The organism is Bradyrhizobium archetypum (assembly GCF_013114835.1).
In the GTDB taxonomy this organism is placed as follows: Bacteria; Pseudomonadota; Alphaproteobacteria; order Rhizobiales; family Xanthobacteraceae; genus Bradyrhizobium; species Bradyrhizobium archetypum.
The window spans coordinates 1-57671 of the sequence record NZ_JAAVLW010000012.1 but is presented as its reverse complement, the minus strand read 5'-3'; the positions used below and the strand labels follow the sequence as shown (position 1 = coordinate 57671).

Below are 57671 nucleotides of genomic sequence, written 5' to 3'. Positions count from 1 at the left end.
GTCGGGGTGGTCGATGCCGATCTCGGCCTCGGCAATGGCGATCCGCGCGCTGCTGAACGGACGTTCCAGCTTCTCAACCAGGTGATCGGACGTGCGGGGCGCGATCAGGGCCGCGGGGTCGGCTATTTGCAGACCCACCAGCCCGAACATCCCGTGATGAAGGCATTGGTCGCCAGCGACCGCGAAGCCTTTTATGCCAGCGAAATCGAATCCCGCGAGCGCACCGGCTATCCGCCGTTTGGCCGGCTCGCGAGCCTGATCATTTCCGCCGGCGACCGGCCGACCGCGGAAGGCTTTGCGCGGCGCCTCGCCGCCGTGGCGCCGATCGACCAGCGCATCCAGGTGCTGGGGCCTGCGGAGGCGCCGCTGGCGGTCATCAAGGGCCGCTACCGGTTCCGTATCCTGGTGAAGTCGCTGCGCAACGTCGACCTCTCGGAATATTTGCGCTGTTGGCTCGCCGCAGGACCGAAGACCAAGGGCAACCTCAAGCTCGAGGTCGACGTCGACCCGCAGAGCTTTTTGTGAGCCCTGCTTCACCCTCCCCTGGAGGGGAGGGTCGACGCGCGTGTAACGCGCGGCGGGGTGGGATGACGGTCCATCCCCTCGATCAGTGCCCGAGTGGAGAGATCACCCCATCCCATCTCAGATTTCCCTGCGCTTCATGTGAGCCGACCCTCCCCTCCAGGGGAGGGTAAACAAAAAGCCTGCCGTCATTTGCGACGGCAGGCTTCGTTGCCGCGGAAGTTCCGCGACGGTTACGCAACGCAACGCCTACTGATCTCGTGGACCGGAAAACGGCGCGCAGAGTGCGCGTTAAGAGACGATCTCGGCGGTGACGTGGCCGACGCCGGCGCCGGTCAGGCCAATGGCACGGGCCGCGCCCTTGGAGAGGTCGAGCACGCGACCCCGGATGAACGGGCCACGGTCGTTGATCGTGACGATCACGCTCTGGCCGCGATGGGTCACGCGGAGCTTGGTGCCGAACGGCAGCGAGCGGTGGGCCGCGGTCATGGCGTTCTGGTTGAAGCGCTGACCGGAGGCGGTCTTGCTGCCGGATTCATTGCCGTAGAAGGAGGCCTTTCCCGAGAAGCCGCGCCCGGTGCTCTGCGAACCGATCGAGGCATTGGCGTCCAGCCAGCTACCGCCGGTCGTCTGGGCTCTGCTGGCGTGATGGGAATGGTGGTGGTGATGATGGTGGCGGTGATGCCTGGATTTCGCGGAGGCCTCAGAAACCGTGCCACCGACCAGGAGAGTTGCGGCGATCAGAGCGAGCGCCGTGCGCGACCGGGTTAGAGTTCCCGGCACCACATTATTGGTATGCAACATTAACTAGTCCCTCAGATAGTATTTGCCACAGATGTGACAAATGGAACCCCCGTCCCAACCTCAGAGGGCCGTTTGATGAGGCAATGAGGCATGAATTGGGCAGTAAATCGAGAATGTCTCGGGCTGACATATCTTGGTACCGTCGACGATATTCCGTAATCTTGCAGTTTAATAGATTTTTAACCAATTCAATACTCGTTATTACTTGACAATACAGTCATCACACATCGAGTAAAGATTTGCGCAAGTAATGATCAAATGGAGGCGGGGCGCAGGATTCGTTCCGAACGCTATCGGTCATAGCGGCCATGCAAATGCGGGTGGAACGAATTGGCTGGTCACGGACCGTTAGAGACTCTGCACCCGCGAGACTCAAAATTCCGGCGCGCTGAACCCCATCAAAGTGCATTCGACGGGGCCCGGAAATTGACATGCGACAAGGCATCGCCCATTGCGCGGTCATGTTGCACCTGCGCGCTCGCTATGTTAGCAAAGCCGCGATTTTAACGATCCCGGCACTTCGCGTGCCGGTCGAAAATCGAAGTCCCGCTTGAATTCCAAGGGCTTGGATCGCTAGGCGCCGCTACCCGTGGCGACGGTTTTTCCCTTGCGAGTTTGACAGCAATAAAGAGCGAGTCTGTGGCTGCTGAAGATCCGTCCGTTTCGGGAGTGTCCGGCCGTTATGCTACGGCCTTGTTCGAGTTGGCGCGCGAGGAGAAATCCGTCGACGCGGTAAAGGCCGATCTCGATAAATTCGAGGCGATGCTGAACGGAAGCGCCGATCTCAAGCGCCTCGTCCGCAGCCCGGTCTTCTCGGCCGATTCGCAGGCAAAGGCGCTCAATGCCGTGCTCGACAAGGCCGGAATTACCGGCACCTCCGCCAAATTCCTCAAAGTTCTGACTGCCAATCGGCGCCTGTTCGCCGTCGCCGATGTGATCCGCGCCTACCGCGCGCTGGTGGCGAAGTTCAAGGGCGAGGTGACCGCCGACGTCACCGTCGCCGAACAGCTCAATGACAAGAATCTCGACGCGCTGAAGACGGCACTGAAATCGGTGACGGGCAAGGACGTCGCGCTCAACGTGAAAATCGATCCCTCCATCATTGGCGGTCTTGTGGTCAAGCTCGGCAGCCGCATGGTGGATAGTTCGGTTCGCACCAAACTCAATTCGATCAAGCACGCGATGAAAGAGGCAGGCTGATGGACATCCGCGCCGCGGAAATTTCCGCGATCCTCAAGGACCAGATCAAGAATTTTGGCCAGGAGGCCGAGGTCACCGAAGTCGGGCAGGTGCTGTCCGTCGGCGACGGTATCGCCCGCGTCTACGGTCTGGATAACGTCCAGGCCGGTGAAATGGTCGAGTTCGAGAACGGCACCCGCGGCATGGCGCTGAACCTCGAAACCGACAACGTCGGTATCGTCATCTTCGGCGCCGACCGCGAGATCAAGGAAGGCCAGACCGTCAAGCGCACCCGTGCCATCGTGGACACGCCGGTCGGCAAGGGCCTGCTTGGGCGCGTGGTCGACGCGCTGGGCAACCCGATCGACGGCAAGGGTCCGATCAAGGCCGAGAAGCGCATGCGCGTCGACGTCAAGGCGCCCGGCATCATTCCGCGCAAGTCGGTGAGCGAGCCGATGGCGACCGGTCTCAAGGCGATTGACGCGCTGATCCCGGTCGGCCGCGGCCAGCGCGAGCTGATCATCGGCGACCGCCAGACCGGCAAGACCGCGATCGCGCTCGACACCATTCTGAACCAGAAGCCGCTCAACGCCCAGCCCGACGAGAACATCAAGCTGTATTGCGTCTACGTCGCGATCGGCCAGAAGCGCTCGACGGTTGCCCAGTTCGTCAAGGTGCTCGAAGAGCAGGGCGCGCTGGAATATTCGATCATCGTCGCCGCCACCGCTTCCGACCCGGCGCCGATGCAGTACATCGCCCCCTTCACCGGCTGCACCATGGGCGAGTACTTCCGCGACAACGGCATGCACGCCGTGATCATCTATGACGACCTCTCCAAGCAGGCCGTCGCTTACCGCCAGATGTCGCTGCTGCTGCGCCGCCCGCCGGGCCGCGAAGCCTATCCGGGCGACGTGTTCTACCTGCACTCCCGCCTGCTCGAGCGCGCCGCCAAGCTCAACAAGGATCAGGGCTCGGGCTCGCTCACCGCATTGCCCGTCATCGAAACCCAGGCCAACGACGTGTCGGCCTACATCCCGACCAACGTCATCTCGATCACCGACGGCCAGATCTTTCTGGAAACCGACCTGTTCTTCCAGGGTATCCGCCCCGCGGTGAACGTCGGTCTGTCGGTGTCGCGCGTCGGCTCCTCGGCGCAGACCAAGGCGATGAAGAAGGTCGCCGGCAAGATCAAGGGCGAGTTGGCGCAATACCGCGAAATGGCGGCGTTCGCGCAGTTCGGCTCCGATCTTGACGCCTCGACCCAGCGCCTCCTGAACCGCGGCTCGCGTCTCACCGAACTCCTGAAGCAGCCGCAGTTTTCGCCGCTGAAGATGGAAGAGCAGGTCTGCGTGATCTGGGCCGGCACCAATGGCTATCTCGATCCGCTGCCGCTCAACAAGGTGCGCGCGTTCGAGGACGGTCTCTTGTCGCTCCTGCGCGGCAAGAACGCCGACATTCTCAACGGCATCCGCGACAGCCGCGATCTCTCCGACGATCTCGCGGCCAAGCTGAAGATCGTGGTCGAAGGTTTCGCCAAGACGTTTTCTTAATGATTGCCGCCATGGCCCGGCATCTGGCCGGGCCCGGCGAAACAGTGGCTTGCGGTCGGGCCTGATGGCCAGATCGCCGGGGTGAACTGAGAATGGCTTCACTTAAAGACATGCGGGTGCGCATCGCCTCGACCAAGGCGACGCAGAAGATCACCAAGGCGATGCAGATGGTCGCGGCCTCCAAGCTGCGCCGCGCGCAGACCGCCGCCGAGGCGGCGCGGCCCTATGCCCAGAAGATGGATGCGGTGATTTCCAACATCGCGGCCGCCGCGGCGGGTTCGCCCGGCGCGCCGGCGCTCCTGGCCGGCACCGGCAGGGACCAGGTTCACCTGCTCCTGGTCTGCACCGGTGAGCGCGGCCTGTCCGGCGCCTTCAACTCTGCGATCGTGCGTCTCGCCCGCGAGCGCGCGCTGTCGCTGATGAACCAGGGCAAGGAAGTCAAGTTTTTCTGCGTCGGCCGCAAGGGCTACGAGCAGCTCCGCCGCACCTTCGAAAAGCAGATCATCGAACATCTCGATCTGCGCGGCGTGCGCCAGCTCGGCTTCGTCAATGCCGAAGACATTGCCAAGAAGGTGCTAGTCCGCTTCGAGGCCGGTGAGTTCGACGTCTGCACGCTGTTCTATTCGCAGTTCAAGTCGGTGATCGCGCAGATCCCGACCGCACAGCAGATCATTCCGCTTGTTGTCGAAGGTCAAAGCGGCAACGGCGCGGCAACGGCCTATGAGTACGAGCCGGAGGAGGACGAGATCCTCACCCGCCTGCTGCCGCGCAATCTTGCGGTGCAGATCTTCCGGGCACTTTTGGAAAACAACGCCTCGTTCTACGGCGCGCAGATGAGCGCGATGGACAATGCTACCCGCAACGCGGGCGAAATGATCCGCAAGCAGACGCTGGTCTACAATCGCACGCGTCAGGCCCAGATCACCAAGGAACTCATCGAAATCATCTCCGGCGCAGAAGCAGTCTGAGCGGGAAAGAAATTCGGATCGAAGGAGAGTGTAAATGGCTACAGCAGCCAACCAGATCGGTCGCGTCACCCAGGTCATGGGCGCCGTCGTCGACGTGCAGTTCGAAGGCCACCTGCCGGCCATTCTCAACTCGCTGGAAACCAAGAACGGCAACAACCGCCTGGTGCTCGAAGTCGCGCAGCACCTCGGCGAGTCCACCGTCCGCACGATCGCCATGGACGCCACCGAAGGTCTGGTGCGCGGCCAGGAAGTGAAAGACACCGGCCAGCCGATCGCGGTTCCCGTGGGTGACGGCACGCTCGGACGCATCATGAACGTGATCGGCGAGCCGATCGACGAAGCCGGTCCGATCAAGGCCGAAGGCACCCGCGCCATCCACCAGGAAGCGCCGACTTATACCGACCAGTCGACCGAGGCCGAAATTCTCGTCACCGGCATCAAGGTGGTCGACCTGCTCGCGCCCTACGCCAAGGGCGGCAAGATCGGCCTGTTCGGCGGCGCCGGCGTCGGCAAGACCGTGCTGATTCAGGAGCTGATCAACAACGTCGCCAAGGCGCATGGCGGTTACTCGGTGTTCGCCGGCGTCGGCGAGCGTACCCGCGAAGGCAACGACCTCTATCACGAGTTCATCGAATCCAAGGTCAATGCCGATCCGCACAATCCGGATCCGAGCGTGAAGTCGAAGTGCGCGCTGGTGTTCGGCCAGATGAACGAGCCGCCGGGCGCCCGCGCCCGGGTCGGCCTCACGGGTCTTACCGTGGCCGAGCACTTCCGCGACCAGGGCCAGGACGTGCTGTTCTTCGTCGACAACATTTTCCGCTTCACGCAGGCCGGCTCGGAAGTGTCGGCGCTCTTGGGCCGTATTCCTTCGGCGGTGGGCTATCAGCCGACGCTCGCCACCGACATGGGCGCGCTGCAGGAGCGCATCACCACCACCCAGAAGGGCTCGATTACCTCGGTGCAGGCGATTTACGTGCCCGCCGACGACTTGACCGATCCGGCGCCGGCGACCTCGTTCGCCCACTTGGACGCCACGACGGTGCTGAGCCGCGCGATCTCCGAAAAGGGCATCTACCCGGCGGTGGACCCGCTCGACTCGACCTCGCGCATGCTTTCGCCGCTCGTCGTCGGCGAAGAGCACTACCAGACAGCCCGCATGGTTCAGCAGGTGCTGCAGAAGTACAAGTCGCTGCAGGACATCATCGCCATTCTCGGCATGGACGAACTGTCCGAAGAGGATAAGCTCGCGGTGGCGCGCGCCCGCAAGATCGAGCGCTTCCTGTCGCAGCCGTTCCACGTCGCCGAAGTCTTCACCGGCTCGCCCGGCAAGTTCGTCGAGCTCGCGGACACCATCAAGGGTTTCCGCGGCCTCTGCGAAGGAAAGTACGACCACCTGCCGGAAGCGGCCTTCTACATGGTCGGCACCATCGAAGAAGCCGTCGAGAAGGGCAAGAAGCTCGCTGCTGAAGCAGCCTAGGGGCGAATGGCGAATAGGGAGTAGCGAATTGCGCTGCTCCCATTCCTCTCCACTCGTTATTCGCTACTCGCTACTCGCAGGTTCTCCATGGCTACCTTTCATTTCGATCTCGTCTCCCCCGAAAAGCTCGCCTTCTCCGGCGAGGTCGATCAGGTTGACGTCCCCGGCGTGGAAGGCGATTTCGGCGTGCTGGCCGGTCACGCGCCCGTCGTGGCGGCGGTTCGCCCGGGCATCCTGACCGTCACCGCCAATGGCGCGCATCAGAAGATCATCGTGCTCGGCGGCCTTGCCGAAATGTCGGAAAACGGACTGACGGTGCTCGCCGACGTCGCGACCTCGATGGCCGACGTTGATCGCGCGCAGTTCGCCGAGACCATCGCCGAGATGGAAGCCAAGCTCGCCGAGAAGGAAGGCTCCGAGCTCGATCATGCCATCGAGCGACTGGATCACTTCAAGAGTATCCAGATCGAGCTCAACGCGACGGCTATGCACTAAGCCCCGGGGTACCGCCCCGGGGCATTTGAAGGCCCTGATACCGCCAGTGCTCGTCACCCTGTGACGGGCGCTGAGCTTTTGAGGCAGCGTTCTCTAGCTAAGCGATCGCCATCGGCCCGCTTTCGACCGGCGCGAATTAGGGTCAACTATCGCGGTTGAGCGGAGCCCTGATTGCCGTTAGCGTCCGAGGCCGGCCCCACCGCCACGGTAACGTTTTGAGGCATTCCGGAACGCTCAACTGTCAAGCGGACCTGTTCGCCGATCCGGGCCAGGCCAATCCGGTTTCGCAGTTGCGCGGCGGAATGGATTGGGCGGTCATCCGCTTTCAGCACGATGTCGCCTTTGCGCAGCCCTGCCGCTTCCGCAGGCGAGCCGGGAGTAACGTCGGCGATCCGCGCACCCTCGCTGCGTCCACTGTCGGTAGATGGATTTAGTTCGCGCAAGGAAATGCCGATCCGGCCGCGTTCGACGCGTCCCTTCTCGACGATCTGTTCCATCACCCGTCGGGCCATGTTGACGGGAATGGCAAAGCCGATGCCGACATTGCCGCCGGCGGGCGAAATGATTGCGGAATTGATGCCGATCAATTCTCCCTTGAGATTGACCAGCGCGCCGCCTGAATTGCCGGGGTTGATCGCCGCGTCGGTCTGGATGAAATCCTCAAAGCCCTGCTTGCCGAGCCCGGTGCGGCCGAGTGCGCTGACGAGGCCCGAAGTTACCGTCTGGCCAAGCCCGAAGGGGTTGCCGATGGCGAGGACGAAATCGCCGACTTCGAGCGCGTCGCTGTCGCCGAACGCGATCGCCTTCAGCCCGCTCGGCGATTGAATGCGCAGTACGGCAATATCGGTGGCCGGATCGCGCCCAACGACCTTGGCCGAAAACGGCCGACCGTCTTTGGTTTTGATCTGGACAGTCGATACCTGATCGACAACGTGGTTGTTGGTCAGGACATAACCCTTCTGCGCGTCGACAATGACGCCGGAGCCGGTGGCGTTGATTTCCTTCTCTAACTGTTTGGGAACGTCAAAAAACTCCCGAAACAGCGGATCGCGGTAGAGGGGATTGTCCTGGCGGACCTTGCCGTGGACCGCGATGTTGACCACCGCGGGCGTGACCTCGCGAACCAGCGGCGCCAGCGTCGGCACAGCGCCACCGGTCCGCAGGTTCGGAATTTGTCCCAACGCCGGGGCCGCAACGGTCGCGGTGCCGACTAGGCTCGCCAGCACAATCGCAAGAAGTCGGTTCATGGTTCTTGTCTGCAGATTAGGACGGAATGGATCAGGAGCCTGCTTGCGGTGCCGCGCTCTGCTGCACGGCAAACCACGGCGCGGCCCACAAGGCAGCAGCGTGGTTGATCCATGTGATGACCAGAATGGCTGGCGTCAGCATGGTGAAAGCCCGCGGGTGACGGTCCTCCAACGCGGCCATCGACTGCCGATGCTGGTATGCTGTCCGGGTTCTTCATCGCCATCGAGCCGGCGCAATGCAGTCAGGATATCGACGAGCCGGATGGGATGGTCCATGCCGGGAATGTCGCGCAGGTCAGGACAGGATTCGACCGCGAACATGTCGGATGCCCAGGACGACAGGATCACGCGCTTCTCCGCGTCGGAAAGCTGCCGGTCGTCCAATACTTCATCTGGGGAATCATAATGTGCGGCGGGATGAAATAACGCAAAGTCAGCGGTGCTCAAATCGGCCTTGCTCATCGGCGGGGTCTCCTTACTCTCCTTCCATCGAGACGTGTTATGGCTTGGCGGCGGCGTGCCGCGCCGCCGCCAATGTCATCATTGATTACTGATCGGGATGCGCTTGACGGCCGAGCTGGCCTGCTCGGACTTCGGCAGCGTGATCGTCAGCACGCCGTCATGGAATTTGGCTTCGGCCTTGTCTTCCACGACGCCGTCGAGCGGAATCTGCCGCTCGAACGCACCGTAATAGCGCTCCGAGAAGTACCTGCCGCCATTGTCGGTTCGCTCGGACTTCTTCTCGCCGCGCAACGTCAGAACGCCGTTGGCGATCTCGACCTGAACGTCCTTTTCTGTCAGTCCGGGCAGTTCAGCGGATATCTTCAGCTCCTTGTCGGTCTCGTTCAGCTCGATGCTCGGCCATCCGAAGCGACCTTCCATCAGCGGGCTGCCAAAGCGAGCAGGCATCCCGAAGCCGCGGAAGACATCGTCGAACAGCCGGTTCACTTCCCGGTGCAGGGTGAAGAAGGGATCGAAGCTGTCGCGCGCGGACGTAAGCTCCTGGTTTCTCGACCACGGAATCAGATCACGAAAAGCCATAGTGTCCTCCTCATAAAGATCTGCATGTCGATAGTTGCTGCGCGGGCTCGCGCGCGGCTCGCGAGCCGCGCGACAAGCCGCTATTGCCGTTGCCGAAGTGGCCTAAGCCGCCTTCTGTTCGATCTGGCGCGAAGCGTCGGCGTTACCGATCGAGATGCGCCGCGGCTTCATCGCTTCGGGAATTTCGCGCATGAGATCGATGATCAGCAGCCCGTCCTTGAACGAGGCCTGCTTGACCTGCACGTAGTCGGCGAGGTTGAACACCCGACGGAACGGCCGTGCCGCGATGCCGTGATAGAGATATTCGCGCTGATCCGCGTTGGGCTTCCTGCCTTCAACGATCAGCGTGTCGCGTTCTGCGGTCACGGCAATGTCGTCGACGCCGAAACCGGCAACGGCAAGTGAGATCCGATAGGCGTCTTCGCCACACCGTTCGACGTTATAGGGTGGATAATTGTCGTCGGCCGACTGTCGCAGGCTGCTGTCGAGCAGCTCAGCCAAATGATCGAAGCCGATCGTGGAGCGCCACAAAGGCGAGAAGTCAAAGGTCCTCATAGCCAAGTCCTCCGAGGAGCAAGATGGATACGAAGGAGCGTCGGACACCGTCCGGCGCCCAATCAACTCGCCGGACCCGAGCTGGCATCCGGCGCCGCTGTCAGCGGCAAAAATCGAATTAGAAGAAGGTTGAAAAGTTTCAAGACCCGGATTGAAAATTTTTCAGCGGCGCCGCGCCTCGCGGCGGCAGACTTAATCCAGCGTAAATGGCCGGGCAGGGCGCTGAAGCTGCACGAGGTCGGACACCCCCTTGCGGCCGGTTAGCTGCTCGTTACGAAGCTTGGGCGTCCGCGGCTCGTGCGGCCTGGGGCCGATGGCCAACAGCATGAACAGGCACCGGTAACCTTGGTAGCGGGCAGCCGGACGGGTACGTTCGCGCCCGTGCATGATCAGCGCGCCCTCCTGGCTGTGTACCCGCCACTCCCAACTCCGGCGGCGCTTGGCTACAATTACTTCCATCATGGGAGGCACGACACCGTACGGAGCGGGTGGTTTTCAAGGCTGCGCCAGTTAGTCTGCGGCCGGTACAAAAAGGTTCGCTGATACCGAACCGCCGACGGCATCCGGCACTTTCTGCGAGATGGCCGGCCGAAAAATATTGAGCGACGAAATGCTGTCAAGCGCTGTCCGTCCTGCGGACGCGGTGCGTCATGCAATCTAGCGGGCGAATTCCGCAAATAGTCCTGCGACTGTCCGGTACACCTCGCGCCGGAACGGCACCACAAGATCGGCGACGCGATCGAGCCGCTCCCAGCGCCAGGAATCGAATTCGGCCGGCTGGCCGTTGCGCGGCGTCAGCGGGTCGATCTCGTCCTCACTGCCGGTGAAGCGTAGCGCGAACCATTTTTGCCGCTGGCCGCGGAATTGGGCGAGGCGATGCGTGGGCGGTCCGTCATAGGGCGGAAAGTCATATTTTATCCAATCGCTCTCGCCGAGATAATCGGCGCTGACCGCCCCGGTCTCCTCCCAGAGTTCGCGCATGACGGCGTCGCGCGGATTCTCGTCGGCGTCGATGCCGCCTTGCGGCATCTGCCACTCGAGCCCGGGGAGAATGATTTCCGGCCCGTCGTCACGGAAGCGTCGCCCGATCAGCACCTCGCCGGCGCTGTTGAACAGCGCGATACCTACATTGGGACGATAGGGTTTGTCGGGCATCTTCGGTCACACCCGAGATTGCGGGCTCATGTTTCGCATGTCCCGGAATGACGGCGCAGTGCGTGAAAGATGCGTCATGCTAGCCGCCAGCGAGGCTGGCGAATTCCTTGACCACGCGTTCATAGACCGGGCGCTTGAACGGAACGATGAGGTTCGGGAGATTCTTCATCGGCTCCCAGCGCCAGCTCACGAATTCGGCCTTGTGTCCGCCGCCGCCGGGGCTGGCGACGTTGATCTCGGCGTCCTTGCCGGTAAAGCGTACCGCGTACCATTTCTGCCGCTGCCCGCGGTAGCGGCCCTTCCAGGCGCGGCCGGCCACGGTACGCGGAATATCGTAGATCAGCCAGTCCGGGACCTCGCCGAGCTTCTCCACGGAGCGGACGCTGGTTTCCTCGTAAAGCTCGCGCTTGGCGGCCTCCCAGGTATCTTCGCCGGGATCGACCCCACCCTGCGGCATCTGCCAGACATGGGTTTCGTCGACATGCTCGATGCCACCGGCTCGGCGGCCAATGAAGACCAGCCCGGCTGCATTGATCAGCATCATGCCGACGCAAGTCCGGTAAGGCAGGTCCTCGTAGCGCGCCATTCCGTCAGCACTCCTTTGCTTGCATCAACTCCGCCCGCAATCGATCGGGTCGGCGCCGTCGGGAATAGCCCGGATTGTCGCCATCAGCTTGATCTCTAGCCTGATTTTGATTTCAGCATCGCCGTTGTCAATGGCACAAGCATGATGCCACGGTTGTCGAGGGTCTTGATCCAGACGGCAAGCCGCTCGATCGAAATCGGCAGGGCCGAGGCAACGCCCACGGCCATCCCGCGTTCCTTGGCGAGCGTCTCCAGCTTGACCAAGATCCGATCGATCTCGGCGGAGGTCGGCACCGCGTCGATGGTGAAATCGGCCTTGGCGAAGGGCATCGATTGGGCCGCCGTCAGGGCTGGTGCGGCGCTGCGCGGCGAGGAGCCGTCATCAAGATAGCCAAGGCCGCGCTTGGCCGCTTCGCGGATGATCGGCTGCATCACGGTGTCGGCGGCGGTGAAACGCGCTCCCATGAAATTGGCGATCCCGGCATAGCCCTGAAACCGGCTGAGATGCCAGTACAGCCGGTCGATGTTCTGGTCTGATGTCAGCGTGGTGAGCAGGGTCTGAGGGCCCGGATCGTTGTCCGGATAGTCGAACGGCTCCATCGGAACCTGCAGCAGGATCTCGTGACGCTGCGCGCGGGCCCGCTCGGCCAGCCTGGCGGGGTCTGCCCCGTAAGGCGTAAAGGCGAGCGTGACGGCCGGCGGCAGTTTCATGATGGCATCGGTGGTTTTGGCTGCGCCGACGCCGAGGCCGCCGACGACAATCGCGACCACCGGCATTCTCGCGGCCTTGGCGCGGTCGGCATCGGCCGCATAGACCGTGAAAGGCTTCAGGCCATCGGCCACCACCGGGATCATGCCGTGGCGCGACTTCTCCAGCAGCCGCTGATCGATGCCCGCCATTGCGGCGGCCGGCGCCGCCTCGGCGGGGGATTTGTCGGCGGTGTCGCTGCCGATCACGATGTCCTGGCGCTTGCCGCTGGAGCCGTCGATGATGGTGACGGTCTTGTTGTCGCCGGCCGGGGCCTGATGGGCCGCGGATTTGGGCGCCTGTTCGGGGGGGCCGGAAGCGGCTGCGGACTGCTTTTCGTCGGCCGGCTTGCGCAACGCGACGCGGGCGATCGGCTCGCCGCCGAGCGGATTGTCGGTAAAGAGCGCTACGGTCAGGAAAGCGACCAGGAACAAGCCAAGCAGCACGGCCAGCGCCTGCATCGCCGTGAACGGCAGCCGAAACCAGCGCTTCTTGCGCTCTGCTTTCTGCCCGAGCGGCGTACTCAGTTCGTCGGCCGTTTCCGTCATGAACCTTCCCGAATCACCCGGCCCGACGATACCACGATGGCCCGGATTCAAGCGCCTGCGCCGACCCGCAAAAAGCACCGTTCGGGGGCCAGCGGCCGGAACAGCAACGGAAAAGGGGCGGCCCGCTGGGCCGCCCCTTTTATTGCGACGAACATCCCGTTCCCAAGATCAGGCTGCGATCAGTTTGCCGCCTTGTTCGCCGGCTTGTCGACCGCCGCCTTGTCGCCGGTTGTCGGGCCGCTCGCGGTCGACTTGATGCCGTGCAGCAGGTCGGCCGCCGTTTTCAGCGCCTTGTCGTCCTTGGCGTCCGGCGGCACGTAGGATTGCGAGCCGGTCTTCTCGTCACCGTCGTTTGTCTTCAGGTGGCCGCGCAGCGAGGCTTCGCCCTTGGTGTCGGTGCGCGCCTTCAGCTCGTCCGGCACGTCCTGCAGCACCTCGATATCGGGCACGATGCCCTTGGCCTGGATCGACTTGCCCGACGGCGTGTAATAGCGCGCGGTGGTCAGGCGCAGCGCGCCATTGCCGCTGCCGAGCGGGATGATGGTCTGCACCGAGCCCTTGCCGAACGACCGCGTGCCGACCAGCGTGGCGCGCTTGTGGTCCTGCAGCGCGCCGGCGACGATTTCGGAGGCCGAGGCCGAGCCGCCATTGACCAGCACGATGATCGGCTTGCCCTTGGTCAGGTCGCCCGCATGCGCCGCGCGGCGCTGGGTCTCCTCGGCGTTGCGGCCGCGGGTTGAGACGATCTCGCCGCGCTCAAGGAAGGTGTCGGAAACGGTGACCGCTTCCTCCAGCAGGCCGCCGGGATTGTTTCTGAGGTCGATGATGTAGCCCTTCAGCTTGTCGCCGAGCTGGTTCGAGAGATTGGTGATCTCGCGCTTGAGGCCCTCGGTGGTCTGTTCGTTGAAGGTGGTGATGCGGATATAGGCGATGTCGTCCTGTTCGACGCGGGCGCGCACCGAGCGGACGCGGATGTTGTCGCGCACCAGCGTGACTTCGATCGGATTGTCCTGGCCCTTGCGGATGATCTTGAGGCGGATCTTGGTGTTGACCGGCCCGCGCATCTTCTCGACGGCCTGATTGAGGGTCAGACCCTGCACGGCTTCGTCGTCGAGATTGGTGATGATGTCGTTGGCCATGATACCGGCCTTTGACGCCGGCGTGTCGTCGATTGGCGAGACGACCTTGATCAGGCCGTCTTCCATCGTGACCTCGATGCCGAGTCCGCCGAATTCACCGCGTGTCTGCACCTGCATGTCGCGAAAGCTCTTCGCGTCCATGTAGCTGGAATGCGGATCGAGGCCGGCCAGCATGCCCGAGATCGCAGATTCGACCAGCTTGGAGTCGTCCGGCTTCTCGACATAATCGCTGCGCACGCGCTCGAATACGTCGCCGAACAGATTGAGCTGGCGGTAGGTGTCGGAGGTCGCCGCACGCGCGCTCGATCCCATCAGTACGGAACGAGGCTGCGTGACGAAGAGCGTCAAAGCCGCACCGGTGGCGGCGCTGAGAAGAATTACAGAAGTCTTGCGCATCATCCGCGAACCTTTTCGCCTTCACTTGCGGCCCACCATGGGCCTGAGTCGATTGGAGTGCCGTCCTTACGGAACTCGACATAGAGCACCGGCTGGCTCGCGGTCGTCGCGAGAATGGATGCAACCTGGGACGTTGTCCCCATAGTCGCGACCGGCTCTCCCGTAAGTACAAACTGGCCGATGTTTACCGAAATGCGCTCCATCCCGGCGATCAGGACATGATACCCGCCCCCGGCATTGAGGATCAAGAGTTGTCCGTAGCTGCGGAAGGGCCCGGCGTAAACAACCCAGCCGTCACACGGTGTTGTGACCTGAGCCCCGGCCCGGGTTGCCAAAGAAATGCCTTTTTCGACGCCCCCTGCGCCATCGGAACTGCCAAAATCGCGAATCTTGCGGCCGTTGACCGGAAAGGCAAACAGCCCTTTGGCGGAGGCAAAGGCGATCGCGGGGCTTAACCGGGCGGGGTCCTTCAACGCCCCCAGATTGGGCTTGCCGCCTGGGGCCGGCGGAGCGCCCTGCAGGCTGGCGGTCGCGGCTGCCTTGGCGGCGCTCTTCAGATCCTGCTCCATTTTCGTGATCAGGCCTTGCAGGCCGTCGACCTGCTTGGACAGGCTGATGGCGCGCGCGCCTTCGGCCTCCATGTCCTTCTCGATCGCGCTTTGTTTGCGCTGCCGCTCGTCGACCAGCGCAGCCAGCCTGATCTGATCGTCCTTCAGCTTGTCGCGGTCCCGCGCCAGGATGTCGCGCTCGGTAGCAATGGTCTTGCGCAGGCTCACGAGCTCGCCGAGATCATTGGCGAGTTTCTCGGCACGGCCGCGCAGTTCGGGGACGACCGCGCCGAGCAGCATGGCGGTGCGCAGCGACTGCAGCGCATCCTCAGGCCGCACCAGCAGCGCCGGCGGCGTGCGCCGCCCGGCACGCTGCAAGGCCGCCAGCACCTCGACGATTTCAGCGCGGCGCGAATCGAGCGAAGCACGGATCTGCTGCTCGCGAGCATCGAGCGGACGCAGCCGTCCCTCGGTCTCGCCGATGCGGGTTTCGATGCCGCGCACCTGGGTCGCGATGTCGATCAGTTGCTGGTTGAGCTTGGAGCGGTCCTGCCCGATCGCGGCGATGTCGGCCTTCAGCTTCTGTTGCAGCTCGGCCGCCTTGCGCTGCTCCTCGCGCGCAGCCTCCAATTCCTGCTCGCGCTGCTTGAGGGCATCCGGCGAAACGGCGGTCGCTTGCTGCGCGGCTGGCGCGGGTTGCGCTACCGCCGGCAAAAGCGACGTCACGGCAAAGCTTGCGGACAGCAGGATCAGGGGAAGCGAGACGGCTGATATCAGCGGCGCGCCGCGACGTGCGGTGCCAGGATAGGAATGAATGTGCTGCGTTGAATGCATCCGGCCTATTCAGCGTTGTCTGTATTCACGTCACCGTGCCTTAAGCGCGATGATAGGGGTGACCGGCAAGAATGGTCGCGGCCCGATAAATCTGTTCAAGAAGCATGACGCGGACCATTTGATGCGGCCAGGTCGCCGAGCCGAACGCAATGCGTAGCTTAGCCTTGCGCTGCAAATCGGGCGAAAGTCCGTCCGCGCCTCCGATTGCGAAAATTGTGTTGGCGATACCTTCGTCCCGCCATTGGCCAAGCTGCCTGGCGAAGCTCGCGCTGTCGATGCTCTTGCCGTGCTCGTCGAGCGCCACCAGCACGGATTTCTCCGGTATTGCCGCCGCGATCACCGCGGCTTCCTCAGCGATCCGTGTCGCGGTATCGCGGGCGCGGCTTTCGGGAATTTCCTGGATCGAAAGGCCGCGAAAGCCGAGCTTGCGGCCGAGGTCCTCGAAGCGCTCGCGATAGCGCTCGGCCAATTCCTGCTCTGGCCCCTGCTTCAGCCGGCCGATTGAGACAACGACAAGACGCATGAATGGACAAGACGCATGAATGCTGTTTCTGGCGTGCACTTTCCGGCACGCGCGGTTTGCGCGCGAGCAAACAGACTACATGCGCCTCAGCCGATTCGCACGGCTGAGGAACTCAGATCGCCGCCGCCGCCGGGTTTTGCGCCCACAACCTTTCTAGATTGTAGAATTCGCGCACCTCGGGCCTGAATACGTGCAGGACCACATCGCCGGAATCGATCAGCACCCAGTCGCAATTGGGCAAGCCCTCGACATGGATGTTGCTGATGCCGTTTTCCTTCAGGGCTTTGGTGACGTTTTCCGCGATCGCGCCGACGTGCCGGTTGACCCGGCCGGTGGTGACGATCATGTAGTCGGAAAATGCAGATTTGCCGCGAAGGTCGATGGTGACCGTTTCTTCCGCCTTCATATCGTCGAGGCGGGAGAGGATCATATTCAGCGTCTTGTCGGCGTCGGGTTGCGCCTTCAAGGCCGCAGCTTGTGTCGATGTTTTACGCGCGGTCTTGGCAGACTTGCTGGGAACCTTGGGTAAAACAGACTTGGACTTGGACAATACAGATGTGGCCAGGGACCATTCCTTTCACTGTATCGCGAACGCCGAATCCCGGCGTCGCGGACCATATTAGGCATGTGGGGTTAACGGTTTCAATATTCCAGTGGCCCCACATGCCGGTACGAACCGGACTGTCACTTCTTTGCCTTCCAGCTTCCATCGGAGTTCCGGAGGCCGGTGGAAGACAGGTTCAGTTTCATGCCGGTCAGGAAGGCCCAGGCGGGAGCCTGCTGATCGGCTAGCCGGGCGGCTTGGTTTTCGGGCACCCGGAAGCGTGCCAGCGCCTGGGCGGCGGGCGCGGCGAGGGCCCGGAAACTCTGCGGCGGACGGTCGATCACGGCGATCGGCACCTCGGAGGCGATGCGCCGCCAGTCCTTCCAGCGATGGAACTGCGCGAGATTGTCGGCGCCCATGATCCAGACGAAACGCACGCCGGACACGCGGCGGCGCAAATGAATGATCGTGTCCACAGTGTATCTGGTGCCGATGACAGCTTCGAGACAGCTTACATCGATGCGCGGATCGGCGGCGACTTCGTGTGCGGCACGCGCGCGGTCGGCAAGATCCTGCAGGTGACCGGTGTCCTTGAGCGGATTGCCCGGCGTCAGCAGCCACCAGACGCGATCGAGCTTGAGGCGCTTCATCGCAAACAGGCTGATGGCGCGATGCGCAGCGTGCGGCGGATTGAACGAGCCGCCGAGCAGGCCGATGCGCATGCCGTTGGTGTGGAAGGGAATGGCTTGCGCGGCGGATTGCAATTGCATCAGCCGGGTCACGGCGTGCGCGAGGCTACATTCACGGCCGCGTCTGCCCGGTGCCGTGAACGCGATATTTGAAGCTCGTCAGTTGCTCGGCGCCGACCGGACCGCGGGCGTGGAATTTGCCGGTGGCGATCCCGATTTCCGCGCCGAAACCGAATTCCCCGCCATCGGCGAACTGCGTCGAGGCATTGTGCAGCACGATCGCGGAATCCACTTCGCTGAGGAATTTTTCCGCTGCCCTTGCGTCCTCGGCCACGATCGCATCGGTATGGCGCGAGCCGTGGTTCTGGATATGCGCGATGGCCGCGTCGACGCCGTCGACCACGCGCGCGGCGATGATCGCGTCGAGATACTCGGTGTCCCAGTCGTCCTCGGTCGCCGGCTTCACGCGCGCGTCGATCTTCTGCACGGCATCATCGCCGCGCACCTCGCAGCCCGATGCGATCAGCATCTCGACCAGCGGTTTCAGAGTAGTCGCGGCGCCGGCGCGATCGACCAGCAGGGTCTCGGCGGCGCCGCAGACGCCGGTGCGGCGCATCTTGGCGTTCAGCACGATCGACTTGGCCATCTCGAGATTGGCGGTGCGATCGACATAGACGTGGTTGACGCCTTCGAGATGCGCAAACACCGGCACGCGCGCTTCCGCCTCGACGCGCGCGACCAGGCTCTTGCCGCCGCGTGGCACGATCACGTCGATGCCGCCGTTCAATCCCGAGAGCATCAGCCCGACAGCGGCGCGGTCGCGCGTCGGCACCAGCGTGATTGCGGCTTCCGGCAGGTCCGCTTCGCGCAGGCCCTGCACCAGGCAGTCATGGATCGCGCGGCAGGAGCGAAAGCTGTCGGAGCCGCCGCGCAGGATCACCGCATTGCCGGACTTCAGGCACAGTACGCCGGCGTCGGCTGCGACATTGGGACGGCTCTCGAAGATCACGCCGATGACGCCAAGCGGCACCCGCACGCGCTCGATGGTCATGCCGTTCGGCCGTTGCCAGCTCTCGGTGACGGCGCCAACCGGATCGGGAATGGCGCGCACCGTGGCTACGCCATCGGCCATGGAATCGATCCGGGCAGGCGTCAGGGTCAGGCGGTCGATGAAGGCCGCGGTCGCGCCGCCTGCGCGCACTTCCGCGACGTCCTCGGCATTGGCGGCGAGAATCTTGGCTGCATTGGCGCGGATCGCCCGCTCAATCGCCTCCAGCGCCCGGTCCTTCTGCTCCGGCGGCGCCAGCGCCAGCACCCGCGCGGCGGTTCGTGCCCGGGCAGCGAGGTCGGTCATCAAAGCGGGCAAATCGGCGTTGCCATCGATTGCCTTCAGGGGGGCGGTCATCGCAGGTCTCGTCTTGAGTTAAGGTTATGTCCTAGCACGTAAATCCCGCTTTTGCGAGGTCCGGAACCGGCCTGGCCGAATCGCGGTACAGCTCGGCCAATGGCCTATTTGGCCGGAATGGCCCCGGCCGGCCCCACCACCAGATCGTCGCGATGGATCATTTCGGCCCGGCCGCTGATGCCCAAGATAGCCATTACATCCGGCGAGGAGCGGCCCTTGATCTTCTCGGCATCCTCGGCGTCGTAGGCGACGAGGCCGCGGCCGATCTCATGGGTGTCGGGGCCGCGCACCACGACCGCGTCGCCGCGGGCGAACTGGCCGTCGATCCGGATGACACCGGCCGGCAGCAGGCTTTTGCCTGCACGGAGTGCCGCGACAGCGCCGGCATCGATGGTCAGCGTGCCCCTGGGCTCCAGCGAGCCCGCAATCCAGCGCTTTCGCGCGGTGACAGGATTGGCTGGAGTCAGGAACCAGGTGCAGCGCCCACCATCGGCGATCGCCTGCAGCGGATGCTCGATCTTGCCGGAGGCGATCAGCATATGCGTGCCTGATGTCGTCGCGATCTTCGCCGCCTCGATCTTGGTGAACATGCCGCCGCGCGACAATTCGGATTCGGCCGCGCCCGCCATGCCCTCGATCTCCGAGGTGACGGACTCGACGATCGGAATAAGCTTCGCATTGGGATTGGCGCCCGGCGGCGCGTCGTAAAGGCCGTCGATGTCGGATAACAGGATCAAGAGATCGGCGCTCGCCATGGTGGCGACGCGTGCGGCGAGACGGTCATTGTCGCCATAGCGGATTTCGTTGGTGGCGACCGTGTCGTTCTCGTTGATTACGGGCACCGCACGCCATTCCAGTAGTTTTGCAATGGTCGAGCGGGCGTTGAGATAGCGGCGGCGCTCCTCGGTGTCCTGCAGTGTCACCAGGATCTGACCGGCGCCGATGCCGTGCGCCCCCAGCACTTCCGACCAGATCCGCGCCAATGCGATCTGTCCCACGGCCGCGGCGCCCTGGCTTTCCTCGAGCTTTAAGGGGCCACGCGGCAATTTCAAACGGCTGCGCCCGAGCGCGATCGACCCTGAGGAAACCACCAGGACATCGCGGCCTTCGCCGTGGAGCTTTGCGATGTCGGCCGCCAGCGCCGAGAGCCAGGCCGAACGCACCTCGCCCGCGTTGGAATCGATCAGGAGCGAGGAGCCGACCTTGACGACGATGCGGCGGAAGTTTTTGAGCGCGGGGCGTTTCATGGTGCGGTCGAATGGTGCCGATGATGGGAAGCAATACGCGCCAGTTCCCTGATTTGGAAGTGGCGCGACAGGGGCAAGCTTTAAGTTTGTCTCAGCCCTGCGGCGGCGTCACCGGCGCCCACGGGTCCTGGCCGCTCTTGGCCTTGAGCGAAACCGGGGCTTCGCCGATCACCTCGACCAACGCCGTGAGCGCTTCCTGCACCCCTTCGCCGGTGGCGGCGGAGAGCAACAGCGGCGTCTTCTTCGCGGCGCGTTTCAGCCGGTCTTTCTGCTTCTTCAATTCATCGGGCGCGACGGCATCGATCTTGTTCAGCGCGACGATCTCGATCTTCTCGGCCAGATGTCCCTCATAGGCCTCGAGTTCGGTTCGCACCGTCTTGTAGGCTTTGCCGGCATGTTCGCAGGTCGCATCGATCAGGTGCAGCAGCACGCGGCAGCGCTCGACATGGCCCAGGAAACGGTCACCAAGGCCGGCGCCTTCATGCGCGCCTTCGATCAATCCCGGAATGTCGGCGAGCACGAATTCGCGGCCCTGGGCGTTCACGACACCGAGCTGCGGATGCAGTGTGGTGAAGGGATAGTCGGCGATCTTCGGCTTGGCCGCGCTGACGACGGAGAGAAAGGTCGACTTGCCCGCATTAGGCAGCCCGACGAGGCCGGCGTCCGCAATCAGCTTCAGCCGCAGCCAGATCCAGCGCTCTTCGCCTTCCTGGCCCGGATTGGCATTGCGCGGCGCGCGATTGGTGGAGGATTTGAAATGCGCGTTGCCAAAGCCGCCATTGCCGCCTTCGGCAAGCACGAACTTTTCACCGAGCTCTGTGAAGTCGTGGATCAGCGTCTCGCGATCCTCGTCGAAGATCTGCGTGCCGACCGGCACTTTGAGCACGATCGATTTGCCGTTGGCGCCATGGCGGTCCTTGCCCATGCCATTGGTGCCCTTCTGTGCCTTGAAGTGCTGCTGGTAGCGATAATCGATCAGCGTGTTCAGCCCATCGACTGCCTCGACGATGACGTCGCCGCCGCGGCCGCCATTGCCGCCGGAGGGCCCACCGAACTCGATGAACTTCTCGCGGCGAAACGCCACGCAGCCGTTGCCGCCGTCGCCGGAGCGGATATAGACCTTTGCCTCGTCAAGGAATTTCATGATTTGTACTAGTTAGGGCAGGGGCCCCCGCGCGGCAACCCTCAAGGCGCGCAACATTGGCGAAAAGCCTTAATTTTCGGGCCTTTTTCGGAACCGAAGCCACGGCCTCCTATGAGGCCGGTCGCCGGCGAACCAGGAATTTCTGCATTCCTTCCAGCACAAGCTCCTTGCGCTGGTTGAACACCGTCGAGCGCAGCGTCACCACGCCTGTGGTGCGGCCGGGGACGAGTTCGATCACCTCGAGCGCCGGGTAAATGGTATCGCCGGCATAGACCGGTTTCAGGAACTTGCTCGATTGCTCGAGGAAGCCGACCAGCGATTCCTCGACGAGATAGGGAAACAAGCCTGCACCCGGCGCGGTGTGGACCAGGGTCTGGAAGCCGTGTGCGAGCAGGTCGGGCATGCCGCGGGCGCGGCAATATTCGACATCGTAGTGGATCGGATGGGTGTCGCCGCTGGCGGTCTGGAATGCGGCGAACACCGCCGAGGTCTGGGTCCTGCCCGGGATCACGAACCGCTCGCCAAGCACGAAGTCTTCGAACCAGCGCTGTTCGCTCACCATGCGATGCGTTGTCGGGTCGAAGCCGGTCATATCGGATTTCCTGTCGTTTTCTGAAGAGAATACCGGTATCGCGGCGCAGCGGCTGCGGCAATCGATCCGTCCAATTCGATATTTCCGGGCTTGTCCCGGACATCCACGTCATTACAAGTGCTGCGCAAAAGACGTGGATGGCCGGAACACGCTGGCCATGACGAAGAGCAAGAAGCAGGAAACGTCATGAGCCTGTTCGCCAAGATCTCCACCTATGACGAGCGTTCCGCGCGGCTGGCCGGCATCGGGCTGATGCTGCTGTCGATCTTCATGTTCTCGTTCGGCGATGCGCTCGGAAAATTCATGGTCGCGACCTACTCGGTCGGGCAGTTGCTGTGGCTGCGCGCCTGCGCGGCGCTTTTGGTGCTGTTGCCGGTGATCTGGAAGCAGCGCGCCGAGTTCTCGCGCCTGGAGCGGCCGTGGCTGCAATTGCTTCGCGTTACGCTGTCGACGCTGGAAGTCGCGGCATTCTTTCTCGCCACCGTCTATCTGCCGCTTGCCGACGTCATCACCTATTACCTGGCCTCGCCGATCTTCGTCACCGCGCTCTCCGGCATCGTGCTCGGCGAGCGGGTCGGCTGGCGGCGCTGGAGCGCGATCCTGGTTGGATTCTGCGGCGTCCTGATTGCGCTGCGCCCGTCCACGCAGACGGTAAGCTGGCCCGCGATGATCGCGCTCGGCGGCAGCCTGTCGTTTGCATTGCTGATGCTGATCACGCGCTCGCTGCGGGCGACGCCGGATATCGTCCTGACGACGTCGCAGTTCGGCGGCACGTTCCTGCTCGGCGCGCTGATGTCACCGATTGGCTGGGTCACGCCGACGCTTGGCAGTCTCGGCCTGTTTGCCGCGGCCGGAGTGACTTCCGTCGTCGCGCTGCTGTGCATCAACCGTTCGCTGAAACTGGCGCCGGCCAGCGTCGTGGTGCCGTATCAATATTCGATGATCGTCTGGGCCGTGATCTTCGGCTTCGTCGTGTTCGGCGACGTGCCGTCGATCTCGACGCTGATCGGCGCCGCCATCATCATCGGCGCCGGCTTCTATATCTTCCTGCGCGAGCAGAAGCTCGGGCGCGACGGGGCGGTGGTCAATCCGCCGGCGTGAAGCTTACCCTCCCCTGCAGGGGAGGGTACGAACTACCGTCCCCTTCGTGTCGAGCTCCCCCAGTTCTTCAACGAAGCCCACACGCCGCGCGTCAGGCGGAAGCGGTCGACCGGGGTGGAGGATCCCAGCGCCTCGAAGCGGTGCAACTCGACTCCGTACCACTGGAAGCCGCATTTCTCGAGGATGTTCCGCGATGCCGGGTTGGCAACGCGGGCGCCCGAAATAAGATGCTCGGCATCGAATTCCTCGAAGAAGAAATCGATCACGGCGCGCGCGGCTTCGGTGCCGAAACCCTGGCCCCAATGCGCCACACCGAGCCAGTAGCCAAGCTCCGGCATGTCCGGCTTGCTACGGTCGATGCCGACCATGCCGATCGGCGAATAATTGTGTTCGATCAGAAACACCGTCTCGCTGTTGTCGGCAGCCTTTGCGCGCACGAATTCGATCGCATGATTCTGCAGATAGGGGTGCGGCAGCCGGCGGGTATTCTCTGCAATGCGGCGATCATTGGCGAGGTGCGCAATCGCTTTTACGTCCGCGAGCGTCGGCCGGCGCAATGTCAGCCGTTCCGTCTCGAGGACGCAGCTACTCGGCTGACGCAAGGACGAGGTCTGGATCGGGATGTCCTGCAACATGTCGGGCTCCTGATTGCGAAAATGCGCAAAATGAAAAGGGGAGGCCGGTTTCCCGCCTCCCCTGGAGCCCATTTCGACTCCGCCGGTTCAACAGGATCCGGCGGACTCAAGTGTATCCACCGTCTACTCAGCCGCCTCCGTCATCGGGACTACCGATACGAAAGTGCGACCATTGGTTTTTGCACGGAACTCGACGTGACCTTCGACCTTGGCAAAGAGAGTATGGTCGGTGCCCATGCCGACATTAAGGCCGGGATGCCAAGTGGTGCCGCGCTGACGCGCGATAATGTTGCCGGGAATCACGTGTTCGCCGCCGAAGGCCTTGATGCCGAGGCGCTTGCCCTTTGAATCGCGACCGTTTCGCGATGAACCGCCTGCTTTTTTGTGAGCCATGGCCCGTCTCCGACTTCGCTATTATCTCTAGATCAATTCCTTGACGGAATCATTTCACTTTTATCGCGCTTCAACTTTTCGTCGAAGCGCATCACTTCTTGCCGCTCTAGGCCTATGCGGCTGATGCGGCGACCTTTTCCTTCTTCGGCCGCGGGCCGATCGAAGGTTTGGCGTTATCGGTCAGGATCTCGGTGACGCGGAGCACCGTGATCTCGTCGCGATAGCCGCGCTTGCGGCGCGAATTCTTGCGGCGACGCTTTTTGAACGCGATCACCTTGGGGCCGCGCTTGTGGTCCAGCACCTCGGCCGCAACGGAAGCGCCTGCCACCGTCGGGGTGCCCAGCACCGGCGTGTCACCGCCGACGACCAGGACTTCACCAAGCTGCACGATCGTGCCGACTTCGCCGGCGATCTTGCCTATCTCGAGCACATCATTCGGAACGACGCGGTACTGCCGGCCGCCGGTTTTGATGACTGCGAACATCGTTTTTTTTCCTTCGTGTTCGATCCCGGCCTCGGACGTATTCCCGAAAGGGCTGTCCGGGTCGGCTTTTTGGTCAGTCGTTGTGGGTACGATTTTCGCGCGGCCGGGGAGCAGGCCCCTCAGAATTCACGCAAAAACAAGCGGCGCGAGAAATCCCGCGCCGGATGCGGGGACTTATAGCCGCAGAACGCCGTGAGTCAAGGCGAAACGGCCGGAAAACCGGCCAAAAGTGAAGGATTTGGCCGGAAACGGCGAATAGCGAGTAGCGAATGGCGAATAGCGCCCCCAATTTGCCGCCCCCATTCGCCATTCGCCACCCGCCTCGTTTGAAACCAATGAGTTCCCCGCCCGTTGTCGCCAGCGAGATCCGGCAGGGCTTGGGCAATATGGCAGAAGACATCATCGCGACCACGGGCATCGCCCGGCACGGGGCCACCCGCTTGCCGTCGGTCGACGTTGACAGTTTCAACGTGGAACTGAAAGACGACGAGGGCTTTCTCGGCGATCGTGCCAGCAAAGGGGCTTTTCGCAAGATACTGGACGGCTTGCGCAAGCCGCTGAGGAAGAACGGCGACGATCCACTGGGCAAAAAATCGGCCGGCGAAATCGCCAAGGGCGACCTCGACGAGGCGCTGATCGGCGCCGATGTCACCGCCGCCGCGCTCGTGCACGGCGCGATCGAGGAATTTGCCCAGGAACTGGCGTATGTGACGCAGCGGTTTCTCAAGACCAAGGCATGGGAAGATACCGAGCGCATCGTGGTTGGCGGCGGTTTTCGGCAGAGCCGGGTCGGCGAACTCGCGATTGCCCGCACCGACATCATCCTCAAGGCGGAAGGGTTCGAGGTCGATCTGCTGCCGATCCGCTTTCATCCCGATGACGCCGGCTTGATCGGCACGCTACATCTGGCGCCGTCATGGATCTTCGAGGGCCACGACAGCATCCTCGCGGTCGACATCGGCGGCACCAACATCCGATGCGGTGTCGTAGAAACGCGTTGGAAGAAGGCGCCCGATCTATCCAAGGCCGACGTCTGGCAGTCCGAGCTGTGGCGGCATGCCGATGATGAGCCGACGCGCGAAGCCGCAGTCAAGCGGCTGGTGAAGATGCTGAAGGATCTGATCGCCACGGCGGAAAGCGACGGCCTGAAGCTGGCGCCGTTCATCGGCATCGCCTGTCCCGGCGTGATCGAGGAGGACGGCTCGATCGAAAAGGGCGCGCAGAACCTGCCCGGCAATTGGGAAAGCTCGAAGTTTAATCTGCCGGCAAGCCTGGTGGAAGCGATCCCGCAGATCGGCGAGCATGACACCGCCGTGCTGATGCATAATGACGGCGTGGTGCAGGGCCTTTCCGAAGTTCCCTTCATGCAGGATGTCGAGCGCTGGGGCGTATTGACCATCGGTACCGGCCTTGGCAACGCCCGCTTCACCAACCGGCGCAAGGACAATGGCAAGGACGAGAAGAAGGCGAGGAAAGCCAAAGATTAGCACTTGGATTAACCTTTGGCGCGGGTAGTAAGGTTGACTGGTTAGGTTAAAACCCACTTCGCGTTGCTGTTTCCGCGGCCGTTGCTACCGTCGGCCGTGTCGCTCCGGCTGGCCGGCGAAGCCGCACTTCCCGGCCAGAATTTCAAAGCAGCGGCACGGGACCGCCGGTTTTTGTCGCGTCTGGCGGTCCCACCCATTTTTTTCCCGAAATCCCTTTTTCCTGAAATCCCTCGGGTTCGCCGTTTGGGGGCGAATTTCTCCGCGCTTGCGCCTTGTCTGCCCCGGCTTCCTCGCCTAGAACACGCCCCGACCGCGGGGCCGAATCCGCCCCCTTGGCGCCTGGAGAGGTGGCAGAGTGGTTGAATGCACCGCACTCGAAATGCGGCATAGGTGCAAGCCTATCGGGGGTTCGAATCCCTCCCTCTCCGCCAGTGGCGCCGTGTGTCCGGCGCCTTCGTAGATCGAAAGAAGGCTGGCCGCGCATCTCGGGAAAAGCAATGCCGCTCAATGCGCGCATGCATGACAGCCATCTTGGCCGACACGATAGGGCTGTGTCGCGCCAGTATCCACGTTGGCTCATCGTGTCGATCCTGAACTTGATCTTGCGCCCGTTGGCGCCGGCGGCCTAGGGTTGCTAGCGACAAGCTTCATGCTGCTACCCTTCTCGACGACGCTCTGCTTGTTGCCCATTTTGCCAGGCTGCGCCACAGGCTGGAGGAAGATGAAGCACGCGCACTCCAATATCGGATATTTCCTCGTTCTCGTGCTCGGCCTGGTTGCGTTGCTTCCGCGCACAATGCAAGCTGTCGAGTATCCTGTGCGACCGGTGCGCCTGCTCGTCGGCCTAGCGGCCGGTGGCGGCACGGACGCGGTCGCGCGGATCGTGGCAGACAAGCTGTCGGAGCAACTCGCTCAGCGATTCGTCGTCGAAAATCGAACCGGCATGGGTGGAAATCTGGCGAACGAAGCGGTTATCAATTCGGCGCCGGACGGCTACACGCTTTTGTTCACTGGCTCGAACAGCACCATCAGCATGTCAGCCTACAAGAGGCTTCCGTTCAACTTTCAGCGTGATACGACGCCCGTCGCCGGCATTATGCGCTTCCCCAATATGATGGTGGTGCCACCATCGCTGACTGTGACGACGGTCCAGGAGTTCATAGACTACGCCAAGGCAAATCCCGGTAAATTGTCGATGGCCTCCTCGGGATACGGTACCTCGGTACATTTGTCCGGCGAGTTGTTCAAGGCAATGACTAAGATCGACATGGTCCATGTACCTTACCGAGGCGCAGCAGCCGCCTATCCGGACCTGATGACGGGCAAAGTGCATGTGTTGTTCGATAACATCACGGGAGTAATCGAAGCCGTGCGGTCGGGCAGGTTGCGCGGGCTCGGGGTGACCACACCGACGCGTTGGCCGTCGCTGCCGGACATTCCCGCAATAGCCGAGACCGTTCCTGGGTTCGAAGCTAGCATCTGGTACGGCATATTCGCGCCGAAAGGCACGCCGCCCGAGATCATCGACGTGCTTAACAAGGCGGTCAACGCCGCACTGGCAGATCCTGGTGTGCTGGCGCGGTTCGAAGCGCTTCAAGGCCTGCCAATGCCGATGAGCTCGCGAGAGTTCGGCGAATTTGTCAGCGACGACGTGGAGAGGTGGCGCAAAGCCGTCGAGTTTGCCGGAGTGTCCATCGAGTAGAATCTGACTACCACCTCGACAGATCACTTGCCGAGCAGGGCGAGCAAGCTACGGGCGGAAATCAAATCGCGCATGTTCGCGCCTTCCATAAACCAACCACAGATCGGCGCAAGCAGCGCATGCGCGCGGTCCTTATCTCCTTTTTTCCGCCATAGCTCTCCCAAGCTTGTTGCAGTTCGCAATTGCCAGAGCATTGCCCCCTGGGATGTCGCCATCCCAAGGCTGGCCTGCAGCAATGTCAGTTTCTCGTCCTCGTCGCGCGCGCTGAAGAGTGCCCGTAGGCGGGTAATTTCCGCGGCACACCATTCCTCTCCGGTATTTTCGACGAGCTGGGACGCCCGATCGAGCAAAGCCGCAGCGCCGGCACGATCGCCGACCTGGCCTCGCAACTCTGCTGCGGAGGTCATGAAGAACGGCAGCATCGCCCAGTGCTTTGTATTGTCGAAATGTTCGATCGTCGCCTGCATCGTATCGAGAAGGGAGGGATCGCGATTGGCGTGAAATTGTCCCCAGCAGTGGAGAATGATGCCATCGCGTGCGCCCTTGAACGTTTCGTATTCCGACGTGATCTTGAAAATTCGATCGGCAAGATCGCGTACGCCTTCGTCGTCCCTTTGCATGATGCGTTGCACGCACGCGCGCCGCAGTCCGAGAATTAAGCTGACCTGGTGATTCAGCATCTCGGCATGCTCTACCCCTTCGGCGCTCATGGCCGCACCCGAATCTGGATAGCCCATCGCAGTGAGACAGATTCCGAGAATGGTGCAGACAGAGACCTTTGGATCGCGTGTTGTTAGCGCCGCCTCCGGCCCGTCGCGTGTAGCGTCGTACATGTCGAGGAACGATCTCAGGTCGTCGTTCGCCATTGCAAATCGACCCGAAAGCAAATGCGCGAATCCGCTCGAACGCTTGGCGATCAGTCGAGCCTGCCGACTGCCCGCTCTGTGGCCGGCTTCGAGCAACTCCTCGGAGTACCGAAGTATTGCATCGAAAGCTGAATGCGTGAAATGGAAATTGACCAGCCCGTCGTGTACGCGAATCATCTCATTGGTATCATCGAGCTCGAGACAGAGTCGGAGCGCGTACTCGAATGTCGTGCGGACCTCCTCGCTGCCTGAGCCTTCGTGATCGATCAGTGCGCGTCCGAGCGCGACTTGTATCGGGAGTTCGCGACGGCGCCTGTCGATCGAATCGGGCAGGAGCTCAAGCTGACGCAGAGCGTTGCGGAGATGACTCACCATCTCTGCGAGGGCAAAACGCCCAGTGGCCTGATCCGCCGCCTTCAGATAGTGTGTCACAGCCTTGTCGGGCATGCCGGCTTCGGCGAAATGCCAGGCCGTTAGCTGCGGGTGCGCCGCTTCGAGATTGGCAGGATCCTTCTCGAGAACCTCTGCAAGCTTCCGATGAATGGCAGAGCGTCGCTCACGCAAAAGCGATGCGTAAGCGGCTTCCTGCACCAGGGCGTGCTTGAAGACGTAGACGGCCTCGGGCGGTTGCCCGTGTGGAATAATCAGTTGGGCCTCCACCAATTCCCTCAGCGAGTCCTCAATTTGGACAGAGGGCTTGCCGGAAATCGTTTGAAGCATATCAAAGGAAAATTCCCGCCCGACGACGGAGCCGGTCTGGGCGATCTCCTTTCCAACTGGAAGCCGGTCAAGCCGACTCATGAGAGAAGCATGCAGCGATGTCGGCACGGTGCCAAAGGTGAACTGCCCATCCGCCGAATTATCCAAATTGTCTTTCTGTTCCTGGTCTCTTTCCAGCACCAACCTGGTCAGCTCCTCGATGAAAAGTGGCACGCCGTCCGAGTTGGTCACGATGCGATCGACGACCTCTTGAGGCAGGTGCTGGTTGCCGGCAACTTCCTTGACAAGCGCGGCCGCCAGCCGACGATTGAGCGCGTTCAGCAGGCGAACCGTGACGTGCGGGCGTGACGACCACACTGGATGAAGGTCCACGCGACGCGATGTGATGACGAGCAGTATCGGGGCATGCTCGGCCAGCTCTACCAACCGCACCAACAAATCGAGCGTCGTGGGGTCGGCCCAATGCAGGTCCTCGAAGATCAACGCGATCGGCGACTGTCGGGCCAGACTTTCAAATTGGCGGAGTATCGCGGCGAATGTCATTTCTTTCTTTGTCGGCGGGGGTACGACGGTAGTCGGCTGCCCTCCAATATCGGGAATCGAGAGCAGGTCAGCGAAGTGCATGATGTCTTCGGGCGAGGCATCAGCAGCCAGAGAGCGCTTGAGCTTGTCGCGCTTCGTCTCGGGAGAGTCGGCGCGCTGAAAGTTTGCGACGCGCTTTAGCTGGCGGATAATCGGATATAGCGGTGTGTGCTGGTGCAGCGGCGAGCAGGAAAGCCGAAAACTGAGGTGTTCGGCCTCGCGGACCATCTGCTCCAGCGAGGTGGCCAGGCGCGACTTTCCTATTCCGGGGTCGCCGCAGATGAATACGACCCGTCCTTCACCACTATTGACCTGTTCCCATCGTCGCCGAAGTAACTCGACTTCTTCGTCACGGCCGACCAGTCGAAGCTGCCACGGATGTAGCGCCTCGAAGCGACTGTCAATCGAGCTTTGGCCTAGCACGAGCCAAGCGGGCTCTCCAGGCGGCCGGCCTTTCAGCATTCCTGCATTGAACTGTTGGTACTCGAACAAGCCACCGGCGAGACGCTTGGTTGACTCGGAAATGAGAACTGTGCCGGGTTCTGCAGCCGACTGGAGGCGGGCCGCGAGATTGGGAGTATCGCCGATTGCCGCTGCCTCCCGCGACGCGCCGGTGCCGATAAGATCGCCGATAACGACTAGACCACTGGCGATTCCAACCCGTGCACTCAAAGTACCGGCAGGGCCGGCCGCGCTGGGCAGACCGCCAATCGCGCTGACGACTGCAAGTCCCGCGCTGATCGCGCGCTCCGCGTCGGCCTCGTGCGCGTGGGGATAACCGAAATATGCAAGAACGCCATCGCCCATATAGCGAGCGACAAAGCCGTCGAACTGCTTGATCGCGCCTGTAACGGCATTGTTGAAAGCGGCAATGACGTGCCTCAGATCCTCGGGATCCAGCCGCCTGCCCAATAGCGTCGACCCGACCAGATCGACAAACATGATAGTTATATGACGTCGCTCCAGGCCAATATCGGGCGAGGCGACCACCGGCAGCTCGGACGCTACGTCCGCCGAGGCAGTGCCGCAATTGCCACAGAATCGCTTGTCGGGCGCGTTTTCCGAACCGCAAATCCGGCACTGCCAAGGCAGCGGCGCTCCACACTCCCCGCAGAATTTCTTACCTTCCTCGGCGGAAGCCCTACAGCGTACGCAGATCATGCGAGTCCCCACGGGCAAGCCAGTGACAGGTTGTATCCCGCTGGGGCAGCACCAGCAAGCCACACGCGCTGGCGATGGCTGACAATCGGACAATCACCTGCTCGGTCAGGCAAACTTGCCCAGATCAAAAAAAGGGCGCCAGCCCCGCCCCGGGGCAACACAACCATGCCGTCATCGTTTGCGATTTCGGTTGGCGGCCGCCGGGCCTTCGATTAACATGTCGTGAGCACGCGAGTTGATTGGGGTAACGCGAGTTGATGGGTTTTTATCAATTTTTGTCGGGAGGCTCTGATGTGTTTTGTTCCGGTCGAGGGGAAGGACGAGACCTATAGGCACGTGCATTCGAGGTTCATCGTCACGATACCGTCCGACCCAAAGATGATTGCAGCTCTTGCGGAATGCCTCGGAATTGCGCCGAAGCAGTTCGCCGCTTTTGGGCGCGGCAAGATCCTGATTGTGAATGACCAAGGCCGCAGCGCCGCAAAGAAGAAGAAGAAGAAGTAACACAGCGCTGTGCCCGTTGGTGCCATGCAAGCCGCGCAACTTGCTCCAGACACTAAACGAACATCGGTCCTGCGGCGACTGCCGCCATTGGAGTCTGCATACTGTGTAGCTGTCGCTGGTCTGGAAGGCGATGTTTGCGCCTTCCAGTTGCCAGCCGAGGCGTCACCGATCGTGGTAGAGGGCGTCTCGGGCCGATCACTGATGTTGGCCCCCGGCGACATCTTCCTTGCAACACCAGGACATCGTGAGTCTACCCGCTGGGTCGTCGGCGGGATTCCGGCTGGAGGCTTGGTTCCGAGCGAGAGCTACTGGGTGTTGGCGCAAGCCGGAATCATTGGCAATTTTGTGGGCGACTCGCCCGGCAGCAAGGGGCATCTGGGTGAGGTCAAATACCTCGGTGCCGTGCGCATAGGCGACGACCAGAATCTCAACATGCGAGACTTCGTGGTCAGCTCCAAAAATGGCAAGTCGGACAAAGCGGCACTGCTTTACGTCGTGCTCGGGACCTCGGCAGAGGTCGGCAAAACCACCGCCGGGATCGGAATCATCCGTTCTCTGCTTCAAAGCGGCCACCGGACCATCGTCACTCTGAAGGCCACTGGCACCTCATCGGTCAGTGAATTGCTGGCCTACCGTGATTTCGGAGCCGCACATGCATTCGATTGTGTCGATTTCGGAATGCCTACAACTTATCCGTCCGATCGCGCCGGCGTGGAGGACATGTTTGACCGGGCGCTCGACTTCTGCCTCTGCATGCCCGCCGACGCAGTGATCATCGAATGCGGCGGCGACTTTCTAGGAGCTAACGTGCCGGTCTTCCTGCAGCGTCTCAAGGGGAGACGCTCCAACGGCAAGTTCATTCTGGCGGCGGCGGACGCCTTGGCGGCACTGGGCGGAAAGCTCATGTTGCATGACATGGGCTTTTCGGTCGACCTTATTACCGGGTTGTGCACGGACACGCCGACGCTGCGACAACGAACCGAAAGCCTGTGCGGCATACCCGCCTTCAACATGGCGCGCGGGGGAAACAAGGGCCTGCGCTTTTAAATTGCTTTCGGTGAGCGGACCAATCAGCGGCGTACGCGTGCGCTGATAGTCCAGAATTCGCGAAGCCGCGTCACGACGATATCGTCGCAAACGTCCGAGAACGTATCAATCAGTTCTTCGTCGCTTGGGTAGTTCTTGATGATTTCGTATTTTGCGCCGTTGGAGAGTGTTCGTACGGTATAAAAGTTGTCCCATTCGTCCTTGCGCGAAATGGGACTGCTGACACCATCAATGTAGAATTGATCCAGCATCAGGACCAATGCGCCCGGCGCCAATCTGCTCGTGAAGTGACGCAGGAACTCGCGACGCCGCTGCTTCTGGACGTGCGACCACCAGAGCATCGCCATCCCCATATCGAAGGTGCCTGGGAGTTTGGGCAGTCGGTAGGCGTCTGCCACCGTCAACGTGACGTGAGAGCCGAGGCGCCGCTGCGCCGCTATGGCCAGTGTTTCGGGATTGTAATCGGTTGCTGTTATGGCTTTGGCGACCGGCGCCGCTACTTCCGTCCAATATCCGGTACCGGCAGCGACCTCGAGAATCATTCCGCCCCGAGCCCGCTCGACGAGCCAGGATCCTAGCGCGACAAGGTCATCTTTGCGTCGTCCGACCTGATAAAATTCATCGTACACCGTGGCACGTTCACGGTAATACGCTTCCATACATTCAGAATCGATTTTTTTGTCCTGGGACACGAGTGAGCCGGATACTGTTGGGACAGGTCTAGTCACGAATAGCCGATCTGTGAACTACATCACAGACGCGACCGTAAGCCCGTAATACCTTAGCTTAGCGATAATTGCATCCTCCAGTTCAATTGACGGCGATCACCCGCGCGGTCATTCCGTTTGCGCCGCCGCATCGCACAGCTCATGCAAAGCAATTGGATTGTAAGTTAGCATAAATGCAATCGGGGAGGGAGTCATGTTCGAAGAATTCGATGCCCGCTCTCAAACCAAAATCCTGCGTGATGCCGACGGTGTTGCGCGCACGCTTTCTCACCCGCGCTACGTTGCCACCGATGCGCGAACGCCGCAGCTTGCAGCACGCGAATATCTCGCTCGGTACGGCGAATTGCTGGGGCTGCGAGAGCAGGAATTGAAGCATCTCTTTGCACCAACCGAACAGGAACCCACCGCTGACAAAGTCGAGTATCGCCTGCTCAGCGAAAAGCATCAGTTCGACCTGACTACCGTCGCGTTCTACCAAACTCACTTCGGACTGCCGGTCTGGGAAGCAGGTCTCTCGATCACGATGAAGGAAAACCCGTTGCGTATTATCGGGGCGCAAACGACCCGGCATCCCGATCCAAAGATCAAGCGGCCATCGGCGCAGGCGGTCGCCCGATCCAGGGCCATCGACTTGCAAATGTTGGCCAAGAGCCTTGGTCTCGATTCCGAACCGGCGCGAGACACGTCGTTTGGCATCGATCGCCAACGGTTGATGGTCTATCGGTACGAACGCGCCCGACGCGCTCGCTCGCCGGATCAACAGCCGAAAGATGGTGTCGCCCTGCAGGCAAGCGACCCCACTCTCCCGCTTCCGGCGGTCGATCGTTCAATCCGCGAGGGTGAGCACTACGTCGTTTCCGCGGTCTACTTCCGGCTCGATGTCAAGCCGTTTCGGCCGCTGCACTGGGTCGCACTCATCGAGGTGGAGACTTTGTCGGTTCTGTTGCTGTCTCCATTTGTGGACAGTGTTACCGGCATGGTGTTCCAATCCGACCCGGTCACGGTCGCGGGCGGTCCCATGCCGGGGGCCGGCACCGCGGCGCTCAACCCAGTCCGCAGCACCGTCACACTCGCTGGACTTGTCCCCCCGGTGAACGGCACGCAGGCGCTTAGTGGGGACAATGTCGTGATTGCCGAAATCGAAACTCCGGTCGTGGCGGCTCCTCAGCTCAACACTGGCATGAGCTTCGACTTCGATGTGCGCACTAACGATTTCGCCGCGGTCAATGCCTACTACAATTGTGACCGCTTTTATCGTCAGTTGGAAGACCTGGGATTCGACCGTGCCAGTTATCTGCCTGGCACGATCTTTCCGAGTCCAGTGGACCACCGCGGCCATATTGACCCAAATCACCCTCAAGGCGACGAAATCAATGCACACTGCGTCGGCACCGCAGGCGGAACGGGAATCGAATACACCAGCTTCGCGCTTGCTCACCTTGGCGATCTCGCCAATCCGATTGGTATTGCTTGCGATTGTCGCGTGGCAATGCATGAGCTGTTTGGCCATGGCGTTTTGTTCAACCATGTCGGCTCGCGCAATCTCCCATTCTCTCATAGCGCCGGTGACAGCTTCGCTGCGATTCTGAACGATCCGGGCAGCCAAGCCCCGGATCGTTTTGAGACCTTTCCATGGATCACGGTTGCCAACCGCCGGCACGACCGGGCTGTGGCGGCGGGCTTCGGTTGGAGCGGCAACATCGCGCTACATCCGTTCACAGCGGTGGATCCGAAAGGTTACGAGAACGAGCAGATCCTTTCGACCACAATGTTTCGCATCTATCGATCGATCGGAGGCGATTCCTCCGACATCGCGATGAAGCGCTTCGCAGCGCGCGTGACGTGTTACCTGATGCTCAATGCCATCGGCTCAATGACCCCGGCCACCAGTCCACCCGATGCCGAGCGCTTTGCGCAAGCGCTGATGACCGCCGACGCGGGGAATTGGGTATCCGAGGGACTATTGGGCCACGCCTATGGCAAGGTAATCCGCTGGGCATTCGAAAAGCAGGGCATGTACCAGCCTGCGGGCACGGCGAAACCCAACGATAACGAAGGTGCTCCACCGCTGGTTGATGTTTACATCGAAGATGGCCGGAGCGGCGAGTACCAGTTCCAGTCAAATCACTGGAGCTGCCAGGCGATTTGGAACCGACGCCAGAGCGATGGCGGCGCCGTTCACGAAGAGCCGATAGTAGGCGTCACCAACTACGCCTACGTCAGGATCAAGAACCGCGGTACCCAGCTCGCCACCAACGTGACCGTGCGGGCCTTTCATTGCAGGCCGTCGGCCGGGCTCGTCTATCCTGATGATTGGCAACCGATGACGACGGCGCAGCTCTCGGCTGCGGATGTGCAACCCAATTCGGCTGCAGAAGTTCTGGTCGGACCGTTCGACTGGGTGCCGTCGCAGGTCGGGCATGAGTGCATGTTTATGGTCGTGTCTGCACCGAACGACACGAGCAACATCGACAACTTTACTGCAAACGACTCGATGGAGGAATGGCGGCTGGTGCCGAACGATAACAATATCGGGCAACGCAATGTCTCTCCGGTCGCGAGCTCCACCGGCAAGCGGCTGGTAGCTGGATTTGACCGCTTGAGTTTTTACTTGAAGAACCCGTTCCGGAGCCGAGCCCGTATGACCATCAGGGCAGTTCTGCCAGCGTTTCTGGCCGAGCGCGGCTGGCGGGTCGCATTCTCCAGTGCCGGCGTCGATGCATTCACGCTCGAGCCGAGTAACGGCCGGAAGGTGACCATGCGAATGTTGCCTGGCCGGGACTTCACCGCCAGCGACCTTCTCAAGGCTAACGATAGCGTCATCCAAATCGAAGCGTGTGCCGACGGGATACTGGTAGGCGGAATGTCCTACCCGCTCACGGCCGATCGCAAGAAACCGGTTAGGTCCGCGCGCCGCGCCAACGGCGCGGCAAAGTCGCGGAAGTCGGCAAAGAAATCAAAGCGTTGAGTCGGCCCAGGGCAGTAGGATGCGCTTAGGTGCTGCGCGTTTTGAGATCCCGGTCATGTATACGGCAGTCGTGCCTGCCTCTTTGAATTTTCATCAGCGCGAAAGTGCTTGACGCGGCGTGCTGTCAGGACCCCTCATCGAACTAGCCTGTCTTCAAGAAGGGGTTCTCAGTGATTTTATTGATTTGCTGAAGATGCGCGGCAATCCCTCCCTCTCCGCCGGCTTCTAACTCACCCCCTCACAAACCAACTCGCCGCCATCACGCATGGCAATCTCCGCGATCTTGCCATCGACGATATGGATGCGGCGGTCGGCGCGGGCGGCGAGTGCCGGGTCGTGGGTCACTACGATCACGGTCTGGCCGTGGTCCGCGATGTCGCGGAGGATCGAGAACACCTGTTCGGTCGATTTCGTATCGAGGGCGCCCGTCGGCTCGTCGGCCACGATGATCTCGGGGCGGTTGGCAAGCGCGCGGGCGATCGCGACGCGCTGGCGCTGGCCGCCGGAGAGCTGGTTGGGGCGCTTGTTCGCGTGTTCGGCGAGCCCGAGCGAGCTTAACAGCGCAAGACCACGCTCGCGCATCTCACCTTCGGCCATCTTGCCCGCGGCGCGCATCGGCAGCAGCACATTGTCGAGCGAGGTGAACTCCGGCAGCAGGAAGTGGAACTGGAATACGAAGCCGCATCTGGTCAGGCGGACATCGGCTCGCTCCGATTCCGACAGTTTCGACGTTGGCTGGCCGCAGATCATGACCTCGCCCTCGCTAGGAGCATCGAGCAGGCCCAGCAGATAAAGCAGCGAAGATTTGCCCGATCCCGACGGCCCGGTAATCGCGACGAATTCGCCCTTGTTCACCGCAAGATCAATGCCGTTGACGAGGGTGTGCGCGACATCGCCCTCGATGCGCCGAACCAGCTCCACCGCTTGCAAAGCAACCTCGGTCATGACGCTCCCCGGATAATTTCAACTGGATGAACCCGCGTGGCCTTGCGTGCCGGGAAGTAAGCTGCACCTGCGCAGCAGAGGAGGGATATTCCGCCCGCGACCACATAGTGCATCGCAGAGTAATAGATCTGCAGCGGAACGGTGGTGCCCGTCAGCGGATTGAAGATCGTGATCTTCGACCAGCCATAGCAGAGCAGGTAACCGAGGATCCACCCGAACAGGATGCCGACCACGCCGATGATGACGGACTCGATGATGAAGATCCGCCGCACGGCATATTCGCGCATGCCCAGCGATTTCATGATTGCGATGTCCTGGCGCTTCTCGTGCGTGATCGTCGAGATGATGTTGTAGGTGGCAAAGGACGATGTCAGCAGCATCGCGCCCATCACGGTGAGCACGATGAAATCGCGCACGGTGAAGGTCGACAGCAGATCGGCGTTGGCTTCCTGCCAGGACACCGACTTGTAGCCGGTCTGCGCTTCGACTTGGGCGGCGACCTTTTGGGCCGCCATCGGATCGTTCAACCGCAGCCGCAACTGGTTGATGACCCCGTTTTGCCCCATCATGACCTGCGCCGGCCCGGCCAGCGAATAGATCTGGCTTTCGTCGACGCGCTTCAAGCCGGAGCGAAACAGCCCGGCCACGGTCGAATTCAGTTGCGTGCCCTGGCCGCCGACCAGGAGGACGGTGTTGCCGGTCTTCACGCCGAGTTTTTCCGCGAGCGCCTCGCCGATGATGATGGCGTTCGGCGCGCGCGAAAGGTCGTCGAGCTTTCCCTCGCGCATTTGCGCCGCGAGCTTCGAGACATGAACCTCGCGGCGGGGATCGATGCCGGTCAAGGTGATGCCGATGCGCGCGCCGCCGTGATCGATGATTGCGGTGGTCTTCACCGAGGGCGCCACGTCACCCGGTATCCACGAGCGCAGCGAACTCATCACCGATTCCGGATACTTAATGCCGGGGCGTTTGCCGACATTGGCGATATCAGCCATCTGGACCGCCGCATATTCCTGCTCGGCCGGCTGCGTCGGTACGGAGCGCCGCTCATCCTCGATCGTGATATGCGGCATGGTGTCGACGAGCTGCCGCAGGAAGTCGATCTGCGAGCCCTGCATCAGGCCAGCCATCATGATGGTGAAGCCGACGCCCATGGCGACGCCGGCCATGCCGACCAGGGTTTGCCGCACCCTGGTGCTGACGTGAGTCCATGCGATATTGAACAGAAGCTTCACGGGTGATTACCGGCTGTTGCTGATGAGGCTGCGGCGCGCATCGTTGACAACGGAATCGATGTGGGCGGTCATGGCCGCAGAAATCACCGCATCATCGGGATCTGAAGAAGTTGGGGCGGCCGCCGCCACCACGGTCGCGGCGGGGGGAGCGCCTGGCGGATCAGCCGGTTCTCCCGCGGCCGCGGGCTCCACTGCCCTGGTCAAGCTGTTGTCGATGCGAATCCTGGCTCCGTCAGCGAGATCCATGCGGGCGGGCGAAAGCACGGGGATGCCTTTGGATACGTCACCGATGATCTCGACGTTGCGGTTGCCGCGGATGCCGACCGTTACCGGCACCCGTTTGATCCTGTTGTCATCGACCATCTGAACCGAATTGCCGGCGACGGCCTCTGCCGGTACGACGATGGCTGCCTGCTTCTCGCGGAAGATGATGTTGACCTCGACCGACATGCCGATCCGCAGCGGCGTATCCTGTGGCAGCCGCAAATAGACCCGGAAGGTCTTGCGGGTCGGGTCGCCCTTGGGCGTGATCTGGGAGACCGTGGCGCGCAGCGCCCTGCCGGGGAAAGCCTCGCTCCGCAGCAGCGCCTTCTGGCCACCGGCGATGCGGTTGATCTCCTCCTCGTTGATTTCAGCCACGACCTGCATCGGCGCAGGCGGTCCAACCCAGAACAAAACATCGGTAGGACCGGCGATCTCGCCGACCTCGCCGTCGCGCCGCAAGACCATGCCGTCGAGCGGAGCTCTCAGCACCAGCGAGTCGAGGCGCACCTTCTGCGCGGCGATCCGCGATTTTGTTTCCTCCAGCTTGGTCCAGCGCTGCTCGTATTCAGTGCGCGCGGCGTCGTTCTTGTCGCGATCTTTCTCGGCGCGCGCCAGATCGCGTTCGAGCTGGCCTCGATTGATTTCCATCTGCTCCAGCGCGCTGCGTTCCTCGGCGTCGTCCTGGCGGCCGAGGATCTGGCCGGCCTTCACCACCTGTCCTTCGCATTTGCAAAGCTCGATCAACCGGCGGCGCTGCAGCGGCACCACTTTGGCCCAGCGCTCGGGCTCGACGGTGCCCGTTCCGTAAACGGCTTCGGAAACCGGCGCGACGCTCGCAATGCTGGTGGTCACCAGCGGCGAATGAAGCAGGCGGGAATAGGAATAATAGCCCGCTCCCAGCGCGGCGATGCCCAGAATGCCGGTTGCGGCGAGATGCTGCAGTTTCATGACGTACCCCGTGATTCAGAAGCCAAACCGCTTGCGCAGGCCCTGTGGAACCTGGTCGAGCAGGTCGCGAACATCGTCCTTCCTTGCACTCTTCACCGGAGGTGCCGACGCGACCCTGGGAGGTGCCGGCAATGCCGTGACACTGGAGGACGCCGGCTGCGAGGTTGCAGACGACGGCTGGGCTGCCGGCGCTGGTTGCACGACCGCGGGTGCAGGCGCCGCCGCAACCGGCGCGGGTTGGTCCGACGAGCTGTCTTCAGCTCTTTCGATCCGCGAAGTCTTGTCCGAACTGGCAGGCGCGCCTGCGGCTCGAACGGCGCGCCAGGCCCTCGCGGCCACCACGGCATGACCGATTTCGTCGCTTGTCATCTTCTTCATGAGCAGCGACATCAGTTGCCGCGCGCCGTTGCGGTATTCCTCGACTTTGCTCGCCGAGGCGACGATGTGGGCCCAGCTATAGGCCTTCACATTGTCTTTCGTCGTGCCGCGCCCGCTGGCGTAGAGGCCGGCAATGATCAGCATGGCGTGGCCGTGCCCCTGATCGGCAGCGCGCGAGAACCAGCGAAAAGCCTCCTGGTCGTTGCGCGGACGACCGACGCCCGCGGAATAGAGCGCCCCAAGATAGAACTGGCCATCATCATCGCCGTCTTGCGCCGCCTGCTCGTAGTGATTGGCCATTTTCTGGTCGGCCGCAGAGTCGGCAAATGCAGCGCGGAGATCGATTAGGACGGCGAGGCAGCAAGCAATAACGAGAATAGCTCGCTTGATGGCCTCCGGCATCGCGTCACTAAATGCCGGCCGCGATGATCGGTTTGAGATCGGGTCGATTGATCGGAAATGTGGAATGGGCCGCATTGCTTGTCCACGCTTTCAGCTTTGCTGTTTCACGCCGGAAAGGCACCGAGCGGCTGATGCGGGAAGTCTCTCCACAGCGCCTCTCGTGAGCAGAACCTTAGCCCACCGGCGCGCCGACAAATGTGCGACCCATCACATATCCAGCGCGCTGCAGCCGGAACTCACCGAGGCCAAGGCAAATGCGCTAGTTCTACTGCGTCACAGGCTCTTACTGGCGCGCCAATGCCGGAAGGATGTGATAGCGGCCGATCTCATGAGAAATTTCGCCGCGGTTCGCCAGGAAAAGCAGCCCGATTCTTTTCGCCGGCACCATGCCCAGATAGGCTGACGCATTGTTGAGGCCGCCCGGTTTGTCGACCATGGCATCTTCGCCAAGGTTTATATTTTCCCACGCCATCGCTTGTCCAAATTGCTGATCAAAATGGAATGCCTCGCGCTGGGTCATTCGCAGCGCCTCGCGCAACTGCGGATCGGCCACGTTGCCGTCGATGCAGGCTGCCATGAAGGTGGCGAGATCCCGCGCGGTGGAGAACATCTGTCCAGTGCCCGGAAAATCAAAATAGCTCTGCTGGTTTCCGGGCGGGCCGATTGGCATGCCCTGGTCGGAGTAACCCTGCACGGTCTTCCGCAATAGCTCCGGAGGCATGATCGCGCGGTTGTCCCGTCCGCGTTCCGGGATCAGGGTGTAATGCATGCCGAGCGGCGCCAGGATACGGCTTTCGACAAGTTGTCCGATCGGAACGCCATAGCGACGCTCGAGGGCGAGCTGGAGCAGGACGTAGCCGGCGTGAGTATAGATGCGCTGCTTGCCGGGCTCGTCGCCGGCATGCGGCGTCCAGGCATTCAGCATGTCGAAAAATTCGGCCAGGGAGTACGAAGCGTTTGGCCACGGCGGATGATCCGTCGGCAGCAACAGACCGGATGTGTGGGTAGCGAGCTGGCCAATGGTGACCCGGCCGATATAGTCGCCGTGCAATTCGGGGACGTATTTGCTGACGGGATCCTCCAGTCTCAATTCGCCGCGTAGCACGCCGAGCGCGACCAGTGCGGCCTCGAACAACTTTCGCACCGAAGCAACATTGAACAGCGTGTCCGGCGTGACCGGCCGCTTACCGGCCTCATCAGCGAATCCGAAATTGAAGAACTGGATCCGGCCGGCGACGTAAGTGGCGGCCGCAATGCCGCCAGCATGGCCGGCCGTCACCGGCGCAAGGTTCTCGATCACGATCTCTCTGACGTGCGCGTCCATCTCTGGATCCGCAAGAATGGCTGGCGCCCCGCCGAGCAGAAATGTGAGCGAGAGGCATAGGGTTTTGCTTAAGCGGCAGAGCCGCGACCTCGTTGAACTCGCCGCCATTCGGACTCGTATGCGAAATCGCCGAACGCGGGCAAGCGAGCCGGCGATCTGAAGGTTGCTTATTCTTAGCCTGCGCACGGCAAGCTAAAAAACCGCAGTGCATGAGCCTAATCACTTCAACTGGAGACCCGAGCACGATTGCTTGATGATGCCGGGATTCACCGGCGGAGAATCTGTGGCATAGGCGCAGCAGAGGATCTCAGCGTGCAATTTCTGCAAGTTGCGGCGCAAGCTCGTGCACAATACCAGTACGCACGACGCATACTTCTCGTTCGTCGAGATCGCTAGAAGTTCGCCCGAGCGCTCGGCCCGGGCGAATTTTCTTCGTTTTTAGTTAGTAGACGTCGCAGACGTTGATCCTGCCGTACGGGGTCCATTTCCAGCAGCTATTGTAGACGAAGAACGGGCGATGGTGATGGTGATGGCCCCAGAAATGGCCGTGGCCATGGCCATGCCAGAAGCCATGGCCATGCCCATGACCGTGACCGTGGCCATGGCCGTGACCACCGCCGGCGAAAGCCGGGGCTGGGATCGTCAAAGATGCCGCGGCAAGCGCGAGAGCGCCGACGGCGGCCGGGATGATCTTCTTGATGCTAATCATGGAGTCCTCCTGACGTGCAGCGCGGGGATCGCCCTGCGATGCTGCAACCTAAAGGCCCCGATTTTGGTACGATGTGATCAACATCACCCAGCCGGGATGGTCGGACATCGCGTAACGTCCGATGATTTGCCGAACCTGAATCGCGTTCCTAAGGCTAGCACCATGCGCATCGGAGAACTCTTCATCCTCGGTTTCTTCGGCAACACCGTTCCGGATTGGCTGAAGGAATTCGCGGCCCGCTACGGCCTCGGCGGCGTGATCCTGTTCGATTACTCCTGCCGGACGCAGGCCTACGACAACAACATCGAATCGCCCGAGCAGGTGCAGCGTCTCTGCGCGGAGATATCGGCGCTGCCGTCGGGCCCGATGGTATTCATCGACCAGGAGGGCGGTCTGGTGCGGCGACTGAAGGAAAGCCGTGGCTTTGCGCCGCTTCCCAGTGCGAAGGAGTTCAACCATCTCGCGCCAGATGAAAAGCGGGCGATCCTCGCCGCGAGCTTTGCCGAGATGCGGCGGCTCGGCATCCATTATGATTTCGCCCCGGTCATCGACGTCGATTACAACCCCGACAATCCCAATATCGGCAGGATCAAGCGTTCCTACTCCGCCGACATTGCCGAGGTGAAAGGCAATGCGCTGCTGGCAAGCGAGGTGGCGCGGGCGCAGCGCATTGGATTGTGCCTGAAGCATTTCCCCGGCATTGGCGGCGCGGTTGTCGATTCGCATCACGAATTCATGGACATTTCCGATGCGCTGCGAGCCGAACAGGAAGAGCTGTTCTATTCGCTCGCGCCCAAGATGTTCGGCAATGCGGTGCTGGTCAGCCACGCCATCGTCAGGCAATGGGACCAGGAGCATCCGATGACCCTGTCTGCGACAGGCCTTGGACGTTTGCGCGGGCGCCTTCCGGATACGCTGCTGATCACCGACGACATGCAGATGCAGGGATTGCAGAAGGCCTTGGGCACGCGGCAGGCCAGCCTGCAATCGCTGAAAGCAGGCATGGACATGCTCTGCATCGGCAACAACCTGTTCGATCAGGAACAGGAAATGATCGGGACAGCCGAATACATCAGACAAAGCCTGCGCGACGGAATCCTGTCCAGTTCAGCGATAGAGCAATCCAGCGCGCGGATCGTCCAGCGGAAGGCGCTGTTGACGGCCTGACGCTTACTGCTGCTGTGCCTTTTCGTGCGCAGCAACGCCGATCGCCTTGTAGTCATAGGTCGGGTAGAACTCGGTGCGGTAGCTGCCCCAGGCGGTGTTCTCGATGATACGGTTGACCTCGCGCAACCGCGAAGCCGGCAGGCGCAACGTCACGACCTGTCCGATTCCCATCATGACATACCAGCTCACGACTTCGACGCCTTCCGGCGGAAAAGCCTTGTAATAGCCCTGGCGCTGGAGCTGGGCATTGAGCTCGCTCAGCGGCCGGGACTGGTCGTGCTTCAGGAACACGGTGAGCATCACGGCATTGTCGGCGGTCGGCGGCGCGTTTTCCGCCGGCGCCGGTGCGGTTTGCGCCGCCACGCCCGAACTGAACGCGAGGGCACCGGCCAGCACGACCATCGTCATCCATGATCCCTTCGCTTGCGACATCGCCGTCTCCCTTTTGGATTCGTTGCGGGATGATTTTGCGTCCCGATCATTGCGGGGCGACCCGAGCCTGTAAATCGGAAACAGCGCGGTCGCACGATCGATCGGTCGAAACGAAAGTCCGGCGCCGGGCTGATTGCGGTGGCGTAGAGCTCGCCGGGTTGGAAGCGGCGGGTCCGGAAATCGAGACGCGGGTCGGTTGAGTCCCATTAACAAAGTAAATGCAATTTGCGGGAAAGTACGGGGGTGGCGGGCCGCCGCGTTTACGTTTGGGTCATCCATTCCGACCCGGAACGGCCGATTGGTAATTCATTTCGATAGATTTTGAGCCAGTTTTGGCCTCCAGTTGCCAAGTCGGACAGGTCTCTCCGTATTCTTACCGGCCAGGAAATTAACCATGAAAGAGGGTGGAACCGATAAAATAGTTATATGTCAGGACAAGACCAAAGAGCCGCTGATTCGCATTTCACGACGTGGATGGACAGCATCACGCCTCTCGAAGAGAACCTTGAGATCATCCAGCTCTCCGTTGCGCGCTCGCGTGCGGCGGAGGAGGCGGGCGCTGCGATCGCCCGGCAGTTGAATGGTCCGCTGACGGCGCTCTTGCTCTACATGAACGAGATCAAGCAGCACAGCCACCAGTTTTCGCAAGGACCCGGTAATCGGCTCTATCTGCAGCAGGTGGTGGAGAACGCGCTTCAGCAAACCGAACGCGTCTGCGCGCTCGTGAAGCAGATGTCGGACAATCATCTGGCCCTGGGCCTTGAAGCCGTTTGCAGGCGGCTAGGCGAGGGCCAGGCCGGCCGCTCCGCGGACGGCGTCCACAAGGCAGGCCTGAGGCCCGCCCCCGGGCCCGGCCAGAAGCCGCTGACCAAGCGCGAGCGCGAGGTGCTGAGCCTGATCAGCGAAGGTTGCTCCAACAAGCAGGGCGCCTTGCGCATGAATATCAGCCCACGGACATTCGAGAGCCACCGTGCCGAGGCCATGCGCAAGCTCGGCGCGCGCAACACCGCGGATCTGGTACGCAAGGCGCTGCTGCTGCCCGCCTGACTTTCCTGAAGCGAAGCTTGCGATGCGTGGCCCAGACTTGGCCATTGTTTGCGGTGAGACGCCAGGTGCGTCGATCGACCGGCAGCAATGCGAAGCGCAGCACGCGAATTTCGGTCGCAGTCATCAAGCGCCCTGCGGCCGGCCACGCGTGTTGGTAACTGCCACTTTCCATTTTCCCCGGCGATCGCGCACGAGGCTGACGCTGTCGATGCGGATATGGCTGCCCAGGAAGTCGATGAACGCGCGCACCCGGGCGGGCAGGGGGCCGCCCTGGCCTAGATAGACGGCATGAACATCCTCGCAATCACCCGGGTTGAAATCCTCCAGAACAGGCACGAGACGGCCCGCCTCGATATCGGGACCGATATGGAACAGGGCAAGGCGCGCAAGTCCGGCGCCGCCGAGGGCGAGAAGACGCGCGGCCTCGCCATCGCTTGCCCGCGCAACAGGCGGCGGTGACAGCGACTCGATGCCGCTGCCCTTGCGAAACGGCCAGCCCTCGACGATGCGCGAGAAGGTCCAGCCGATGCCTTTATGGCGCGCAAGGTCGCCTGGACTGCGAGGAGCCGCGTGCCGCGCAAGGTAGTCCGGTGATGCCACAACGGCCATTCGGCTCGTGCCGAGCTTGCGCGCCACGAGGCTCGATTCCCGAAGCGGGCCCACGCGTATGGCGATGTCGGCGCGCTCTTCCAGCAGGTCGATGACGGTGTCCGAGAGCATGATGTCAAGCGTGACCTCGGGATTCTGCGCAAGGAACAGAGGCGCTAGCGGCATCATGTGACGCATCCCGAACGGGACGTTGCTATTGACCCGGAGATGGCCGCGGGGACAGGCGCCTGCCGATGCCTCGCGCTCGGCCTCGTCCATATCGGCCAGAATGCGCATGGCCCGGTCGTAAAAGGCTTGTCCCTCCGGCGTGAGCTGCAGCTTACGCGTTGAGCGGTTGATAAGGCGTGTGCTCAGCCGCGCTTCGAGCCGCGACACAAGCTTGCTGACGCCCGAAGGCGTCAGCTTGAACTCGCGCGCCGCCGCGGTGAACCCGCCGAGGTCGACGACCCGCACGAACACTTCCATCTCGGCGGCGCGGTTGGTGTCGAAGCGAGGCATGATGAATTCATCTCATAAATGAATGGAATTGTCGCCCTCTAGTTACAGATGACGCGACGCACCATTGTTGGGCCCAGTCACTGCTGATCGGGAGCCGAAACCATGCCTGTTGCCGTCCTCGCCCTTACCGCTGGCGCCTTCGGCATCGGCACGACCGAGTTCATCATTATGGGTCTGCTGCTACAGGTCGCTGCCGACATGCAGGTCTCCGTCTCGACCGCCGGCCTGCTGATTTCCGGCTACGCGCTCGGGGTTTTCGCCGGCGCACCGATCCTGACGCTCGCGACACGCCGAATGCCGAGAAAGGCGGTGCTGCTGGCGTTGATGGCGATCTTCACGCTCGGAAATGCCGCCTGCGCCGTCGCGCCCAGCTACGCCGCGCTGATGGCGGCGCGCGTTCTGACCGCGCTCGCCCACGGTACCTTCTTCGGGGTCGGATCGGTTGTGGGGACCGGGCTTGTCGCACAAGATAAGCGGGCTTCGGCGATCGCGATGATGTTTACGGGTTTGACGGCCGCCACGCTGCTTGGGGTGCCGTTCGGTGCCTGGTTCGGCCTGTCGTTCGGCTGGCGATCCGCGTTCTGGGCCGTGGCGGCGATCGGCGTCGTCGCGTTCGTCGTGCTTGCCCTGCTGGTGCCGAACCATGTGGGCCGCAACGGTGAGAACACATCGCTGCGCGAAGAGCTGACGGTGCTCGCCCGGCCGCAGGTGCAGCTCGGGTTGGCGATGACCGTGCTCGGCTTCGCCGGTCTTTTCACGGTATTCACCTACATTCAGCCGATCCTCACCAAGGTCACCGGGTTTCCGGAAGGCGCGGTCTCGCCGATCCTTCTCGTATTCGGCGTCGGGCTGTCGATCGGCAACATCGCCGGGGGACGGCTTGCAGATAGTGGCTTGCCGCGTGCTCTGATCGGAACCCTTGCCGGTCTCGTCACCGTCCTCGCCGTGCTTGCGCTCGCGGTCTCTGCCAAGGCGCCAGCCGTGCTGCTGGTCGGCCTGCTCGGTGCGGCAGCGTTCGCCACGGTCGCGCCGCTTCAGATTCGCGTGATCGAGAAGGCGGGAGCGGCCGGGCGGAGCCTTGCTTCCAGTTTGAACATCGCCGCCTTCAACCTTGGCAACGCGCTCGGCGCCTGGGCTGGCGGCGTGACCATCGATCGCGGTCTCGGCCTCGCCGCCTTGCCGGTGGTCGCAGCGGTTATCACGGCCCTCGGTCTCGCGCTGGCGTTCTGGAGCCTGCGGCTCGATCGGGTGTCCGCAATGTCGATCACGTGTCCCGCAGAATAGGAGTGGTAGATCATGGAACATCGCAATCTCGGTGCCTCCGGCTTGAAGGTGCCGGTCCTGAGCTTCGGCGCGGGTACGTTCGGCGGCCAAGGCCCGCTCTTCTCCGCCTGGGGCCGCTCGGATGCCGAGGAAGCACGGCGGTTCATTGACATTTGTCTCGACGCCGGCGTTACGCTGTTCGACACGGCCGATGTCTATTCGAACGGTGCGTCCGAAGAGATACTGGGTGCAGCGATTAAAGGCCGCCGCGACAAGCTATTGATCTCGACCAAGACAAGCCTGCCGATGGGGGATGGTCCGCTTGACGCCGGCTCATCTCATCACCGCCTGCTCGGCGCCATCGATGCGTCCCTGCGAAGACTGGGCACGGACTACATCGACCTGCTGCAGCTCCACGCGTTTGATGCGGGCACACCCATTCCAGAAGTGCTCTACGCGCTCGACGTGTTGGTGCGTGCCGGCAAGGTACGCTACGTCGGCGTCTCCAACTTCTCCGGCTGGCAGGTGATGAAATCACTCGATCTTGCCAAGCGTCACGGCTGGCCGCGCTATGTGGCGCATCAGGTCTACTATTCCCTTGTTGGACGTGACTACGAATGGGAGCTGATGCCGCTCGGGCTCGACCAGGGCGTGGGTGCCCTGGTGTGGAGTCCGCTCGGTTGGGGCCGGCTTACCGGCAAGCTCAGGCGCGGTCAGCCACTGCCGAAGGACAGTCGCCTTCACGAGACGGCGCAATGGGGCCCGCCAGTCGAGGACGAGCGGCTCTATCGCGTGGTTGATGTCTTGGACGAAGTCGCGGACGAAACCGGGAAGAGTGTGCCGCAGATTGCGATCGCCTGGCTCCTGACTCGGCCGACCGTTTGCTCGGTGATCATCGGCGCCCGGAACGAGGCGCAGCTCCGCGACAATCTCGGTGCGGTTGGCTGGTCGCTGAGCGAGGAGCAGATACGGCGGCTGGACGCGGCCAGTGACGTCATGCCGGCCTATCCCTACTATCCGTACCGGACTCAGGCCGGGTTCGCCCGCCTCAATCCTAAGCCCGTATGAACTGTTCGCGATTTGGACGATGGTCCGGTCCGATCAATCACAGGCCCGGCCGGCGTCTTCCTTCTCGGCGATCGGCCGTTCTGCCGTTCAGCATAAATCTTCGATGAAGGAGCGCGTGCGCGATGCGGATCGTATCGAGGACGCCGGCTTCGGCTCTTCCGGGATAATCGTGATTGTCCAGGCCGCCGGAATGCTCGATTTGTTTTCCACGATCGATCGAACGTGCCCGGTGACCACTGCTCCGGCCGAACGCGCGGTTGCGGTTCTGCCATTGAACTGGGCGATACGGAAACGCCGCACTTCCTTCTGATCGCTCGTTTCAAACCTGAACATGAGGGCACTCCCTTGATCCAGGCAACTATCCTCTGTCAGCGTTATCCGGAAGTGAAAATTTCAAACCGTAGAAGTACGGCTAAGGTGCATCTGCAGGGAAGTGAACCAGGTCGGCTCTTCAGAAGAATTCTCGTGCGCCTCGCGCATTTCGTTGCATCAGCGTCGCGCGGATGGCCGGATACGGGCGCGGCTTTGAGCGCGACGGCGCTCGCGGCGCGATGTCAACCGGCAGCGTCGGGAAACACGGCTTCCATCTTGGTCTTCAGCGTTGCGGCGTTGAACGGCTTGACGATGTAATTGTTGACGCCGGCCTTCTTCGCGGCGATGACGTTCTCAGTCTTGGATTCCGCCGTGATCATGATGAAGGGCGTCTTGGAGAATTCCGGGCTGGCGCGGACTTCCTTGAGCAGCTCGTAGCCGGTCATCGGCTCCATATTCCAGTCGGAAATCACGAGGCCATATCGCTTGGTCTGCATCTTGGCGAGTGCCGCCGATCCGTCGCTGGCCTCGTCGACATTCTCGAATCCGAGTTGCTTGAGAAGGTTGCGGATGATGCGGATCATGGTGCTGTAATCATCGACCACCAGGATCGGCATCGACAAGTCAAAAGCCATGTTTGTTACTCCGCGCAAGCAGCACGCCGCCGAACACAGGTGAATGCGCGTGGCGCGCGAAAGATTCTCGATTGCTTCTACTCGAGCCCGCACCCGTCAGCACTGCGACAACTATCAGGGCTCGTTGAACAGCGCGTTAATTCGAGCCGGTTGAGATGCCGCAGCCGCCACATTTAGCCGTATTAATACGGTGAAGTGCCGGGAACGTGGCACAATTCTCGCGCGCAACGGCGATGCGATGCATATCAGAGATCGGGTTGCGGGTCGCCGTCGACGGCGCGGAAAGCGGTCATGCGGCCGCGCTGTGCATGCGCGGATGCAGCAGCCTAGTATACTGCGCCGTGACCGTCGCGTAGCACTCGCAGGACGTTTTGATCAGGCCGTCCACGTTGGTGATTTCGATATGCCCGCGGCTGTAGTGAATGAAGTTCGCCTGCTGCAGCGTGTTGGCCACCAGTGAAACGCTGTTGCGGCGCGCCCCTATCATCTGGGCCATGGCTTCCTGGGTCAGGACGATCTTGTCGCTGCCGGAAAGGTCGCGCGTATGCAGCAGGCATCGCGCCAGCCGGGATTCCACCGTATGCGAAGCATTGCAGCCGGCAGTCTGCTGGATTTGCGCATAGACGGCGAGGCCGTGCCGCACCAGCGCGGTACGCAACGTTGTGCTCTGGTCTGCGGCAATACGAAGCTGGTCGAGATCGATCGTTGAGGCTGCGCCCGGCACCAGCACGACGGCGCTGTTCAGCGCGACCGCATCGCCGAGCGCGGCGAATGCACCGAAGATGCTGTCGCGGCCGATCATCGCGATCTGGACGTGCTCGCCGCGCGCAAGCTTGACGACGAGCGAGATCACGCCCTTGTGCGGGAGATATGCACGTTTGAGCGTTTCGTCGACTTCGACCAGCACCATATCCTGGCTGAGATCGGCGGGACGCAGATGCGGACGGATCAGTTCGAAGTCGTCCGCGGTCAGCGATGACAAAAATCCATTCGGAGAACGAGGGGCTGAATCCAAAGCAGCCTCCTGCCTTACGGGCCAAGCCGGTCTCTTGCGTCTGCTGCGCACAATCCGAAATGTAGGATGATCCTTGCACATTTCATTGGCAAGAAAAATTGGCAAATGGACGCACGCGATAGGGGCCGGATCGGCTTCGCTGCATATGGCATGCGCCATCAGGCCGGCCCATCGACGCAACCGCCGCGCCGGCGGACATTTTGAAGTGAACGGCTCGGTCTTGGCAGCGCGAAACCGATAATGTGCCGCCGCGCCCGGCGTTACGGCAAACGCATTGGCCTCCGCTGTCTGTCGCAGCTTCCGAACTTGCCCAACCGGCAGGGCCATCATCACCGATGCGCCGCCATGGGCAAGATGAAATGGTGCGCTGAAGCGCCGGCTCCGGCCAGGGCGGGCCGCTCGCCAATTCGACATTTCGAGAGGCAGGCATTAGCGACGTGGACTCAGGGGAAGATCAGCAACAGTCCCGTGCGCTTGATCGAGTACGGATTTGCTGGGTCCTGCCGGCAAGGTTGTGGAACCTGATTTGTACACCGTGGAGGGCAGACAGGGCGGCGCTCTTGGGGCGGAAATCCCCGACGCGCTGATTCGCAGGGCGGAACTTTCACGCGAATCTAAGCGAGGTGTTCCGCTTGTGGAACCGGCCGGCAGAAAGCCCCGCTTCGCTTGCGACGGAGGAATGGTGGATTGAAGAGTCCGTTATCTGCTTCGGGGGCCGACATGACACGCGTTCTCATCGTCGATGATGATCCTCTGGTCTGCACGGCCATCGAGCTCTGTCTCGAACGTCACGGCTTCGAAGTCACGATAGCCGATGGCGGCGACACGGGGCTTCGCGCGCTGGAAGACTCCGGCTTCGACCTGATGCTTGTCGACATCTTCATGCCGCATATGCGCGGCTTCGAATCCATCAGGATATTCCACGAGCGCGCGCCGACCATCCCGCTGATTGCCATGTCGGGATACGCCTTTGCCAAACTCGACTCGCCGGCGCCGGACTTTTTGCGCATGGCGCTCGAACTCGGCGCCACCCGCTGCCTGCGCAAGCCGTTCACGCCGACTGCACTGCTTGCGGCGGTCAACGAATGCCTTGCTGAAGCGCGATCCCGTTTCAGCGGCGCGGCCCGGTCGAACTAGCGCATGATGATTTTTTGGTTCGATCAAGTTCGCCGCACACCCGCTTCACCTCTCCCGTTTGCGGGGGAGGCGTAGGCCACCTTTGGTGGCCGTCCTCTGAGACGCCGAGGCAAAGCCTCGGCTATGGCGAAGCGCCGGGTGGGCGCTCTCTCCACTCTGTCAGTGTCGCCCGCGGAGACACCCTCACCCCAACCCTCCCCCGCAAGCGGGAGAGGGAGCGCACCTTCTTCGTGCTCGCGATCAAATCTAATTTCATCATGCTTTTGGCGGCTGGCGAATTTCTCGCCGCAGCCATCGACAGAACATCTGCGAGCCGCGGTCATAGCCGCTTAACCGTACTTTTACGGTTTGCTGCTTAGGTCCGCTTTAACCATCGGCAGTGCAGTGTCCGATTGCTGCAAATCAGAGCCGTCAAGTTGAGGCATTGTTAAATCTCGCTCTGTACTGCTGGCAGGGCCAAAGAAATGGCTTCGAAACCAGAAGGAAATAGACATGTCAGGCATTGTCCTCTCCGCGTCGGTTCGTCAGAACCTCCTCTCCCTCCAGTCGACCGCTGATCTGCTCGCCACCACGCAGAACCGCCTTGCCACCGGCAAGAAGGTCAACACGGCCCTCGACAACCCAACCAACTTCTTCACCGCGCAGTCTCTCGATTCGCGCGCTTCCGACATCAACAATCTGCTGGATGGCATCGGCAACGGCGTGCAGGTGCTGCAGGCCGCCAACACCGGCATCACTTCGCTGCAGAAGCTGGTCGACACCGCGAAATCGATCGCCAACCAGGCGCTGCAGAGCGCGGTCGGCTATTCCACCAAGTCGAACGTCTCCGCGACGATCACCGGCGCCACCGCCGCTGACTTGCGCGGCACGACGACCTACACGAACGCTGTCGCAACCAGCAACGCCCTGTATTCCGGCGCCGCTGGCGGCACCACCGCCGCTGTGGCCGGCACGACCCTTGGCGCCGCGGTCGGAACGCTGGTAGGTTCGGGTGCAGTTTCGGACAACGCCACCGCTCCTGCACAAATCACGACTGCCACCAAGCTTTACGGTCCGGGCGGCGGCGGCACTGCAGGTCTCACGACTCAGGCTGCGACATCATTCCGCGATGGCGACGTCTTCACCGTCAATGGCAAGACGATCACGATCAAGGGGGCTGCTGTTCCGGCTACCACTGCGCTTTCCGCCGGACAAAGCAGAGTGGGTAACGTTGTCACCGATGGAAACGGCAACTCGACCGTCTACCTCGGCGACCCCGCCACAACGAACTCGGCCGCGGATGTCGGCGACCTCCTCAATGCCTTCGATCTCGCGAGCGGTGCGCAGTACGTCGATTCGGTCTCGGCCGGCACGGCTACCTTGGCCGGTACGGCGAGCAACATCACCGGCGGCGTCGTGACTCTCCGGAGCTCAACCGGTGCCGATCTTTCGATCACGGGCAAGGCTGACAGCCTCGCCGCACTCAAGGTTACGACTGCCGTTGGTTCCGGCAACACGACGCTTACGGCCGCTCGTGCGACCGGCGCCGCCAGTCTCGGCAACCTGATCACGGACGGCTCGACCCTGATCGTCAATGGCAAGACCATCACGTTCAAGAATCAGAACGCCGCCGCTGAGGGTGCGGTTCCGACCGGTTCGGGCGTCTTCAATACCAACGCTATCACCGACGGCAACGGCAATTCCACCATCTTCCTGCAGGGTGGTACCGTCGCCGACGTCCTGACCGCGATCGATCTGGCGACTGGCACCAAGACCGCGAGCATTTCGGGCGGCAATGCGACCATCACCACCGCGGCCGGAGGAACGGCTTCGACGATCGCGGCGAACGGCACCCTGAAGATCAGCACGGGTACGGCGAACGATCTGTCAATCACGGGCACCGGCAATGCGCTGGCTTCCCTGGGCTTGACCGGCGCGACCGGAACGGACACCAGCTTCACCGCGGGCCGCACGGCGGTGCCCGGCAGCCTTTCCGGCAAGACCTTGACGTTCTCCTCCTTCAATGGCGGCACGGCGGTCAACGTCACCTTCGGCGACGGCAGCAACGGCACGGTCAAGACGCTCGACCAGCTCAACGCCGCGCTTCTGGCCAACAACCTGAACGCAACACTGGACTCGACCGGCAAGCTGACGATCTCCGCCACCAACGACTATGCATCGACCACGATCGGTTCGGCGACGTCGGGCGGCGCGATCGGCGGCACGGTCACCAGCGCGATCAGCTTCACGACCGCGACGGCTCCAGTGGTCGACGTTACGGCGCAGACGGTTCGCAGCGGTCTGGTCAACCAGTTCAACGGCATCCTGGCCCAGATCACCACCACTGCACAGGACGCGTCGTTCAACGGCGTCAACCTGCTGGGCGGCGATCAGCTCAAGCTGACGTTCAACGAAACCGGCAAGTCGACCCTGAGCATCACCGGCGTCAACTTTGATGCCGCGGGTCTCGGCCTGGCGAACCTGACGAGCGGCGTCGACTTCATCGACAATGCCGCCACCAACAAGGTTATCACCAACCTGAGCTCGGCCTCGACGCTGCTGCGCTCCCAGGCTTCTGCCTTGGGTTCGAACTTGTCGATCGTGCAGATCCGTCAGGACTTCTCGAAGAACCTGATCAACGTGCTGCAGACCGGCTCGTCGAACCTGACGCTGGCCGACACCAACGAGGAAGCGGCGAACAGCCAGGCGCTGTCGACCCGCCAGTCGATCGCGGTGTCCGCGCTGGCGCTGGCCAACCAGAGCCAGCAGAGCGTGCTGCAGTTGCTCCGCTAATAAGCGCCAGATACAAGATCAAAACGGCGGGGATATCCCCGCCGTTTTTTTATGAGCGTTCAATATTTGTCATCCCGCACGAGATGCGCGTCGTCGATCGTCTCTCGATCGCGCAGTCGCATCAGCGCAAACGCACAGCTCACGAAATTATTCACCATATCCGTATTAGCACGGACGGTGAAATTAACGCAGCCGTGAAAACCCAAGGGGTATTTCTGGAGAAGACCAGTATCTGAATTTCTAGAAGGCGTGCTCATATGGATGACCTGTTGCGGGAGTTCCTGACGGAGACCAGCGAGAGCCTGGACACGGTCGACAATCAGTTGGTGCGGTTCGAGCAGGACCCGAGCGACGCGAAGATCCTGGATAACATCTTCCGCCTGGTCCACACCATCAAGGGCACCTGCGGCTTCCTAGGCCTGCCGCGGCTGGAAGCGCTGGCCCATGCCGGCGAGACCCTGATGGGCAAATTCCGCGACGGCATGCCGGTCAAGGCCGAAGCCGTGACGCTGATCCTGTCGAGCATTGACCGCATCAAGGAAATCCTCGCCGGCCTGGAAGCGACCGAGACCGAGCCCGAGGGCACCGACGAAGACCTGATCGAGAAGCTGCATGCGATGGCCGAAAGTGGTCACCATGCGGCGGAAGCGCCCCCTGAACCCGCGCCTGCGCCCGTCGTGGCGGCGCCGCCGGTCGCGCCCGCGATGGCCCAAGAAGTTGTCAGGGGCACGCTGGTCGATCAGGTGTTGGAACGCCCGTTGCGTCCGGGCGAAGTTTCGCTCGACGACCTCGAGCGCGCCTTCCGCGAGACCGCGACCGAAGTGGCGCCGGCACCTGTCACCAAGGCTGCGCCGGCGCCGGACGCCAAGGAAGTAAAGGCAAAGCCGGTCCGGAAGCCGCTTGCCATGGATGCCGACGGCGAGGTCGCCGACAAGATCGCCAACCAGTCGATCCGCGTCAACGTCGACACGCTCGAACACCTGATGACCATGGTCTCCGAGCTGGTGTTGACCCGCAACCAGCTCCTGGAAATCTCCCGCCGCAACGAGGACACCGAGTTCAAGGTGCCGCTGCAGCGGCTCTCCAACGTCACCGCCGAGCTGCAGGAAGGCGTCATGAAGACGCGGATGCAGCCGATCGGCAATGCCTGGCAGAAGCTGCCGCGCATCGTCCGCGACCTCTCCGGCGAACTCGGCAAGCAGATCGAGCTGGAGATGCACGGCGCCGACACCGAGCTCGACCGCCAGGTGCTCGATCTGATCAAGGACCCCTTGACCCACATGGTGCGCAACTCCGCCGACCACGGCCTGGAGACCCCGGCCGAGCGGCTCGCCGCCGGCAAGGGCGAGCAGGGCACCATCCGGTTGTCGGCCTATCACGAGGGCGGCCACATCATCATCTGCATCGCCGACAACGGTCGAGGTCTGAACACCGAGCGGATCAAGGCCAAGGCGCTGCAGAACGGTCTCGTCACCGAGGCCGAGCTGGAGAAGATGACCGAAGCCCAGATCCACAAGTTCATCTTCGCGCCGGGCTTCTCCACCGCCGCGCAGGTCACCTCGGTCTCCGGCCGCGGCGTCGGCATGGACGTGGTGCGCACCAATATCGACCAGATCGGCGGCACCATCGACATCAAGAGCGTCGCCGGCGAGGGCTCTTCGGTCACCATCAAGATCCCGCTGACCTTGGCGATCGTCTCGGCGCTGATCGTCGAAGCCGGCGGCGACCGCTTTGCGATCCCGCAATTGTCTGTTGTCGAGCTGGTCCGGGCGCGGGCCAATTCCGAGCACCGCATCGAGCGCATCAAGGACACCGCGGTCTTGCGGCTGCGCAACAAGCTGCTGCCGCTGATGCACCTGAAGAAGCTCTTGAAGATCGACGACGGCTCGTCCTCGGACCCCGAGAACGGCTTCATCGTGGTCACCCAGGTCGGCAGCCAGACCTTCGGCATCGTGGTCGACGGCGTGTTCCACACCGAGGAGATCGTGGTCAAGCCGATGTCGACCAAGCTGCGGCACATCGACATGTTCTCCGGCAACACCATTCTGGGCGATGGCGCGGTGATCATGATCATCGACCCCAACGGCATTGCCAAGGCGCTCGGCGCCTCCGGCGCCTCGGCCCATGAGATGGCCGATGAGGCCGCCGCGGCGCACGCGATGTCCGGCGAACAGCTGACCTCGCTGTTGGTGTTCCGCGCCGGCTCCGCGCAGCCCAAGGCGGTGCCGCTCGGCCTCGTTACCCGGCTGGAGGAGATCGCCACCGACAAGATCGAGCTCTCCAACGGCCGCTACATGGTGCAGTACCGCGACCAGCTGATGCCGTTGGTGCAGATGGCCGGGGTCAGCGTGCAGACCTCCGGCGCGCAGCCGATCCTGGTGTTCGCCGACGATGGCCGCTCGATGGGGCTCGTGGTCGACGAGATCATCGATATCGTCGAGGAGCGGCTGCACATCGAGGTCGCCGGCCAGGCCGACGGCATCCTGGGCTCGGCCGTGATCAAGGGCCAGGCCACCGAGGTGATCGACGTCGGCCACTTCCTGCCGATGGCGTTTGCCGACTGGTTCTCGCGCAAGGAGATGCGGGCGTCCTCCACCGCGCAGTCGGTGCTGTTGGTCGACGACTCCGCATTCTTCCGCAACATGCTGGCGCCGGTGTTGAAGGCCGCCGGCTACAAGGTGCGGGTTGCCGTCAACGCCCAGGAGGGGCTCACCGCGCTGCGCTCCGGCCAGAGCTTTGACGTGGTGCTGACCGACATCGAGATGCCGGACATGAACGGCTTCGAGTTCGCCGAGACGATCCGCTCCGACAACAATCTGAGCCAACTGCCGATCATCGCTTTGTCCTCGCTGGTGTCGCCGGCGGCGATCGAGCGCGGCCGGCAGGCCGGCTTCCACGATTACGTCGCCAAGTTCGACCGGCCCGGCCTGATCGCGGCGCTCAAGGAACAAACCGCCGACACCCGGAAAGCGGCCTAGGGCATCAGCGTGCTCAAACAAGGTAACTGCATATGACAACCAAGACCGAGACCATCGAGGGCACCGTGGCCGAATACGTCACCGCCGTGATCGGCGGCCAATTGTTCGGGCTGCCGATCTCCCGCGTCCAGGACGTGTTCATGCCGGAACGGCTGACGCGGGTGCCGCTGTCGTCTGCCGAGATCGCCGGCGTGCTCAATCTGCGCGGCCGCATCGTCAC

52 protein-coding genes and 1 tRNA gene (1 of these 53 running past the window's edge) are annotated in these 57671 nt (G+C 62.2%); 21 read left to right on the top strand and 32 right to left on the bottom strand.

Translation table 11 applies throughout. From position 1 onward, the window contains the following. Positions 1-525: the final stretch of a primosomal protein N' gene (locus tag HCN50_RS30380; RefSeq protein ID WP_171713556.1), read on the top strand. Its footprint begins 1686 nt before the window's first position; 525 of the gene's 2211 nt are visible here — the last part of the coding sequence; the start codon falls outside the window, past its left edge; it ends in the stop codon at positions 523-525. Positions 526-813: 288 nt separating this feature from the next. Here the strand turns inward: HCN50_RS30380 and HCN50_RS30375 are convergent, their stop codons facing one another. Beyond that, the gene (locus HCN50_RS30375; RefSeq protein ID WP_171713555.1) at positions 814-1326 is read right to left on the bottom strand and encodes a septal ring lytic transglycosylase RlpA family protein; all 513 of its coding nucleotides are present in this window, start codon (positions 1324-1326) and stop codon (positions 814-816) included. A 639-nt stretch (positions 1327-1965) separates the two neighbouring features. On the opposite strand from HCN50_RS30375, the gene HCN50_RS30370 reads away from it, so the two are divergent. From HCN50_RS30370 to HCN50_RS30350, 5 genes are all read left to right on the top strand, one after another. Beyond that, complete coding sequence (locus HCN50_RS30370; RefSeq protein WP_171713554.1) at positions 1966-2526, top strand: F0F1 ATP synthase subunit delta; 561 nt, start codon at positions 1966-1968, stop codon at positions 2524-2526. After that, entirely contained in the window at positions 2526-4055 is a 1530-nt protein-coding gene (atpA, locus tag HCN50_RS30365; RefSeq protein ID WP_171713553.1) for a F0F1 ATP synthase subunit alpha, read from the top strand. Before HCN50_RS30370 ends, atpA begins: the two co-directional genes overlap by 1 nt. A gap of 92 nt (positions 4056-4147) precedes the next feature. Next, the gene (locus tag HCN50_RS30360) at positions 4148-5023 is read left to right on the top strand and encodes a F0F1 ATP synthase subunit gamma (RefSeq protein ID WP_171713552.1); all 876 of its coding nucleotides are present in this window, start codon (positions 4148-4150) and stop codon (positions 5021-5023) included. Between the two features lie 34 nt (positions 5024-5057). Further along, positions 5058-6500: a F0F1 ATP synthase subunit beta gene (gene atpD, locus HCN50_RS30355; protein ID WP_171713551.1), complete on the top strand. Its 1443-nt coding sequence runs from the start codon at positions 5058-5060 to the stop codon at positions 6498-6500. Between the two features lie 87 nt (positions 6501-6587). Continuing rightward, the gene (locus HCN50_RS30350; RefSeq protein WP_171713550.1) at positions 6588-6995 is read left to right on the top strand and encodes a F0F1 ATP synthase subunit epsilon; all 408 of its coding nucleotides are present in this window, start codon (positions 6588-6590) and stop codon (positions 6993-6995) included. Between the two features lie 146 nt (positions 6996-7141). On the opposite strand, the gene HCN50_RS30345 is transcribed toward HCN50_RS30350, so the two are convergent. From HCN50_RS30345 to HCN50_RS30270, 16 genes are all read right to left on the bottom strand, one after another. Next, entirely contained in the window at positions 7142-8242 is a 1101-nt protein-coding gene (locus HCN50_RS30345; protein WP_171713549.1) for a Do family serine endopeptidase, read from the bottom strand. 135 nt (positions 8243-8377) lie between these two features. Next, positions 8378-8704, bottom strand: coding sequence for a hypothetical protein (locus tag HCN50_RS30340; RefSeq protein ID WP_235977312.1), 327 nt, complete (start codon positions 8702-8704; stop codon positions 8378-8380). A 78-nt stretch (positions 8705-8782) separates the two neighbouring features. Then, positions 8783-9283 (bottom strand): Hsp20/alpha crystallin family protein, encoded by a 501-nt coding sequence (locus HCN50_RS30335; protein WP_171713548.1) that lies wholly within the window; start codon positions 9281-9283, stop codon positions 8783-8785. Between the two features lie 102 nt (positions 9284-9385). Then, a complete protein-coding gene (locus tag HCN50_RS30330; protein ID WP_171713547.1) occupies positions 9386-9838 on the bottom strand; it encodes an Hsp20 family protein in 453 nt (150 codons plus the stop codon). 657 nt (positions 9839-10495) lie between these two features. Next, positions 10496-10993: an RNA pyrophosphohydrolase gene (locus tag HCN50_RS30325; RefSeq protein WP_171713546.1), complete on the bottom strand. Its 498-nt coding sequence runs from the start codon at positions 10991-10993 to the stop codon at positions 10496-10498. Positions 10994-11072: 79 nt separating this feature from the next. Continuing rightward, the gene (locus HCN50_RS30320) at positions 11073-11579 is read right to left on the bottom strand and encodes an RNA pyrophosphohydrolase (RefSeq protein ID WP_171713545.1); all 507 of its coding nucleotides are present in this window, start codon (positions 11577-11579) and stop codon (positions 11073-11075) included. A 95-nt stretch (positions 11580-11674) separates the two neighbouring features. Next, entirely contained in the window at positions 11675-12874 is a 1200-nt protein-coding gene (locus HCN50_RS30315) for a divergent polysaccharide deacetylase family protein (protein WP_171713544.1), read from the bottom strand. A gap of 179 nt (positions 12875-13053) precedes the next feature. Continuing rightward, complete coding sequence (locus HCN50_RS30310; RefSeq protein WP_171713543.1) at positions 13054-14412, bottom strand: S41 family peptidase; 1359 nt, start codon at positions 14410-14412, stop codon at positions 13054-13056. Further along, on the bottom strand, positions 14409-15791 hold the full coding sequence (locus HCN50_RS30305) for a murein hydrolase activator EnvC family protein (protein ID WP_171713542.1): 1383 nt from the start codon (positions 15789-15791) through the stop codon (positions 14409-14411). The genes HCN50_RS30310 and HCN50_RS30305 overlap by 4 nt, the downstream gene beginning before the upstream one ends. Before the next feature lie 40 nt (positions 15792-15831). Then, the gene (gene rlmH / locus HCN50_RS30300; RefSeq protein WP_171713541.1) at positions 15832-16314 is read right to left on the bottom strand and encodes a 23S rRNA (pseudouridine(1915)-N(3))-methyltransferase RlmH; all 483 of its coding nucleotides are present in this window, start codon (positions 16312-16314) and stop codon (positions 15832-15834) included. Positions 16315-16426: 112 nt separating this feature from the next. Continuing rightward, on the bottom strand, positions 16427-16780 hold the full coding sequence (gene rsfS / locus HCN50_RS30295; protein WP_171713636.1) for a ribosome silencing factor: 354 nt from the start codon (positions 16778-16780) through the stop codon (positions 16427-16429). 218 nt (positions 16781-16998) lie between these two features. Then, on the bottom strand, positions 16999-17628 hold the full coding sequence (locus HCN50_RS30290; protein ID WP_171713540.1) for a nicotinate-nucleotide adenylyltransferase: 630 nt from the start codon (positions 17626-17628) through the stop codon (positions 16999-17001). 31 nt (positions 17629-17659) lie between these two features. Continuing rightward, positions 17660-18952: a glutamate-5-semialdehyde dehydrogenase gene (locus HCN50_RS30285; protein ID WP_171713539.1), complete on the bottom strand. Its 1293-nt coding sequence runs from the start codon at positions 18950-18952 to the stop codon at positions 17660-17662. A 104-nt stretch (positions 18953-19056) separates the two neighbouring features. After that, positions 19057-20199 carry a glutamate 5-kinase gene (proB, locus tag HCN50_RS30280; protein ID WP_171713538.1) on the bottom strand — a complete coding sequence of 381 codons (1143 nt, stop codon included), beginning with the start codon at positions 20197-20199 and terminating at the stop codon, positions 19057-19059. 91 nt (positions 20200-20290) lie between these two features. Then, positions 20291-21343 (bottom strand): GTPase ObgE, encoded by a 1053-nt coding sequence (gene obgE, locus HCN50_RS30275; RefSeq protein ID WP_171713537.1) that lies wholly within the window; start codon positions 21341-21343, stop codon positions 20291-20293. 109 nt (positions 21344-21452) lie between these two features. Further along, entirely contained in the window at positions 21453-21935 is a 483-nt protein-coding gene (locus tag HCN50_RS30270) for a MaoC family dehydratase (RefSeq protein ID WP_171713536.1), read from the bottom strand. 186 nt (positions 21936-22121) lie between these two features. Here HCN50_RS30270 and HCN50_RS30265 point away from each other — a divergent pair, with 186 nt between their 5' ends. Further along, a complete protein-coding gene (locus HCN50_RS30265; RefSeq protein ID WP_171713535.1) occupies positions 22122-23036 on the top strand; it encodes a DMT family transporter in 915 nt (304 codons plus the stop codon). 32 nt (positions 23037-23068) lie between these two features. On the opposite strand, the gene HCN50_RS30260 is transcribed toward HCN50_RS30265, so the two are convergent. The 3 genes from HCN50_RS30260 to rplU all read right to left on the bottom strand — a co-directional run bounded on the left by HCN50_RS30260 (position 23069) and on the right by rplU (position 24548). After that, the gene (locus HCN50_RS30260) at positions 23069-23671 is read right to left on the bottom strand and encodes a GNAT family N-acetyltransferase (RefSeq protein ID WP_171713534.1); all 603 of its coding nucleotides are present in this window, start codon (positions 23669-23671) and stop codon (positions 23069-23071) included. Between the two features lie 123 nt (positions 23672-23794). Next, the gene (rpmA, locus tag HCN50_RS30255; RefSeq protein WP_171713533.1) at positions 23795-24064 is read right to left on the bottom strand and encodes a 50S ribosomal protein L27; all 270 of its coding nucleotides are present in this window, start codon (positions 24062-24064) and stop codon (positions 23795-23797) included. Between the two features lie 112 nt (positions 24065-24176). Further along, positions 24177-24548, bottom strand: a complete 372-nt coding sequence (gene rplU / locus HCN50_RS30250; RefSeq protein WP_171713532.1) for a 50S ribosomal protein L21 — start codon at positions 24546-24548, stop codon at positions 24177-24179. Positions 24549-24934: 386 nt separating this feature from the next. Between rplU and HCN50_RS30245 the strand changes: the two genes are divergently transcribed. The 3 genes from HCN50_RS30245 (at position 24935) to HCN50_RS30235 (ending at position 27737) form a co-directional block, all read left to right on the top strand. Further along, positions 24935-26035, top strand: a complete 1101-nt coding sequence (locus tag HCN50_RS30245; protein ID WP_171713635.1) for an ROK family protein — start codon at positions 24935-24937, stop codon at positions 26033-26035. Positions 26036-26376: 341 nt separating this feature from the next. Next, positions 26377-26466: transfer RNA gene (locus HCN50_RS30240), tRNA-Ser, on the top strand. A 290-nt stretch (positions 26467-26756) separates the two neighbouring features. Further along, positions 26757-27737, top strand: coding sequence for a Bug family tripartite tricarboxylate transporter substrate binding protein (locus tag HCN50_RS30235; RefSeq protein ID WP_171713634.1), 981 nt, complete (start codon positions 26757-26759; stop codon positions 27735-27737). 23 nt (positions 27738-27760) lie between these two features. Here HCN50_RS30235 and HCN50_RS30230 read toward each other — a convergent pair whose 3' ends face one another. Beyond that, positions 27761-31066, bottom strand: coding sequence for an adenylate/guanylate cyclase domain-containing protein (locus HCN50_RS30230; protein ID WP_171713531.1), 3306 nt, complete (start codon positions 31064-31066; stop codon positions 27761-27763). 291 nt (positions 31067-31357) lie between these two features. Between HCN50_RS30230 and HCN50_RS30225 the strand changes: the two genes are divergently transcribed. Together HCN50_RS30225 and HCN50_RS30220 are read left to right on the top strand one after the other, a co-directional pair. Further along, positions 31358-31570, top strand: a complete 213-nt coding sequence (locus HCN50_RS30225) for a hypothetical protein (protein WP_171713530.1) — start codon at positions 31358-31360, stop codon at positions 31568-31570. Positions 31571-31771: 201 nt separating this feature from the next. Further along, entirely contained in the window at positions 31772-32617 is an 846-nt protein-coding gene (locus HCN50_RS30220) for a hypothetical protein (RefSeq protein WP_171713529.1), read from the top strand. 23 nt (positions 32618-32640) lie between these two features. On the opposite strand, the gene HCN50_RS30215 is transcribed toward HCN50_RS30220, so the two are convergent. Then, positions 32641-33276: a class I SAM-dependent methyltransferase gene (locus HCN50_RS30215; protein WP_171713528.1), complete on the bottom strand. Its 636-nt coding sequence runs from the start codon at positions 33274-33276 to the stop codon at positions 32641-32643. Between the two features lie 262 nt (positions 33277-33538). Here HCN50_RS30215 and HCN50_RS30210 point away from each other — a divergent pair, with 262 nt between their 5' ends. After that, positions 33539-36313 carry a hypothetical protein gene (locus HCN50_RS30210; protein WP_171713527.1) on the top strand — a complete coding sequence of 925 codons (2775 nt, stop codon included), beginning with the start codon at positions 33539-33541 and terminating at the stop codon, positions 36311-36313. 225 nt (positions 36314-36538) lie between these two features. On the opposite strand, the gene HCN50_RS30205 is transcribed toward HCN50_RS30210, so the two are convergent. The 5 genes from HCN50_RS30205 to HCN50_RS30185 all read right to left on the bottom strand — a co-directional run bounded on the left by HCN50_RS30205 (position 36539) and on the right by HCN50_RS30185 (position 41809). Beyond that, positions 36539-37258, bottom strand: coding sequence for an ABC transporter ATP-binding protein (locus HCN50_RS30205; protein ID WP_171713526.1), 720 nt, complete (start codon positions 37256-37258; stop codon positions 36539-36541). Further along, on the bottom strand, positions 37255-38493 hold the full coding sequence (locus HCN50_RS30200) for an ABC transporter permease (RefSeq protein WP_171713525.1): 1239 nt from the start codon (positions 38491-38493) through the stop codon (positions 37255-37257). The genes HCN50_RS30205 and HCN50_RS30200 overlap by 4 nt, the downstream gene beginning before the upstream one ends. Before the next feature lie 6 nt (positions 38494-38499). Then, a complete protein-coding gene (locus HCN50_RS30195; protein ID WP_171713524.1) occupies positions 38500-39705 on the bottom strand; it encodes an efflux RND transporter periplasmic adaptor subunit in 1206 nt (401 codons plus the stop codon). A gap of 15 nt (positions 39706-39720) precedes the next feature. Continuing rightward, the gene (locus tag HCN50_RS30190) at positions 39721-40383 is read right to left on the bottom strand and encodes a tetratricopeptide repeat protein (protein ID WP_171713523.1); all 663 of its coding nucleotides are present in this window, start codon (positions 40381-40383) and stop codon (positions 39721-39723) included. Positions 40384-40768: 385 nt separating this feature from the next. Further along, positions 40769-41809 carry a serine hydrolase gene (locus HCN50_RS30185; protein ID WP_171713522.1) on the bottom strand — a complete coding sequence of 347 codons (1041 nt, stop codon included), beginning with the start codon at positions 41807-41809 and terminating at the stop codon, positions 40769-40771. A gap of 517 nt (positions 41810-42326) precedes the next feature. Between HCN50_RS30185 and HCN50_RS30180 the strand changes: the two genes are divergently transcribed. Further along, the gene (locus HCN50_RS30180; RefSeq protein ID WP_235977310.1) at positions 42327-43685 is read left to right on the top strand and encodes a glycoside hydrolase family 3 N-terminal domain-containing protein; all 1359 of its coding nucleotides are present in this window, start codon (positions 42327-42329) and stop codon (positions 43683-43685) included. Between the two features lie 3 nt (positions 43686-43688). Here HCN50_RS30180 and HCN50_RS30175 read toward each other — a convergent pair whose 3' ends face one another. Further along, positions 43689-44117, bottom strand: a complete 429-nt coding sequence (locus HCN50_RS30175) for a hypothetical protein (RefSeq protein WP_171713521.1) — start codon at positions 44115-44117, stop codon at positions 43689-43691. Positions 44118-44591: 474 nt separating this feature from the next. Here HCN50_RS30175 and HCN50_RS30170 point away from each other — a divergent pair, with 474 nt between their 5' ends. Next, entirely contained in the window at positions 44592-45164 is a 573-nt protein-coding gene (locus HCN50_RS30170; protein WP_235977308.1) for a response regulator transcription factor, read from the top strand. Positions 45165-45287: 123 nt separating this feature from the next. Here HCN50_RS30170 and HCN50_RS30165 read toward each other — a convergent pair whose 3' ends face one another. After that, a complete protein-coding gene (locus HCN50_RS30165) occupies positions 45288-46271 on the bottom strand; it encodes a LysR family transcriptional regulator (RefSeq protein ID WP_171713519.1) in 984 nt (327 codons plus the stop codon). Positions 46272-46373: 102 nt separating this feature from the next. Between HCN50_RS30165 and HCN50_RS30160 the strand changes: the two genes are divergently transcribed. Further along, entirely contained in the window at positions 46374-47555 is a 1182-nt protein-coding gene (locus HCN50_RS30160; RefSeq protein WP_171713518.1) for an MFS transporter, read from the top strand. 12 nt (positions 47556-47567) lie between these two features. Continuing rightward, on the top strand, positions 47568-48602 hold the full coding sequence (locus HCN50_RS30155) for an aldo/keto reductase (protein ID WP_171713517.1): 1035 nt from the start codon (positions 47568-47570) through the stop codon (positions 48600-48602). An 87-nt stretch (positions 48603-48689) separates the two neighbouring features. On the opposite strand, the gene HCN50_RS34545 is transcribed toward HCN50_RS30155, so the two are convergent. The 3 genes from HCN50_RS34545 to HCN50_RS30145 form a co-directional block, all read right to left on the bottom strand. Next, on the bottom strand, positions 48690-48935 hold the full coding sequence (locus tag HCN50_RS34545) for a hypothetical protein (protein ID WP_311968250.1): 246 nt from the start codon (positions 48933-48935) through the stop codon (positions 48690-48692). A 221-nt stretch (positions 48936-49156) separates the two neighbouring features. Next, positions 49157-49549, bottom strand: coding sequence for a response regulator (locus HCN50_RS30150; RefSeq protein ID WP_171713516.1), 393 nt, complete (start codon positions 49547-49549; stop codon positions 49157-49159). Positions 49550-49838: 289 nt separating this feature from the next. Next, positions 49839-50531, bottom strand: a complete 693-nt coding sequence (locus tag HCN50_RS30145; RefSeq protein ID WP_376700340.1) for a Crp/Fnr family transcriptional regulator — start codon at positions 50529-50531, stop codon at positions 49839-49841. Positions 50532-51284: 753 nt separating this feature from the next. On the opposite strand from HCN50_RS30145, the gene HCN50_RS30140 reads away from it, so the two are divergent. The 4 genes from HCN50_RS30140 to HCN50_RS30125 form a co-directional block, all read left to right on the top strand. Beyond that, complete coding sequence (locus HCN50_RS30140) at positions 51285-51701, top strand: response regulator (RefSeq protein WP_171713515.1); 417 nt, start codon at positions 51285-51287, stop codon at positions 51699-51701. A gap of 492 nt (positions 51702-52193) precedes the next feature. Next, entirely contained in the window at positions 52194-54473 is a 2280-nt protein-coding gene (locus tag HCN50_RS30135; RefSeq protein ID WP_171713514.1) for a DUF1522 domain-containing protein, read from the top strand. Between the two features lie 257 nt (positions 54474-54730). Then, a complete protein-coding gene (locus HCN50_RS30130; protein ID WP_171713513.1) occupies positions 54731-57451 on the top strand; it encodes a hybrid sensor histidine kinase/response regulator in 2721 nt (906 codons plus the stop codon). Positions 57452-57483: 32 nt separating this feature from the next. Next, on the top strand, positions 57484-57671 hold a 188-nt coding region (locus HCN50_RS30125), incomplete at its 3' end, for a chemotaxis protein CheW (protein ID WP_171713512.1).

Bases quoted from the DNA above. Each gene is read 5' to 3' on its own strand.
- HCN50_RS30375 (WP_171713555.1), bottom strand. From the start codon at position 1,326: ATGTTGCATACCAATAATGTGGTGCCGGGAACTCTAACCCGGTCGCGC.
- atpA (WP_171713553.1), top strand. From the start codon at position 2,526: ATGGACATCCGCGCCGCGGAAATTTCCGCGATCCTCAAGGACCAGATC.
- HCN50_RS30360 (WP_171713552.1), top strand. From the start codon at position 4,148: ATGGCTTCACTTAAAGACATGCGGGTGCGCATCGCCTCGACCAAGGCG.
- atpD (WP_171713551.1), top strand. From the start codon at position 5,058: ATGGCTACAGCAGCCAACCAGATCGGTCGCGTCACCCAGGTCATGGGC.
- HCN50_RS30350 (WP_171713550.1), top strand. From the start codon at position 6,588: ATGGCTACCTTTCATTTCGATCTCGTCTCCCCCGAAAAGCTCGCCTTC.
- HCN50_RS30345 (WP_171713549.1), bottom strand. From the start codon at position 8,242: ATGAACCGACTTCTTGCGATTGTGCTGGCGAGCCTAGTCGGCACCGCG.
- HCN50_RS30340 (WP_235977312.1), bottom strand. From the start codon at position 8,704: ATGAGCAAGGCCGATTTGAGCACCGCTGACTTTGCGTTATTTCATCCC.
- HCN50_RS30335 (WP_171713548.1), bottom strand. From the start codon at position 9,283: ATGGCTTTTCGTGATCTGATTCCGTGGTCGAGAAACCAGGAGCTTACG.
- HCN50_RS30330 (WP_171713547.1), bottom strand. From the start codon at position 9,838: ATGAGGACCTTTGACTTCTCGCCTTTGTGGCGCTCCACGATCGGCTTC.
- HCN50_RS30325 (WP_171713546.1), bottom strand. From the start codon at position 10,993: ATGCCCGACAAACCCTATCGTCCCAATGTAGGTATCGCGCTGTTCAAC.
- HCN50_RS30320 (WP_171713545.1), bottom strand. From the start codon at position 11,579: ATGGCGCGCTACGAGGACCTGCCTTACCGGACTTGCGTCGGCATGATG.
- HCN50_RS30315 (WP_171713544.1), bottom strand. From the start codon at position 12,874: ATGACGGAAACGGCCGACGAACTGAGTACGCCGCTCGGGCAGAAAGCA.
- HCN50_RS30310 (WP_171713543.1), bottom strand. From the start codon at position 14,412: ATGATGCGCAAGACTTCTGTAATTCTTCTCAGCGCCGCCACCGGTGCG.
- HCN50_RS30305 (WP_171713542.1), bottom strand. From the start codon at position 15,791: ATGCATTCAACGCAGCACATTCATTCCTATCCTGGCACCGCACGTCGC.
- rlmH (WP_171713541.1), bottom strand. From the start codon at position 16,314: ATGCGTCTTGTCGTTGTCTCAATCGGCCGGCTGAAGCAGGGGCCAGAG.
- HCN50_RS30290 (WP_171713540.1), bottom strand. From the start codon at position 17,628: ATGCAATTGCAATCCGCCGCGCAAGCCATTCCCTTCCACACCAACGGC.
- HCN50_RS30285 (WP_171713539.1), bottom strand. From the start codon at position 18,952: ATGACCGCCCCCCTGAAGGCAATCGATGGCAACGCCGATTTGCCCGCT.
- proB (WP_171713538.1), bottom strand. From the start codon at position 20,199: ATGAAACGCCCCGCGCTCAAAAACTTCCGCCGCATCGTCGTCAAGGTC.
- obgE (WP_171713537.1), bottom strand. From the start codon at position 21,343: ATGAAATTCCTTGACGAGGCAAAGGTCTATATCCGCTCCGGCGACGGC.
- HCN50_RS30270 (WP_171713536.1), bottom strand. From the start codon at position 21,935: ATGACCGGCTTCGACCCGACAACGCATCGCATGGTGAGCGAACAGCGC.
- HCN50_RS30265 (WP_171713535.1), top strand. From the start codon at position 22,122: ATGAGCCTGTTCGCCAAGATCTCCACCTATGACGAGCGTTCCGCGCGG.
- HCN50_RS30260 (WP_171713534.1), bottom strand. From the start codon at position 23,671: ATGTTGCAGGACATCCCGATCCAGACCTCGTCCTTGCGTCAGCCGAGT.
- rpmA (WP_171713533.1), bottom strand. From the start codon at position 24,064: ATGGCTCACAAAAAAGCAGGCGGTTCATCGCGAAACGGTCGCGATTCA.
- rplU (WP_171713532.1), bottom strand. From the start codon at position 24,548: ATGTTCGCAGTCATCAAAACCGGCGGCCGGCAGTACCGCGTCGTTCCG.
- HCN50_RS30245 (WP_171713635.1), top strand. From the start codon at position 24,935: ATGGCAGAAGACATCATCGCGACCACGGGCATCGCCCGGCACGGGGCC.
- HCN50_RS30235 (WP_171713634.1), top strand. From the start codon at position 26,757: ATGAAGCACGCGCACTCCAATATCGGATATTTCCTCGTTCTCGTGCTC.
- HCN50_RS30230 (WP_171713531.1), bottom strand. From the start codon at position 31,066: ATGATCTGCGTACGCTGTAGGGCTTCCGCCGAGGAAGGTAAGAAATTC.
- HCN50_RS30225 (WP_171713530.1), top strand. From the start codon at position 31,358: ATGTGTTTTGTTCCGGTCGAGGGGAAGGACGAGACCTATAGGCACGTG.
- HCN50_RS30220 (WP_171713529.1), top strand. From the start codon at position 31,772: ATGTTGGCCCCCGGCGACATCTTCCTTGCAACACCAGGACATCGTGAG.
- HCN50_RS30215 (WP_171713528.1), bottom strand. From the start codon at position 33,276: ATGGAAGCGTATTACCGTGAACGTGCCACGGTGTACGATGAATTTTAT.
- HCN50_RS30210 (WP_171713527.1), top strand. From the start codon at position 33,539: ATGTTCGAAGAATTCGATGCCCGCTCTCAAACCAAAATCCTGCGTGAT.
- HCN50_RS30205 (WP_171713526.1), bottom strand. From the start codon at position 37,258: ATGACCGAGGTTGCTTTGCAAGCGGTGGAGCTGGTTCGGCGCATCGAG.
- HCN50_RS30195 (WP_171713524.1), bottom strand. From the start codon at position 39,705: ATGAAACTGCAGCATCTCGCCGCAACCGGCATTCTGGGCATCGCCGCG.
- HCN50_RS30190 (WP_171713523.1), bottom strand. From the start codon at position 40,383: ATGGCCAATCACTACGAGCAGGCGGCGCAAGACGGCGATGATGATGGC.
- HCN50_RS30185 (WP_171713522.1), bottom strand. From the start codon at position 41,809: ATGGACGCGCACGTCAGAGAGATCGTGATCGAGAACCTTGCGCCGGTG.
- HCN50_RS30180 (WP_235977310.1), top strand. From the start codon at position 42,327: ATGGTGATGGTGATGGCCCCAGAAATGGCCGTGGCCATGGCCATGCCA.
- HCN50_RS30175 (WP_171713521.1), bottom strand. From the start codon at position 44,117: ATGTCGCAAGCGAAGGGATCATGGATGACGATGGTCGTGCTGGCCGGT.
- HCN50_RS30170 (WP_235977308.1), top strand. From the start codon at position 44,592: ATGGACAGCATCACGCCTCTCGAAGAGAACCTTGAGATCATCCAGCTC.
- HCN50_RS30165 (WP_171713519.1), bottom strand. From the start codon at position 46,271: ATGCCTCGCTTCGACACCAACCGCGCCGCCGAGATGGAAGTGTTCGTG.
- HCN50_RS30160 (WP_171713518.1), top strand. From the start codon at position 46,374: ATGCCTGTTGCCGTCCTCGCCCTTACCGCTGGCGCCTTCGGCATCGGC.
- HCN50_RS30155 (WP_171713517.1), top strand. From the start codon at position 47,568: ATGGAACATCGCAATCTCGGTGCCTCCGGCTTGAAGGTGCCGGTCCTG.
- HCN50_RS34545 (WP_311968250.1), bottom strand. From the start codon at position 48,935: ATGTTCAGGTTTGAAACGAGCGATCAGAAGGAAGTGCGGCGTTTCCGT.
- HCN50_RS30150 (WP_171713516.1), bottom strand. From the start codon at position 49,549: ATGGCTTTTGACTTGTCGATGCCGATCCTGGTGGTCGATGATTACAGC.
- HCN50_RS30140 (WP_171713515.1), top strand. From the start codon at position 51,285: ATGACACGCGTTCTCATCGTCGATGATGATCCTCTGGTCTGCACGGCC.
- HCN50_RS30135 (WP_171713514.1), top strand. From the start codon at position 52,194: ATGTCAGGCATTGTCCTCTCCGCGTCGGTTCGTCAGAACCTCCTCTCC.
- HCN50_RS30130 (WP_171713513.1), top strand. From the start codon at position 54,731: ATGGATGACCTGTTGCGGGAGTTCCTGACGGAGACCAGCGAGAGCCTG.